Genomic DNA, 57,671 nt, shown 5'->3' with positions numbered 1-57,671 from the left:
GACAGAAGGGATTCGTAGCGGATTGATTCAATTAGCAAGCAACCGCAGTGCAATGGCAGAGCTTTCTAAAATATTGGAGCCAAAGATAACTGTAGCACCAAATGATACGATCATGAAAATCCAATCGGACTCCTATGAGTTACCTTATAATCTATATGATATCATCGGAGATAAAGCAGCTTTACTGAAGTCGGATGGTTTGGATCAAGAAGCAATCAATCATTTCATTTCTACAGATATCAACATCCATCTGAAGTCTTTCTATAAAGACCATGGTTTTTCTTTTAATGCAGACAGCAAATTAGCAGAATTTGTAGATCCGAAAATCATAGAAGTGACCAATCAGATTTATGTAATGGTCAAAAGATCTTTACCATATGAGTTTCAGCAAAACTTTATTTATGCTATGAGCTTGCATATCAGTTCTTTTTTGAAAAAAATCAACTTAGGAGAAGAACGGCATACGAATGATAACATCCGTGAGATGGCTTTTGATTTTCCAGATGAATATGCTGTTGCGGAAGAAGTGCGTAGTTATATCGAAACGTATTTTCAAGTGGAGATTCCAGAAAGTGAAGACTACTATTTGACTGTTCTACTCGTCTCGTTACGGGCGAACCAAGCAAGCGGCAGAATCGGTGTAGTCGTTGCGGCTCACGGAAACAGCACAGCAAGCAGTATGGTCCAAGTTGTCCAACAGTTGTTAGATGCAGAGAACGTACGAGCAGTAGACATGCCTTTGGATATGGATCCAAAAACAGCATTGGATCGAATTGAACGCAATGTACAAGAAGTAGATGAAGGAAGCGGGGTCATACTCTTAGTAGATATGGGGTCCCTTGCGTCGTTTAATTCGCAAATTCAAAGAGACACTGGGATTCCAGTACGTACTGTTGATATGGTAACAACTTCTCTAGTTTTGGAAACTGTACGAAAGGTCTCAGTATTAGGGACAGATCTAGATATGTTGCATGAATCATTGAAAAATTTTCGAGGTTACGCAGAAATATCTTCTGTAGAATCTGTTCAGGAAGCAAAACCTATTCATAAGAAAAAAGCTGTTTTGGCTATCTGCGCATCTGGCGAAGGTACAGCACAAAGAATCAAAGAATTGATCGAACGAGCGGTAAACAAGCGTCAAGAAACAGAATTAGAAGTTCTAGCTTTGTCGATTGTGGAAGTGAAAGAAGAACTGCCAGTTATCCAAAAAGAATATCAGATCATAGCTACTACTGGGATTACTGATTTGAATATCCAAGCCCCATTTATTCCTTTAGAACGTTTTATTGATCAAAATATCGAAGTCATTTTGGATCAGTTGCTGATGGAATCAGAATTGGAGGAAACTGAATTCATCTCCCTAGATGAAGAGTCAGCTAAAAATACGTGTGTTGAGTTTATCTCTGATAACTTCATCTTTATTAATGGTAGTAAGTTAATCGATCCAATGTGGCAATTTTCTACACAAATCTCTCAGACGACGGGAATCGGCGATGAAGAATATGGATTCAAAATCAACCTAGTGATGCACACAGCAGGAATGATCGAACGTATTATTCGGAATGAACCATTGACTGTGGAAGAAAACGAATTGACAAATACAACGAATGATCCTCTTTATAGCCAATTGGCAGCCTCAGTTGTTCTGTTGGAAGATCAGATAAAAGTAAAAGTGCCGATAGAAGAAATGTATTATCTGCTACGTCTAGTCCATAATCAGTTAGATAAAAAAGAATACACTGTGCCATGAATACACAAAACCGATACACTTTTATAGTGTATCGGTTTTGTGTATTGGTTAAGAATCCTTTAAATTCAATTAGTGTATCGTAAAAAAGTTGGCACGCTTTTTGCTTATAGTAGTGTGTGCTAGGAGGTGGTTTGTTCACACAGAAATGATAGGGGTTTCTGTGAAGTAGTGAGGAAGAAGGAGTTTTGCAGATGGATATTCGATTGGCACGTATAGATGATCGTTTAATCCACGGGCAAGTCGCAACAGTTTGGTCGAAGCAAACAGGTGTTGAACGTATCATTGTGATCAGCGATGTAGTCGCTCAAGATAAATTGAGAAAGTTTCTACTAAAAGAAGCTGCACCGCCGGGGATCACAGCAAATGTAATAACCGTGCAGAAAATGATTCAAATCTATCATAGTGGATTATTATCACGAGCAAAAGTGATGCTTTTATTCACCAATCCCCAAGATGTTGAAGCGGTTGTCCGCTGCGGTGTACAGTTGAAGTCGTTGAATATCGGCGGCATGAGTTTTACTGAAGGCAAATCAATGATTACCAATTTTGTTTCAGTAAATCAACAAGATATTGATTCCTTTCGTTACTTGAACAGTCAAGAAGTGGAGTTAGAGATTCGAAAAGTACCTGCTGACAGGAAAATCCTTTTGATGGAACTACTAGCGAAAATCAAAAAGGTGTAGCAAGAATGGTTGTTGGAAAAGGTCAAATAATTCTGTTGTAATGGTTAGCAATTATTAATATTTTTGAATTTGTTACAACAAAAGTAAATAGGAGGTATAAATATGGTAGGGATTATCCTAGCAAGTCATGGGCAATTTGCTGAAGGAATCTTACAATCCGGTTCAATGATCTTTGGCGAACAAGAAAACGTCAAAGCCGTGATTTTGAAACCAAGTGAAGGTCCAGATGACTTGAGAGCCAAATTGGAAGAAGCGGTTGCTTCTTTTGATAATCAAGACGAAGTGTTATTCTTAGTTGATTTATGGGGCGGAACACCGTTCAATCAATCAAACACATTATTCGAAGAGCACAAAGATAAATGGGCAATCGTCAGCGGTTTGAATTTACCAATGTTGATTGAAGCCTACGCATCACGCTTTTCAATGGAATCTGCTCATAAAATTGCAGCACACATTATTGAAACAGCAAAAGACGGTGTAAAAGTAAAACCGGAAGAATTAGAACCGGCAGAAGCACCGAAAGCAGCAGTTGAAGACGCACAACCTAAAGGAGCACTTCCAGAAGGAACTGTGGTCGGAGACGGGAAAATCGATATTGTATTAGCACGTGTTGACTCACGTCTGTTACATGGACAAGTTGCGACAGCTTGGACAAAAGCAGTGCAACCAAACCGTATTATCGTTGTTTCAGATGCAGTATCAAAGGATGATCTGCGTAAGAGACTAATCGAACAAGCTGCTCCTCCAGGTGTAAAAGCAAATGTTATTCCTATTAGCAAAATGATCGAAGTGGCAAAAGACCCTCGTTTTGGAAATACCAAAGCATTGCTTTTATTTGAAAATCCTGAAGACGTATTGACAGCTGTTGAAGGTGGCGTGGACATCAAAGAATTAAATGTTGGATCAATGGCGCATTCGGTTGGTAAAGTCGTTGTAAGTAAAGTATTGTCTATGGGACAAGAAGATGTTGAAGCGTTTGAGAAGCTTAAACAAAAAGGTGTGAAATTCGATGTACGTAAAGTACCTAATGATTCACGCGATAACATGGATGATATTTTGAAAAAAGCAAAAGCTGAATTAGCAAAAGCTGAATTAGCAAAAGCGTAATAAATAATATTAAAATTTATAGGAGGCTTATCATGTCTATTATTTCAATAATTTTAGTCGTATTAGTTGCCTTTCTAGCTGGTATGGAAGGTATTCTTGATGAATTTCAATTTCATCAACCACTAGTGGCGTGTACATTGATCGGTTTAGTTACCGGTAACCTCGAAGCTGGTATCGTACTTGGCGGTACGCTTCAAATGATCGCTTTAGGTTGGGCAAATATCGGTGCCGCTGTAGCACCAGATGCTGCATTAGCATCAGTAGCATCAGCAATTATTTTAGTTTTAGGTGGACAAGGTGTTAAAGGTGTTCCTTCTGCGATCGCGATTGCCGTTCCTTTGGCTGTTGCAGGGTTGTTCTTAACAATGATCGTACGTACAATCGCTGTTCCAATCGTTCATTTGATGGATGCGGCTGCTGAAGAAGGAAACATCCGTAAGGTTGAAATGTGGCACATCATTGCTGTATGTTTACAAGGGGTTCGTATCGCGGTCCCAGCAGCAGCGTTGCTATTTATCCCAGCACAAACTGTGCAATCATTCCTTGAATCAATGCCAGCATGGTTAACAGATGGTATGGCTATCGGTGGGGGAATGGTCGTAGCTGTGGGTTACGCTTTGGTAATCAACATGATGGCTACAAAAGAAGTATGGCCATTCTTCGTTATTGGTTTCGTTGTAGCTGCAATTTCTCAATTAACATTGATTGCTCTAGGTGCTTTAGGTGTTGCATTAGCTCTTATTTACTTGAACCTTTCTAAAATGGGTGGTTCATCAAATAATGGAGGCGGAAGCAACTCTGGTGACCCTTTAGGCGACATTTTGAATGACTATTAATCTTGAAGGAGGAAAATAAAATGGCAGAAGAAAAAATCAAATTATCAAAAAAAGATCGTTTAGCTGTTGCGTGGCGCTCTACCTTCATTCAAGGTTCATGGAACTACGAACGTATGCAAAACGGTGGCTGGGCATTTTCTATGATTCCAGCAATCAAAAAATTATACAAAACAAAAGAAGAACGTTCTGCAGCATTAAAACGTCACTTGGAATTCTTTAATACACACCCATACATTGCTTCTCCAATTTTAGGGGTTACATTGGCACTGGAAGAAGAACGTGCGAATGGCGCGCCTGTTGATGATGTAGCGATTCAAGGGGTTAAAGTAGGTATGATGGGTCCTTTAGCTGGCGTTGGTGACCCAGTGTTCTGGTTTACAGTACGTCCAATGCTAGGTGCACTAGGTGCTTCATTAGCTATGGGAGGAAATATCCTTGGACCAATCATCTTCTTCTTAGGTTGGAACATTATTCGTTGGGCATTCATGTGGTATACACAAGAATTTGGCTACAAAGCTGGTTCTAAAATTACTGATGACCTTTCTGGCGGATTGTTACAAGACGTAACAAAAGGTGCTTCAATTTTAGGGATGTTCGTATTAGCTGCCCTGGTACAAAGATGGGTATCAATCAAATTCTTACCAGTTGTATCAACTGTAAAATTAGATAAAGGTGCTTACATCGAATGGGATAAATTGCCTTCAGGTGGTGAAGGAATCAAGAGTGCATTTGAACAAGTTAATAATGGCTTAGCCCTTTCTCCTGAAAAGGTAACAACATTACAAGACAACTTAGACCAATTGATTCCTGGTTTAGCTGCATTAGGGTTAACATTGTTATGTATGTGGTTGCTTAAGAAAAAGGTTTCTCCAATCGTTATCATCCTTGGTTTATTCGTAGTCGGTGTTGTTGGACACGTCATCGGACTTTTATAATCCATAAAAATATAGCTCGGGCGTTGTCCCGAGCTTTTTTTATATAGTATACTGTTCATAAACAAATATCTGGAGGGAGAAAATGGTTCAATCAATCAATACAAAAGTAGACTTGGTAATTGATGCTACTTCGTTTACGGGTCTGACAGATTACGGGCAAATCATGATAGGTGATAATGGTTTTGAGTTTTACCATGCGCGAGATAGACGCAAATATATCCAAATTCCATGGGAAGAAGTGGATTATGTACTAGCATCAGTCATGCTAAAGGGAAAATGGATTCCTCGATATGCCATTCAAACGAAAAAAAATGGTACATATACATTTTCTTCCAAAGAACCTAAAAAAGTACTTCGTGCGATCAGAGAATATGTAGATGAAGATAGAATGGTCCAATCATTGAGTTTCTTTGATGTAGTGAAACGTGGTATTCGTAGTATGTTTAAACGCAAGTAAAAAATAAAGAAAACTTCTAAGAGGAGGTTTTCTTTATTTTTTTACTTTGCAGAAGAAAATATGAAATAGCAAAACCAATTATTTGTCCCCTTTAAATCCCATATGCTAAAATTGATTAGCAAAGAAGGAGGTTATATTATGAGTTGGTTATGGACATTGATTGTTGGAGCCGTGATCGGAGCAATTGCAGGTGCAATCACCAGTAAAGGAAATTCGATGGGCTGTGTAACGAATATCATTGCTGGACTAGTCGGTTCAAGTATTGGACAAGCGATTTTCGGCGAATGGGGACCAAAAGCTGCAGGTATGGCACTTATTCCATCTATTTTAGGCGCAGTGATTTTGGTAGCAGTTGTCTCATTTTTCTTTGGAAAACGATCATAAGTTTTTACAAAATAGTAAACTAAAAGGAGTTGCAGCGAGACTGTGACTCCTTTTTGGCTTTATTTATTTAAAAGAAAAAGAAGTTTTCCGGAAATTTTTATTTAACTGTCGTGTACGAAGAAAAGTTTGCTATAATAGAAAAAAGCGTGCAAAGAAAGAGGGAGTTTCATTATGATGCTACGTGTAGAAAAATTGCGCAAAAAAATGCAAGAAGAAAATTTGGATTCATTTTTGGTCACCAGTCCGTACAATCTTCGTTACTTAACGAACTTTACAGGTACGACAGGATTAGCTGTTATTACTTTGGAAAAAGCATTTTTTATTACTGATTTTCGTTATACCGAGCAGGCGGCAGCGCAGGCTCAAGGGTTTGAAATTATTAAAAATGTCGGACCTATTTTTGATGAGGTAGCAAACTTAGTACGCAAAGAAGAACTGCACTCATTAGCCTTTGAGGAAACAACAGTCTCATTTTTAGAATATTCGGTTTTAGAAGAAATCATCGATGCGGAATTAGTACCTGTTTCACAGATGATCGAAGAACTCAGAGAAGTGAAAGATGAAGAAGAAATCGCTATTATCGAAAAAGCATGTCATATTGCGGATATGGCATATGATCACATCCTGAAAATGATCCAACCGGGCATGACTGAGATTGAAGTCGCAAATCAACTAGACTTTTATATGCGTTCTCTTGGCGCTTCAGGTGTTTCTTTTGATACGATCGTTGCTAGCGGATTGCGTTCGGCTATGCCGCATGGTGTAGCAAGCAAAAAAATCATCGAACAAGGCGACTTGATCACATTGGACTTTGGTTGCTATTACGAAGGGTACGTTTCCGATATGACACGTACATTCGCTATTGGTGATCCTGGGGAAAAATTAAAAGAAATTTATCAAATAGTCTTAGATGCTCAATTAGCAGTTATTGATGCTGCAAAACCAGGAATGACTGGTGTCCAATTAGACGCAGTTGCTAGAGATTATATTTCAAAACATGGTTACGGGGAAGCATTTGGACATTCTACAGGACATGGGATCGGTCTAGAGATCCACGAAGGACCAAACGTTTCTTCTCGTGCAGAAAAGCAATTTGTACCAGGAAATGTGATCACTGATGAACCAGGGATCTACTTACCAGGAATCGGTGGAGTACGTATTGAGGATGACTTGTTGATCACAGAAGATGGAAATCGTGTGTTGACTCGTTCACCAAAAGAATTGATCATCTTATAGTTTCATCAATAGAAGAAGTAAGCGTAAAAATCAGTGTTCACAGACTTTGTTATAGAAAATCACTCGATTTAATGATACACTATAGAAGAACTTTTAAGCTGTAAGAGATAATAAAGTTGGGTGTTTTCTCCAATTCATAGCAGTTTGCAGCTGATCGGCGGCAGTTTTCTTACCACGTGATCACTATAGCCGCATCATAGAGAATTCGGATGTATCTCGTGCTTAGGCAAAGGGAGGAATAAATAAATGGCAGATGAAAAAAATTTGATTTTAAACGCAAACCAAGATTTAGGAGAGATCGTGATCGCTCCTGAAGTCATCGAAGTAATTATCGGGATTGCAGCTTCTAAAGTAGAAGGCGTATACGGAATGCGCGGAACTTTTGCCAGCAATGTCACTGAATTATTAGGACGTGCAGCTCACGGAAAAGGTGTTTACTTAGCAAACGAGGAAAATGGCTTGAAAGTAGATCTTTACTGTTATCTAGAATATGGTGTTTCAGTTCCTAAAGTAGCAATGGAAATGCAGGAACGGGTCAGCCAGCAAGTCCTTTTCATGACGGATATCGATTTATCTGAAGTCAATATCCATGTAGTAGCTGTTGTTCCTGAAAAATTAGAACAACCAACAATCGAAGAACTTTTTGAAGACGAAGAGGAAGAGAATGAATAAAGAATTATCAAGACACGAGATTCGGGAAATGGCATTGCAGGCTTTATTTCCATTAGACTTCAATGCAGACCTAACAAAAGAAGATGCGATTTTCAACGCAATCGAATTAGACCACCGCGACATGATCAACGAAGATGAATCAGAGTTTGTTCCTGTTTATCTTGATACGCTAGTTGGCGGTGTCTGTGCAAAAAAAGATGAATTGGATAAAGTGATTGAAAAACATTTGAAAAACAATTGGCACATCAATCGGATCTCAAAAATGGATTTGGTGATCTTGCGTATCGCGATTTTTGAAATGACTTATGTGGCAGATGTACCAGCGGCTGTTGCTTTAAATGAAGCAATCGAGTTGGCAAAAACATTTAGTGATGACCGTTCACGTAAATTCGTCAACGGTGTTTTATCCAATGTATTGAAAGAATTAGAAGCTGGGGCGTAAGTCCTAGCTTTTTTCTATGAATCATCATAAACCTGTTATAAATCGGGAAAATTCTATGGTAGAATGAAAACACAAAAAATATCTGGGAGTGGTTAGATGGCAGAATTGATTAACGGAAAAGAATTAGCTGAAAAAATGCAGGCAGAGATTGCTGAAAAAATCCAAAAATTGAAAGATAATGGTATCCATCCCGGATTAGTCGTTTTATTGGTAGGGGAAAATCCAGCCAGCCAAATCTATGTAAGAAATAAAGAACGTGTAGCAAAAGAAATCGGAATCCATTCATTGGTAGAGCGTTATCCTGAGACGATTTCTGAAGACGAACTACTTGCAGAAATTGAAAAATACAATCAAGATCCTAGTTTTCATGGTATATTGGTCCAATTACCATTGCCAAAGCATATAGATGAAGAAAAGATCCTGTTAGCTATCCGCCCTGAAAAAGACGTAGACGGCTTTCATCCGATGAATTTAGGCAGACTCCTTGCGGGTAAACCGGACAAGATCCCTTGTACGCCATACGGCATCATGAAAATGTTTGAAGCTTATTCTATCGATCCTGCGGGCAAACGAGCAGTAGTTATCGGACGAAGCAATATCGTCGGTAAGCCGATGGCCCAGCTACTCTTGATGGCAGATGCAACTGTTACTGTGGCTCACTCTAAAACCGAAAATCTGGCTGAACTGGCACAAGAAGCAGATATCTTAGTCGTAGCGATAGGACGTGGACATTTTGTCACAAAAGAATTCGTAAAACCAGGTGCTGTAGTGATCGATGTAGGGATGAACCGTGATACTAACGGTAAGCTGATCGGTGATGTGAAATTTGATGAAGTGGAGCCTGTTGCAGGCTGGATCACCCCTGTGCCAAAGGGCGTAGGGCCAATGACCATCACGATGCTGATGTATCAAACCATAAAATCTGCCGAAGCTTTTGGAGCAGGTGAATAGATGGCACAAGAATATTTAACTGTCACTACATTAACGAAGTATTTGAAAAGAAAATTTGATGCCGATCCTTATTTAGAACGCGTATATTTAACAGGCGAAATCTCGAATTTCCGTTTACGCGCCAATGCCCATCAATATTTCAGCTTAAAAGATGACCATGCAAAAATATCTGCTATTATGTTCAAAGGAGCATTCCAAAAATTACGCTTCCAGCCAAAAGAGGGAATGAAAGTCCTTGTTGTTGGGCGTATTTCATTATATGAAGCGGGAGGTTCTTATCAAATCTATGTAGAGCACATGGAGCCTGATGGAATAGGTGCTTTATATCAAAAATTGGAAGAACGAAAAGAAAAGCTGATGAAGGAAGGCCTTTTTCAAGGGCCTAAAAAAATGCTGCCACGTTTCCCAAAGCGAATCGCGGTCCTTACCAGTCCAAGCGGAGCGGTTATCCGCGATATCATCACGACGGTGAAAAGAAGATATCCAATTGTCCAATTGGTTTTGTTCCCAACAGTTGTACAAGGAAACCAAGCAGCGGACAATGTTGTCAGGAATATCCAGAGAGTAGAAGAGATGGGCAATTTCGATACAATGATCATCGGTCGTGGGGGTGGTTCGATTGAGGATTTATGGCCGTTTAATGAAGAGCGGGTTGCTCGGGCGATTTATCAAGCTAATACGCCGGTGATTTCATCTGTAGGACATGAAACAGATACCACGATCGCTGATTTAGTAGCAGATGTTCGGGCTGCTACTCCAACAGCAGCTGCAGAATTAGCTGTTCCTGTTTTGTCAGAAGAGTTGATGCGCATTCAAGAACGGCAAGCTAGATTGCAGCAGGCGTTTGTACGCCAGATCCAGCGCAAACAAGAACGGTTCGAGCGTGCTCGACGTTCCTATGTATTTCGGCAGCCTGAAAGATTGTATGAAGGTCAGACCATCAAATTAGACCAGTTGAAACAGCGACTATATCAAGCTACACAGCAAATTTATCATGCGAAAGAAAAACAAACGATCGCATTAAGCCACCAATTGGAACAAGTGGCTCCGCTTTATCGAGTTAAAGCAGCTCGCCAAGAAACTGCTTATCTAGAAAAACGCTTAGAAGAGAAAATCCAACAATATATGAAACAACAGCAGCAGCGTTTTGCTCAAGCTGTTCAATCTCTTGATTTGTTGAGTCCATTGAAAATCATGGGAAGAGGCTACAACTATACGACGTTAAATGATCAAGTAGTAAAAAGTGTCTCCGAGATTCATCAAGGGGATTTGCTGACGATCCATTATCAAGATGGAATCGTTAAAGGACAAGTACAAGAGATAGACAAAGGAGAATAAAAATATGGAAAATCCAACTTTTGAAGAGTCACTGCAAGAATTAGAAAAAATTGTCATGCAGTTAGAACAAGGAGACGTTCCATTAGAATCAGCTCTAGATTCGTTTAAACGAGGAATGGAATTAAGCAAACATTGCCAAGATACATTAGCTAAAGCAGAAGAGACCTTGACGAAAATGATGACAGAATCAAATGAAGAAGTTGATTTTGACGGAAACGAGGAAAGCTGAGATGAGATTAACTGACTTTTCAGCTATTCATCTACCTGCTGTAGAAAAAGAAATCTTGTCTTTTTTAGATGAGCATACAACGGATAGAGGACTCTATGATGCGATGAGTTATTCAGTGAAAGCAGGCGGGAAAAGAATACGTCCCTTATTACTTTTAACGGCCGTTGCTTCCTTTGATGAGCCTATCGATGTTCCCGTCTATCAAGTAGCAGCTGCTTTAGAAATGGTGCATACGTATTCCTTGATCCACGATGATTTGCCTGCGATGGACAATGATGATCTTCGTAGAGGAAAACCTACCAATCATAAAGTATTCGGCGAAGCATTAGCTATATTGGCCGGAGATGGTTTGCTTACAGGAGCATTCCAGCTAATCAGTATGGCACACTTAGGTAATTCTCTTAAGCTTCTGCTGCTTCAGCAATTAGCTGTTTGTGCGGGATCACAAGGTATGGTTGCTGGGCAAGCTGCAGATATCGAGGGCGAATCGAAAAAGCTTTCTTTAGAAGAATTAGCATTTATTCATGAAAGAAAGACAGGGCATTTGATTCGTTATGCCTTGCTGGCTGGTGGCATATTAGCGAAGCAACCTGAAGAAATCTTATTGCTACTTCAACGATTAGCCGAACATTTAGGTTTAGCTTTTCAGATAAAAGATGATCTACTCGATGTGATTGGTACAACGAAAACATTGGGGAAAACAGCTGGTAAAGATGAACGTATGGAAAAAAATACTTACCCGCGTTTATTAGGCCTAGAAAAGACACGTGAGGCGTTGGAGATTGAGCTGTTATCCGCCAACAAGATCATAGACAAATTAGAAGAGGACGTTTTTTCTTTTGATGGCGGGCTGATGCGCCAGATGATCAAGCAATTTGATGTGGAGAAATGAGGGAAAGAATGGAAAAAGAACGCGTAGATGTATTAGCGGTCAAACAAGGATTATTTGAAACAAGAGAACAAGCCAAACGTTCAGTGATGGCTGGTTTGATTTACAACGAAAAAAACGAGCGGTTTGATAAACCGGGAGAAAAAATTCCAGTGAGTAGTGAATTAAGAGTCAAAGGTAAAAAACTTCCTTATGTTTCTCGGGGGGGATTAAAATTAGAAAAAGCACTCAAAGCATTTGATCTATCTGTTGAAGGAAAAACATTGTTAGATATTGGTGCTTCCACTGGCGGATTTACTGATGCAGCTTTGCAAAATGGCGCAAAAATGAGTTATGCTTTAGACGTTGGCTACAATCAGCTAGCTTGGAAAATAAGACAAGATCCTAGAGTCGTCGTAATGGAAAGAGTGAATTTTCGTTATGCAAAACCCGAAGACTTTACCTTAGGAATTCCAGAAGTTGCTGTTATCGATGTTTCTTTTATTTCACTAAAACTGATGCTGCCTCCATTACATGCTATTTTAAAAGAAGAGGGAGAAGTGATTGCTTTAATCAAACCCCAATTCGAAGCAGGCAGAGAAGCTGTAGGGAAAAACGGAATTGTTCGTGACCCTCAGACCCATCAAAAAGTTTTAGAAGACATTTTGTCATTTGCGGCACAAGGTGGATATGATGTGCTGGAATTAAGTTATTCTCCGATCACGGGGGGAGAAGGAAATATCGAGTTCTTGGCTCACTTGAGGAAAGTACCCGAAAGCGGAACAATCAATTCAGCTATTAATATGGCAGAAGTGGTTTCAAATGCACACGAACAGTTTGACCATAAATAAATTGTAACTGTGAAAATCAAGTGAGAAGTATGCGGATTCTTCTTTATTATACCAAGGAAATAAGCTATCATTGATTAAGAAGAATATGCTAAGGAGCGAAGACGTAATGAGAAAAAAAGATCGGCATCGTTTGATTACTCGATTGTTGAGTGAGCAAGATATCCGAAAGCAGGAAGAATTTGTTGAAATCCTGAAAAGCAAAGGAATATCTGTTACTCAAGCTACGATTTCCAGAGATATAAAGGAACTGAAACTGATCAAGGTACCGGCCTCAGATGGCGGCTACCGTTATAGCATACCAGCTGAAACAAACGAAGATGTAAATACTAAATTGGAAAAGCTATTAGAAGACGCTTTCGTGGCAGTTGACCAAATGGAAAAATTTGTTATTTTGAAAACATTGCCGGGAAATGCTTCGGCAGCAGCAAATTTGATTGATAAACGTTACAAGAAAGAATTATTTTCGATTATCAATGATGACGATAATGTTTTGATGATTACACGAACTGAAGACCAGGCAGTTTTATTGAAGAAAGACTTCCTGCATTACCTTTAAGTTGAGGAGCGAATGTGATGCTACAAGAAATCAGTATTACTAACTTTGCGATTATTCCGGAATTGCGGCTTTCTTTTCACGAAGGAATGACCGCGCTGACCGGAGAGACTGGTGCGGGTAAATCCATTATTATCGATGCTTTAGGTCTGTTAGCAGGAGGAAGAGGTTCAAGCGATTATATACGTCAAGGAGCAGAAAAATGTGTGCTTGAAGGGTTGTTTGAACTACCAAAACAAGAAGGATTCTCTGAACTGATGGTTGAATTAGGGATCGAAACAGATGAGGACAATCTGATTGTTCGACGGGATATGTCCTTAACTGGAAAAAATGTTTGTCGAGTGAATGGTCATATTATCACATTAGCTAATCTGAGAAGAATCGGCAGTTATTTAGTAGATATCCAAGGACAAAACGAACATCAGGAACTGCTCCAGCCTGAATCACATCTTGCTTTATTGGATCGTTTTGGAGATGTAGCTTTCCAACAGAAGAAAAAGAGTTATCAGCAAGAATATATCTCTTATCGTGAGCTGGAAAAAAGGGTACGAAAAGTGCAGCAAAATGAAAAATCCTATGTTCAGAGAATAGATATGCTCCATTTCCAGCAAGAAGAAATAGCTGCTGCTGATTTGCAAGTCGGAGAAGAAGAGAAATTAAAAGAAGAAAGAGAAAAACTTAGCAATTATCAAAAAATTGCTGATGGATTAGCTGCAGGTTACGGAGCACTGACGAATAATGAACAAAACAGTGTAGATGGTGTTGGCTTGGCCGTTTCAGAACTGCAAGGGATCGCCCATCTAGATGTGGAGTATGAAGCAATTTATGAAAATATCCAAAGTGCTTACTATTTGCTGCAAGATGCAATCGGCGATATGAGTCGTCAGATTGATTTATTGGAGTTAGATGAGAGTCGTTTAGAAGAAGTGACGCAACGTTTAGAATTAATCCGACAGTTGAAACGTAAATACGGCGAATCCATTGAGTCAATATTGGCTTACTATGACGAAATCACCGAAGAGCTAGCTTCTTCTGATTTTTCAGAAGGTCAATTGGACAAAATGAAAGAGGAACTAGAGCAAAAAGAGCTTCTACTTCAGCAACAAGCCGCAGATCTTCATGAAGCGCGTAAAAAAATCGCAAAAGAATTGGAAAAATCCATTCTGCATGAATTGAAAAGTCTGTATATGGAAAACACTGAGTTTGAGGTACGTTTCTTAAAAGAAGAAAATAGACAATTGAATCATGATGGATTTGACCAAATCGAATTTTACATTACGACCAATCCAGGAGAGCCACTGAAGCCTTTGGTGAAAGTCGCTTCTGGTGGCGAACTGTCTCGGATGTTGCTTGCTTTGAAAACTATTTTTTCTTCTGAGCAAGGTGTGACAAGTATTATTTTTGATGAAGTGGATACAGGTGTGAGCGGAAGAGTTGCACAAGCCATCGCAGATAAAATTTCTCAAATATCGAAATACTCTCAAGTTTTGTGCATCACTCATCTGCCTCAAGTTGCTGCAGTCGCCGACTATCAATATTATATTGTGAAAGCAGTGATTGATGGACGTACGCAAACTTCTGTTTCAGAGTTGAAAACAAAAGAAAGAGAAGAAGAAATTGCACGTATGCTGGCTGGAAGTGAGATTACAAAACTCACACTCGAACATGCAAAAGAACTATTGAAACTCGCAAAAAGGACCTGAGCCACCTCGCAGTGGTTCAGGTCCTTTTCAGCAGCTGATAGCTATATTTTATTTTTACATGACACTCATTACAGCAGTCAATACAACAGATCCAATCGTTAAAATCAGCATTGTCCAAATGACAAATTTTGTTACTTTAGCAAAAGTACTTGTTTGTTTTTTTTCACGCATTGTTTTCAACCTCGTCATTAATTAGTTGATTCAAGTGTACAATCTTTTTGCCATTTCCACAAGAGGGCTTTTTTATAAAAACTTCCCTTTTTTTAAATAATAGGTAGTTACGATACAAATAAATAATGTTAATAGAACTAGCCATATAAAGGCATCATCCCTTTCAGCAATAGGTAACTTAATGTTCATTCCATAGATACTGCCGACGATTGTCGGTATAGTTAAAATAATCGTTAAAGAAGTTAAGATTTTCATAATATTATTCAGATTATTCGATACGATTGCTGAAAAAGTCTGATTCATTTGTTCTACTAGTTTTAATTGAATGCGAGAAGTAGTCTTTGCCTGCTCTGTTTCCACCAATACATCACGTAAATGATTTTTCAAAGCATGATTTTCTTGGAAAAGTTTATTTTGCGCTAGTTCTTTCAATGCATCTAAATTAGCAGAAGTCGCTTCTCTGAAATAAACGAGGCTTTTTTGGATATCCATGATTTGATAAAGTTGTTTGTTTTCAGTGGATACTTGAAGTTTGGCTTCCAAAGTATCGCATTGAGATTGAAGCGTAGCTAAATAACTGTTGTAAGAGAGTGTGACCTGCCAAATGAATTGAAAGAAGATATTGAGATTAGGCGAAATATCACTTTTTGGAAAGGTCTGGCTAAAGACTTTCTTTAAAAACAGTGGTTCATGATTCGTAATTGTGATAAGCTTCTTTTTGGGCGTCAAAATGATAGAGAGCGGGTATGTATCCACTTGAAAATAACCGCTAGGACTTGTTTTAGCAAAAGGATATTGTAACAATAATAACGCTGGCTTTGTCAACTTTGATTGATTGAATTCTTCTGTACGGGAATTTTCTGCATCGTCCAATATGGAAGTGATGTAATCTGACGGAATTTCAAATTGATGTGTCAGCTGATGAATCTCTTCTTGATTAGGACGTTCTACACAATACCAGATCGTTTGGTCAGTTTCCTTTCCGGTATTACGCAGTTTCTCATTATCTAATGTAAAATATTTGATCATGATTTTCCTCCTGTTGCCTGTTTCTTTTATTATAACGGATAGGGAATTGGAATACATGGAATGTGTTTGTAAGATATAGAATATAACTGCATAAATTTAAATAAAATGAAACAGTTGTGTAAAGTATATACAGTATACTTGAAGCAACGATAAAAAAGGAGTTTACGTTCATGGGCACATTCACACCACTTATCTTGTTTTGGTATATTTACCCGGTAATCGTTTTGTTTGGTTGCCAATTTCTTGTAAAATTATTTTCGTTAAATCGTCGTTTTAAAATAAAAGCCCCTGATTTGGCGATTCCTTTTTTGTGGGGCGGTATGCATGCATTGTCTAGAAATACAGGGACAATTTCTATCTTGCCGTTTTTCTTTATTTCTGTTTTGCTAATGGGAATTTGTATTGCTGTTTTTCAAGCATATTATTATGAAGAAATTATTTATCCGCGTTATTTCAAGATGACTTGGCGTTTGGTTTTTCTGTTGACAATCGTCTTGTACGCGGTCTTGATCATTGTGAACATATTTTCTTACCTATGAAAAAAATAGAAAAGCTGTAAAAAGTCTTTTAAAAGGCTTTTTGCAGCTTGATTTTTAAAAAAATGTTTATGAATAAAAAAAGTTGTTCCCGGATTTCCCAGAAAAGGTGGTAGAAAGTGGGGGATTGTGGTAGACTAATTTTAGTTAGTGGAGGAATGGGGGGCTTTCAATGTTGATGGGTGAATTCCAACATAATATTGATGCAAAAGGACGTTTAATCGTGCCCTCAAAACTTCGTGAAGAACTTGGCGAAAAGTTTGTTCTGACACGCGGATTGGATGGCTGTCTTTTCGGCTATCCGATGAGCGAATGGAAAAATCTGGAAGCTAAACTGAACGAAATGCCGTTGGCTAAAAAAGACGCACGTACTTTTGTGCGATTCTTCTATTCGGCTGCCACTGAATGCGAACTTGATAAACAAGGACGAATCAATATACCCAGCACGTTAAGAAATTATGCAGCTTTGACAAAAGGTTGCGTAGTCATCGGTGTATCTAACCGAATTGAAATTTGGGATGAGACACGATGGCAAGATTTTTCTGCAGGAGCAGAAGAGAACTTTGACGAAATTGCTGAAAGTATGATTGATTTCGGACTATAAGAATAGGAAGAGGCTGACTAATGACTGAAACATTTCAACACTATACAGTCATGTTGAAAGAAACGGTAGATGGATTGAACATCAAACCGGATGGCGTTTATGTAGACTGTACACTCGGCGGTGCCGGACATAGTGAATATTTATTAAGCCAACTAAGTTCTAAAGGGCATCTGTATGCGTTTGACCAAGATCAAAAAGCAATCGATCACGCCAAGCTGCGTTTAGCTTCTTATGTCGAACAAGGTATGGTCACATTTATCAAAGCGAATTTCAGAGAATTAGAAGAACGCTTGAGTGAACATGTAGATAAGGTAGACGGCATTTTGTATGATCTAGGGGTTTCCTCTCCTCAGCTAGATGAAGCAGAACGTGGATTTAGTTATCATCAAGATGCACCGTTGGATATGCGCATGGATCAGTCAGCTCCTTTATCCGCTTATCACGTAATTAATGAATATTCCTACCATGAATTAGTAAAGATTTTCTTCCGCTATGGCGAGGAGAAATTTTCCAAACAAATTGCTCGTGAAATCGAACGAGTACGAAAAACAAAACCAATCCAAACAACTGGTGAGCTTGTCGAAATCATTAAACAAGTCATCCCAGCTCCCGCAAGAAGAAAAGGCGGGCATCCTGCAAAAAGAATTTTTCAAGCTGTGCGGATTGCAGTAAATGACGAACTCGGTGCCGAAGAGGCCTCTTTAGAACAGGCAATCCGGTTATTGAAAGTCAATGGAAGAATCAGCGTAATCACATTCCATTCATTGGAAGACAGAATTGTCAAAAGTATGTTTAAAGAATATAGTACGGTACAAGATCTACCACCGGGACTTCCTGTCATACCTGACGAATTCCAACCAGAACTGAAAGTCATTACTCGTAAACCAATCCTTCCTTCAGAGGAAGAGCTAGCAGAAAACAATCGATCACGCAGTGCAAAGTTACGTATTGCAGAAAAAATAAGAATGAAAGAGGAGTAGAATGATGGCAGAATTAAAGAAAATGCAAGATTACGAATATGATTTACCTGAATTGGTGGATCAGCCAGAACAACAAATGCCTGATTCTTCTTCGAATCAAGAAATCATTCTTCCACAATCACCGGCAAAACGATTGAAGCAGATTTCTGCTTTGGAAAAAATTGCTGTGGCAAGCGTGGCGATTGCTATTGTTGCTTTATGTGTTTTAACAGTTATGCTGCGCACAAATATCAGCGGAGCTGAAAAAGAAATCACGTCAATACAAACAGAAATCAATGATAAAAAGCAAGAAAAAACGAGTTTAGAACAAGAAAAAAACGAACTTTCTCGTACTGAACGGATTAAACAAATCGCAGAAGAAAAAGGATTGTCTATTAATGACGACAATTTAAGGAAAGTGAAGTAAATGAGTCTTAAAAATAAAATTCGGCGGTTTATGGAAAAGAAAAATCTAAATCCGATGAACAATCGCAAAAAAGTAGGTATCATTTTATTTGCTACGAGTATTGGATTGTTCTTTTTATTTGCCGTCCGTTTCTCGTATATCGTTATTGGAGGTCATGTTGCTGGTACCTCATTAGCTGAAAAAACAAAACAGTTGTACCAAGGAAGTGAAGTAGTAAAAGCAAAAAGAGGAACGATTTATGATCGTAACGGTGTGGTGCTCGCAGAAGATGCCTCCTCTTATTCAATTAAAGCGATACTCTCAAAAACATATACCTCTGGGGATAAAAAACTGTATGTTGAAGAAAAGAATTTTGATAAAATAGCAGAAATCCTGCATAAGAATCTTTCTATAGACAAAAAAGATGCACTGAATATTTTAGAAGACGGCGCAAAAAAAGAGCTGTATCAAGTTGAATTTGGTAGCTATGGGAAAAATATCTCCCAAGAAACCAAGCAAAACATCGAAGCGGACATGAAAAAAGAAGGTGTCGCTGGTCTTTACTTTGTCGACCATCAGGCTCGGATGTATCCAAATGGCGTCTTTTCTTCTCATTTTATTGGATACGCAGTTCCAGACAAAGATGAGAATGGCTTAGTTGGTAAACTAGGTTTGGAGTCTGCTTACAATGATATCTTGAGCGGTAAAGATGGTAAGATTATTTATCAAAAAGATAATTTTCAAAATCCTCTGCCAGGTACAGTGGCAGAAGAAGAAAAAGCTGTCGACGGACAAGATATCTACACGACTTTAGACAGCAGACTACAAAGTTATTTAGAAACACTGATGGATCAAGTAAATGAAGAATATCAGCCAGAAGAATTGACAGCAGTCCTGATGAAAGCAAAAACCGGAGAAATCTTGGCAATGGGACAACGACCTACTTTCAATCCTGAAACAATGGAAGGATTGACTGGAAAAGATGCTATCTGGCGTAATTTCTTGGTACAAGATAGTTATGAACCAGGATCAACCATGAAAGTTTTCACTACTGCAGCTGCTATCGAAGAAGGAGAATTCAACGAGAATGAAACCTTCCAATCTGGAAAAATCCAAGTAGAAGATGCTACGATCAATGACCATGACTTTGGTGAAAAAGGTATGCTGACCATGCGTCAAGCTCTTTCATGGTCAAGTAACGTCGGGATGGTCATACTGGAACAGCGATTAGGCGGACGATGGTATAACTATTTACAAAAACTGGGATTTGGACAAAGTACTCATTCTGGATTAGATGATGAAGTAAACGGTGCTTTACCTACATCAAATATTGTCGACCGAGCAATGAGTGCTTATGGACAAGCGGTAGGTGTGACGAATTTCCAAATGATGAAAGCTTTCACTTCTATTGCGAATAACGGTACAATGATTCAACCTCGATATATCAGCAAAGTGGTGGATCCCCAAACTGGAGAAGAGCGAACAACTCAAACAGAAGTTCTAGGGCAACCTTTTTCAAAAGAAACAACAGAAAAAGTCCGTGAATATATGAGAGATGTTGTCGAAAGCGAAAACTACGGTAGTGCTTATGGTGTATATAGTGTACCTGGATACAATGTATCGGCAAAAACCGGAACAGCCCAAATCGCTTCTGATACAGGGGGATATCAAACAGGAGATACAGCCTACCTGTATTCTATTGTGGAGATGGTTCCTTCTGAAGATCCAGACTATGTCTTGTATCTAACAATGAAACACCCTAAGACATATGATCGAATGGCCTTGGCTAAAATCGCAAATCCATTGATGAAACGGGCAATGGATTTTAAAGAAACTGAAGAAGATTCAGATACAGAAACAAAAACAGAAAAAGTATCCGTAGCCGATTATCGTAATCTTGAAGCGGACGTTGCAGCAGCTGATGCTCAAAAAAGTGGACTGCAACCTGTAGTGATCGGTAATGGTAAAAAAGTACAAAAACAATCTACTGCCAACGGTGATCAGTTGATCTCTGGAGAAAAACTGATCCTATACACTGGTGGTGATAAGCTGATGCCTGACGTAACAGGATGGTCAAAAGCAGATATCATGAAGCTGGGGAAAATCCTCGGTATTGAAGTTAGTTTTGATGGAGATGGTTATTGTGTCAAACAAGAACTTGCTCCATATGAAAAAATCACTGAAGACAAACTTAGTTTTACTTTAGAAGAATAAGAAGAGAAATAGGAGAGAAAAGAGCATGGAATGGACACAAGCATTGATTCCCATTGTCAGCAGTTGTGCAATGACAATTGCCGCAATGCCGCTATTTATTGGTTACTTTCAAATGAAAAAGCAAGGTCAGGCGATTCGTGAGGAGGGACCAAAGTGGCACAATAGCAAAGCCGGAACTCCTACAATGGGCGGCTTAGTGTTTCTGATCGGCTCTATTTTGACAGGAATTTGGGTTGGAGCTTGGCAAAAACAGCTAACTCCTACTCTTTTCATCTTGCTTTTTGTATTAGCGTTATACGGAGTAATCGGCTTTCTTGATGATTTTATAAAAATATTCAAGAAAAGAAACATGGGACTGAACTCGAAGCAGAAATTGATTGGACAGACTCTAGGGGGAATCATCTTTTATCTTGTTTACCGTTCTGAAGGTTATCCAGGTGTATTGAATTTCTTCGGACTAGATCTACCTTTAGGAATCATTTATGGTATTTTCGCTCTCTTCTGGCTTGTTGGATTTTCAAATGCAGTAAATCTGACAGATGGCATCGATGGATTAGTTGCTGGCTTAGGAAGTATCTCTTTTGCAGCTTACGGTCTAATTGCTTGGCATCAGCATCAGTATGATGTATTAATCATTTGCTTAAGTGTTTTAGGAGGTTTACTGGGTTTCTTCGTCTACAACAGAAAACCTGCCAAGATTTTTATGGGAGATGTCGGTTCATTAGCGTTGGGCGGACTTTTAGCGGCAATTTCTATAATGCTAAACCAAGAATGGACATTGCTTTTGATTGGTTTGATCTATGTTATGGAAACAGCAAGTGTGATGCTTCAAGTTACTTCCTTTAAGCTTACAGGAAAACGAATTTTTAAAATGTCTCCAATTCATCATCACTTTGAAATGTGCGGATGGTCGGAGTGGAAGATTGATACAGTTTTTTGGTTGATCAGCATTGTGACTTCGTTGATCACATTATGGATCGTTTGGTAGGAGATGACGGGAAATGAAAAAAATATCAACATATGAAAATAAGAAAGTGCTTGTCTTAGGACTCGCAAAAAGCGGAGTAAGTGCGGCCAAATTATTACATGAATTGGGCGCACTTGTCACCGTTAATGATGGAAAACCTTTTGACGAAAATCCGGAAGCACAAGAGCTGCTTTCTTTAGGGATAAAAGTAATAACAGGTAGTCATCCAATCGAATTGTTGGATGAAGAATTTTCATTGATGGTCAAAAATCCAGGGATTCCCTACAGTCATCCTTTAGTAGCAAAAGCCCAAGAAATGGGTATTCCGGTAATTACGGAAGTTGAGCTAGCTTACGAAGTAGCGGAATGCCCAATTATTGGGATTACAGGAACGAACGGAAAAACAACGACAACAACGATGACAGGACTACTACTGAATGCAGGAGCAGATCAAGGAATTGCACGTTTAGCGGGTAATATTGGGTATCCAGCAAGTGGTGTAGCGCAAGAAGCAAAATCAGAAGATAAAATTGTGATGGAATTGTCTAGCTTCCAACTCATGGGAATCACAGATTTCCGCCCTCATATAGCGGTGATTACCAATATCTATGAAGCACATATTGATTATCATGGTACAAGAAAAGAATATGTCAAAGCTAAATGGAACCTTCAAAAAAACATGACAGAAAAAGATTATCTGATCCTTAACTGGAATCAGTCAGAACTACAAGAATTAGCGCAAAGAACAAAAGCACGCGTACTGCCTTTCTCGACAAAAGAAGTGTTGGAAGACGGTGTGTATGCTGACGATTACTCAATATACTATAAAAAAGAAAAAATAATGGAAATATCTGAACTTGGCGTACCAGGTAAGCATAATGTAGAAAATGCACTAGCTGCTATTTCTGTAGCAAAATTGTATGGTATATCAAATGAAGCTATACGAGAAACGTTGCATTTTTTCCATGGCGTACCACATCGTACGCAATATGTAGGAGAAATCCAAGGCAGAAAATTTTATAATGATTCAAAAGCAACCAATATTTTAGCGACTAAAATGGCTCTAAGTGGATTTGAAACGACTAAGGTCGTGTTATTGGCTGGCGGATTAGACAGAGGAAATACATTTGATGAATTAATTCCTTCATTAAAAGGAATCAAAGCAATGGTCGTATTTGGCCAAACAAAAGAAAAGTTGATGGATGCTGGAAAAAAAGCAGGCATCGAGACAATAGTAACAGCCGATTCTGTAGAACAAGCAGTTCCTTTAGCATTAGAAAACAGTACAGATGGTGATGTAGTTTTATTATCACCAGCGAATGCCAGCTGGGATCAATACCCAAATTTTGAAACTAGAGGAAACAGATTCATGGAAGCTGTGAACCGATTAAAATAGAAAAAGTAGAAGCGAGCGATAAAAAATGAAAATTTTGGTTACAGGCGGAGGAACAGGGGGACATATTTATCCAGCTCTTGCCTTTGTCAATTATGTAAAGACTCAAGAACCGAATGCTGAATTCATGTATGTGGGAGCAAAACGAGGTCTAGAAAACAAAATCGTCCCTGATACAGGAATGCCTTTCCATACCTTGGAGATTCAAGGATTTAAACGAAAAATTTCCATGCATAACATCAAGACGGTCCGATTGTTTCTTAAGAGTATCCGTCAAGCAAAAAAAATCCTCAGTGATTTTCAACCAGATATCGTTATCGGTACTGGAGGATATGTTTCCGGAGCGGTAGTGTACGCTGCAGCCAAAATGGGTATTCCAACAATTATCCATGAACAAAACAGTGTACCAGGTGTTACCAATAAATTTTTAAGCCGATATGTGGATCGGATCGCTCTTTCATTTAAAGATGCGGCTTCCTTTTTTCCTGAAAACAAAGCAGTTCTTGTAGGTAATCCTCGAGCACAAGAAGTAGCAGATACTAAAAAATCAGATATTTTGAAAACATTTGGTTTGGATCCAGAAAAGAAAACAGTCTTGATTTTTGGCGGTAGTCAAGGAGCACTTAAAATCAATCAAGCAGTATCAGTTTTTTTAAGTGAATATATTCCTTCTTCTTACCAAGTTTTGTATGCTTCAGGAGATAGATATTATGAAGAGATCCTAAATAAAATAAATCCTAAAATACAAAATATTAGTATCCAGCCTTATATCAAAAATATGGCAGAGGTCATGGCTTCCAGTGATTTGCTGGTGGGGCGTGCTGGTGCAACTTCGATCGCAGAATTCACAGCTCTGGGGTTACCGGCAGTGTTGGTTCCCAGCCCATATGTTACGAATGATCATCAGACTAAAAATGCAATGAGTCTTGTTCACGCAGGAGCAGCAAAAATGATTGCAGATAATGAACTAACAGGTGAATCACTAAGTCAGACAATCAACGAAATCATGGGTGATGAAGAATTGCAAAAGCAAATGTGCCGAGCTTCTAAAGAACAAGGAATCCCTGATGCTTCAAAACGTCTCTATGACTTAGTAAAACAAATAATCAAAAAATAAAGGCGGTGGTCTCAGTGAGTAAGAAAAAAGAACCAAAAAAATTGTCTCATCCGTCTTCTGATGAAAACAATTTGACTCCTTGGCAAAAGGCTAACCGAAAATATCTGGCAGAACAAGAGATGAAAAACCAAGAGCCAAAAAAAGAAGACATAACATTAGATACACCCCTTTCAGATTCTGAAGAAGAAAAAACGGTTCAAGAGGAACAGCAAGAAGAAAGCCAGTCCAAGAAAAAAATCGAATTTTTTGAAGAGATCAAGCAAAAGAAAAACGGTGGACCATATAACGGTTCTTTTTTGAACCGGCTGCCCAATTTAAAAAGTCAACGGCACAAAGTACTATTTCGTCGGTTAGCTTTGATCATCACTGTATTGGGTATACCGCTGATTTTTTTGATCTATTATGTTTCTCCTTATAGCAAATTACAAGCAGTTGCAGTATCAGGCAATAAGACAGTCAACAGCCAAGAAATCATCTCTGATACAAAATTGTCATTAGGAGAAAATGTCTGGGGACAGTATTTTCATCGATCTACTTATATCGATCGCCTTAAAAAAGCACAGCCAAGAATCGAAACAGCAAATATACATTTCAAAGGGATGAATGAATTCGATTTGGATGTAACAGAATATAAAGAGATTGCTTTAATCGCAAAAAACAATCAATACTACCCAGTGATTGAAAATGGAATAGTATTAGATGAAAAAGTAGCAAATCCTACAAAAAATCTCCCTATCTTGGAAGAGTTCAAAGACTCTGCAAAAATCAAAGAATTAACAAAGCAATACAATCAGTTATCATCAGAATTACAAAAAGCAATTTCTGAAATCAAGTACACGCCAAGAGCAAGCAATAAAAATCTGATCCAATTGAATATGAATGACGGCAATCAAGTTATTGTAAATATCAATAATCTTGCGAACCAAATGAAATATTATTCGCAAGTAGCCAAAGATATGGATGAAAAAGGTGTGATCGACATGGAAGTTGGTATCTTCTCGCATCCTTACGGTAGCACTCAAGAAACGGAAGAATCGGGCCAATCGGAAGAAACAACTGAAAGTGAAGAAAATGCGGATCAAACAAACGAATCAAGTGAAGAGGCAGAAACGCAAGAAGCACAAACACCTGGATCGTCTAGCACAAACGGATCATCTGATTCAAATGATTCAAGTGAAACAAGTCAAATAGAAGATAATCCAAGTACAACTCCGTCAAGTTTAAATGAAAATTGATAAAACAACTTTAAAAAGTAAGAATGTACTTTCTAAAAACCAGTAATTTATGGTAGAATTGGAAGCAGTGAATATATCTATTAATAAGTATATTTTAAAACGGACGCTAGTTGTTCGCTTGTATATGGAATAGTAAGTAGGAGGGAATCCCATTCATGGCAAAAACAGGAATGTATGTAGGCCTTGATATTGGAACGACATCTGTTAAAGTTGTCGTGGCTGAATATATCGACAGCCAAATGAATATTATTGGAGTAGGAAACGCAAAATCAGAAGGGATTAACCGAGGTATTATCGTTGATATCGATAAAACTGTCCAAGCGATACAACGAGCAGTACGACAAGCAGAAGAAAAAGCAGGTATCCAGATCAAAGGCGTAAGTGTCGGTTTGCCAGCAAACATGCTTGAAGTAGAAAATTGCCAGGGAATGATTGCAGTTAACGGAGATTCAAAGGAAATCACCGATGAAGATGTCAGAAATGTGGCTTCAGCTGCCCTTGTTCGTTCAATACCTCCTGAACGTCAAATCGTGTCAATATTGCCACAAGATTTTACTGTCGATGGGTTCGAGGGAATCAAAGATCCTCGTGGAATGATCGGCGTAAGATTAGAAATGTACGGTCTGTTGTTTACAGGACCTAAAACGATCATCCATAACATACGTAAATGCGTGGAAAATGCCGGATTAATCGTCAACGAAATGGTGATTACTCCTTTAGCGCTGACTGAATCAATTCTTTCTGACGGAGAAAAAGATTTTGGTACGATCGTCATTGATATGGGTGGCGGCCAAACAACAACGGCTGTTATGCATGATAAGCAATTGAAGTTTACCAATCTTGACCAAGAAGGTGGCGAATTTGTCACTAAAGATATCTCTATTGTATTAAATACGTCATTTAACAATGCAGAAGCGTTGAAAATAAACTACGGTGATGCATACCCAGAACGGACATCACCAGATGAAGAATTTCCAGTAGATGTGATTGGTCAGTCAGAACCAGTGAAAGTCGATGAACGCTACTTGTCAGAAATTATTTCAGCTCGAATGGAACAGATTTTCAACAAAGCAAAAGATGCATTGGACCAAATCGAAGCATTAGAGTTGCCAGGTGGCGTCGTATTGACAGGCGGAGCTGCTAGTCTTCCTGGTGTTGTGGACTTGGCACAAGAAATCTTCGGCGTAAATGTAAAATTGTATGTTCCAAATCACATGGGGCTGAGAAACCCGGTATTTACAAATGTAATAAGTATCGTGGATTATTCAGCAAACTTGAGTGAAGTGTATCAATTGGCAAAAATTGCTGTTACGGGTGAAACCTCAGCAGCTCGTCAAATGGTAGTTGAACAAGAAACAATAAACACATATGAGAGCTATGAAGCACCTGAAGAAACAATCTACGATGAGCCGGAACCAAAAGAGTCCGGAGAAAATGTAAAAAATAAAATCAAGGGTTTCTTTACAAATATTTTTGATTAATTCATCCTGGGAGGAATAAGATATGGAATTCTCAATTGATAATAATATCAATGACGGCGCAGTAATCAAAGTCATCGGAGTCGGTGGTGGCGGTGGAAATGCTGTAAACCGAATGATTGAAGAAAACGTTAAAGGTGTTGAATTCATTACAGCCAACACAGACGTGCAAGCATTAAAAAATTCAAAAGCTGAAACAGTTATCCAATTAGGCCCCAAATATACTCGTGGTTTAGGTGCTGGTTCTCAGCCAGAAGTTGGACAAAAAGCGGCAGAAGAAAGTGAACAATCCTTACGCGAAGCTTTAGACGGTGCAGATATGATTTTCATCACTGCAGGAATGGGTGGAGGAACCGGTACAGGTGCTGCACCAATCGTTGCAGGTATCGCGAAAGAATTGGGCGCATTGACTGTTGGTGTCGTGACACGTCCATTCACTTTTGAAGGACCGAAACGTGGCCGTTTTGCTGCAGAAGGTATCGCTCGTTTGAAAGAAAATGTGGATACATTATTAATTATCTCAAATAACCGTTTATTAGAAGTTGTAGATAAAAAGACACCGATGCTTGAAGCTTTCCGTGAAGCAGATAATGTTTTACGACAAGGTGTACAAGGTATCTCTGATTTGATCACAGCGCCAGGTTACGTTAACCTTGACTTTGCTGACGTAAAAACAGTGATGGAAAACCAAGGTACAGCATTGATGGGGATCGGTGTGGCTAGTGGAGAAGATCGCGTAGTAGAAGCAACGAAAAAAGCAATCTCCTCTCCATTGCTTGAAACATCTATTGATGGAGCTGAACAAGTACTTCTTAACATCACAGGCGGTTTGGATATGACATTGTTCGAAGCACAAGATGCTTCAGATATCGTAGCAAATGCAGCAACTGGCGATGTAAATATCATTCTAGGTACATCTATCAATGAAGAAATGGGCGATGAAATCCGTGTGACGGTCATCGCAACAGGTATCGATGAATCAAAAAAGGAACGCAAGTCTAGCCGACCAGCTAGACAAGCACAAATGCAATCACCTGCTCAAAAGACTGTATTAGATATGGATCAAGCTAAACCAACTTCTTCAGAAGAAGAAAACAGTTTTGGCGATTGGGATATCAGACGTGAACAAAATGTTCGTCCTAGAGTTGATGATTCCAATTTTGACAATATCGAAAAAAAAGAATTTGATACATTCAACCGCGAAGAAACAAAATCTCATGGCGATGATGAATTAAATACGCCACCGTTTTTCCGTCGTAAAAAATAAAGGAGAGGAAGAGCACATGATTGCTGACAACTTGCAGAAAATCAAGCAAGAAATTCAGGATTCGTGTGCTCTTGTTCATCGTGATCCGAAAGAAGTTACATTAGTAGCTGTAACAAAATCTGTTGAATCCGCTCAAGCTGAAGAATTGGTTAGAGCTGGCGTTATGAATTGTGCAGAAAACCGAGTAGATAAATTATTAGAAAAGAAACAAGATTTATTTGATTTTCCTGAAATAAAGTGGCATTTAATTGGTAATTTACAGCGCAGAAAGGTAAAATTGATTGTAAATGAAATTGATTACTTTCATGCGTTGGACAGTTTAAGATTAGCAGAAGAAATCCAGAAGCGGTTAGAGAAAGAATTATCCTGTTTTATTGAAGTAAATGTTTCTGGTGAGGAATCAAAACATGGAATTTCACCAGATGAGCTTTTACCGTTTGTGGAATCTTTAGCTGCCTGCACAAAAATCAAGGTTGTTGGGTTAATGACTATGGCGCCTAAAGAAGCTTCTGATGAGCAAATCCATAAAGTGTTTGGTACGCTGAAAGAATTGCGTGATCTTGTTCAAGCAAAAGGTTATGCCCATGCACCATGTAGTGAATTAAGTATGGGGATGAGTCAAGACTTTCAAATTGCGATTGAAGAAGGTGCAACATTTATCCGTGTAGGAACAGCGCTATTCAAAGACGAATAAAGGAGGAACAAAAATGCCGCTTTTAAACAGAGGAGCAATTGCTAATTTTTTCGGATTAGCTGATGAGGAAGAGTACGAATACCAAGATTATCCTGAAACAACAAAAAAGGCTGTACAGCCAACTAAAAAAAATACAACACAGAATCAATCAACTCATTCTGTATCTGCTGCGAATACTCATGAAAAACAAAAAACGGCGACTTCACGTCCTGTAACGCATGAAAGTATTCAGCCGGCTGAAAAGAAAAAAGTAATTGAACTACATCAATCACCTACAAAAACTGTAGCGAAAGAAAGAACAGCTTCAAGAACCTCTACACAACCTAAAGCAAATCTTGCTGGAAAAATCACTGTAATGGAACCAAGAGCTTATTCTGAAGCTATGGCGATTGCTAAACGAATCATTGCTGGAGAAGCAACCTTAGTGAATTTTCATTTAGTAGAAGAAAAACAAGCGAGAAGAATCGTTGATTTTCTAACAGGAACAGTTTATGCACTAGATGGAGATATCAAACGTGTTGGAGATGAGATTTTTCTTTGTACACCGACTGGGATGGAGATTGACAGTTCAACCGCTCAATCTTTTGCAGATGCGAATTTGTTTGATCTGTAAGAGGAGGAACTACGATTTATACTATTGCACTATTACTTCATTTACTTCAACGGGCAGCCTATTTCTATAGCATTATCTTGATGGTATATGCATTGCTCTCTTGGTTTCCAGGCGGGTATCAATCAGGGCTAGGACGATTATTAGCTAAGATCTGCGAACCGTATATCAGTTTGTTCGATCGCCTGCCTTTGAGGATTGGACCCTTGGATTTCACAATTTTAGGGGCAATCCTGATCTTGAACTTAGCCGTACAAGGTTTAGCACAGATCGTTATATGGATAACTGTCCATTTAGTTTATTGATTGAAGCAACAAAATCTTTATTCTCAGAATAGATAGGAGGGGAAAATTTTGGATGCAAATGTATACCAGCACTTTCGGGCAGATGAACGTACATTTATCGATTCGGTAGGCGATTGGATTGAACAAGTTCAAGGACAATATGCACCCTATCTGACCGAATTTCTTGACCCAAGACAATCCTATATTTTAGAAACACTGATTCGACAAAGCAGTGATTTGCGTTTCATGTTTTATGGCGGATATGAACAGGCAGAAAGAAAAAGATGTTTGATTTTCCCCGATTATTACGAACCTGTAGAGGAAGATTTTGAAACAGCATTGTATGAAATCCATTATCCTAGCAAATTTGCCAGCCTAAGTCATGGGAAAATCCTTGGAACTTTAGTGGGAACGGGGATCAAACGCTCTTACTTTGGCGATATCATCTCGGACGGTGATCGCTGGCAAGTATTTATTGCAAATGAGGTGGATCATTTTGTTGCTGCACAAGTAACAAAGATTGGAAAGGTTGCTGTACGCTTGGAACCAATCAAATACACAGAAATGATTATGCCGAAAGATAGCTGGACACAAGAAAGAGGAACAGTTAGTTCCATGCGACTAGACAGTGTGATCTCTGAGATTTATAATATTTCCAGACAGCGGTCCAAGCAGCTGATCGAAGCTGGTAAAGTAAAAGTGAACTGGACAGAAAATACAAGACCTGATTTTGTACTTGAACTATTAGATATTATTTCAGTCAGAGGTTATGGCAGAGTCCAGATCCAAGAACTTGAGGGGAAGACGAAAAAAGAAAAGTACAGGGTACTGTTCGGTGTATTACGTAAATAAAATAAAAAGGTGGTTTACTCATGGCTTTAACTCCATTAGATATCCAAAATAAGACATTCCCGACAAAAATGCGGGGATATAATCAAGACGAAGTAGATGATTTCTTAGATTTAGTTGTTCGTGACTATGAGGAATTGACTCAAAGAAATCGAGAATTAGAAAAAGCAGTCAAACATTCTGAAGAAAAACTTGAGTACTTCAATGAATTAAAAGATGCTTTGAACCAATCAATCATCGTAGCTCAAGATACGGCTGATAAAGTAAAAACAAGTGCAAGCAAGGAGTCCGAAGTGATCGTTACTTCTGCACAAAACAAAGCAGATGAGTTAGTTGCGAACGCTGAAAAACGTGCACATCAATTAACAACTGATGCAGAAGAAAAAGCAAGAAAAATCTTGACAGATGCAACAGAAAAAGCAAGACAACTTGCGACAGAAACTGAAGATCTTAAGAAAAAAACACGAGTATTCCATCAACGTATCAGCTTGATGCTTGAGTCTCAATTAGAACAAGTGAAAAGTCCAGAATGGGACGAAATTTTACAACCATTCTCTAGCTATGTGACTGACAGCCATGAAGTGATCAAAGAAGTTTTAGCAAAACAGCTTGACAACGAAAATGATACTGATGTAAACTCAGACACAGGAGTCATAGAAGCACCTATGACGGCATTTGATACACAGGCTATCGATATCTCAATCGTACCTGGTGAACATGAAAACGAGTAGAACAGAAAAGCACTTTGTTATTCTTAAAGCGAGCCGATGAGAGTGGAAGATCGGTAAGACACTGCATCGTGAAAGATCCTCTACTTGAGACTGCTTTTCTGAAACTAGAGTAAGAAGCAGCGGCTGACCTCGTTATTGGTCACAGAGAGTTTGCATTAGATAGATGCAACTAAATTTGGGTGGTACCACGGCATGTTCGTCCCTTGCGGCTGAACATGCCTTTTTGTGTCCGAAAAATAAACGAAGGAGTGAATGGTTGAATGAAAATGAAAGAAACCTTGCAATTAGGAAAAACAAAATTCCCTATGCGTGGTAATTTGCCAAACCGAGAAGGCGAATGGCAAAAAGAATGGGAAGAAAATCAAATCTACCAAAAAAGACAAGAATTGAACGAAGGAAAACCTAGCTTTGTTCTTCATGATGGACCTCCTTATGCCAATGGGAATATCCATTTAGGGCACTCATTGAATAAAATCAGTAAAGACATTATCATTCGTTCAAAATCAATGTCTGGCTATCGCGCACCATATGTTCCAGGCTGGGATACACATGGATTGCCAATCGAACAAGTGTTGGCTAATAAAGGCGTGAAACGTAAAGAAATGTCCATGGCAGAATATTTGGAAAAATGTCGTGAATATGCACTTTCCCAAGTAGATAAGCAACGAGAAGATTTCAAACGCCTAGGGGTTGCAGGAGATTGGGAACATCCCTATGTTACATTAGACCCTTCGTATGAAGCTGCACAAGTACGCGTATTTGGTAAAATGGCTGAAAAAGGCTATATTTACAAAGGATTGAAACCCATTTACTGGTCTCCGTCAAGTGAGTCTTCTTTAGCGGAAGCTGAAATTGAATATAAAGATGTAAAATCCCCATCTATTTTTGTAGCTTTCAATGTCAAAGACGGCAAAGGCATCCTTGATGAAGATACAGCTTTCGTCATTTGGACGACAACACCATGGACATTGCCAGCAAACCAAGGTATTGCTGTAAATCCCAAATTTACGTATGTACTGGTCGAAGCTGATGGCCGTAAGTTTGTTGTAGCAAAAGATTTGCTAGAAACAGTTCAAACAGAAATCGGTTGGGAAAATGTAACGGTTCTAAAAGAATTTGCTGGACAAGAAATGGAATATATGACTGCAAGTCATCCATTCTATGACCGTGAATCGCTCGTAATTTTAGGTGACCATGTTACTTTAGACGCTGGTACTGGATTAGTCCATACTGCTCCAGGACACGGGGAAGATGACTATATCGCCGGTAGCAAATATAAACTATCTGTAGTGTCACCTGTAGACTCAAAAGGGTTGTTTACAGAAGAAGCTCCTGGATTTGAAGGAATCTTTTATGATAAAGCAAATCCTATGATTACTGATTTATTAAAGGAAAAAGGAGCTTTGCTGAAACTAGATTTCTTTACCCATAGTTATCCTCATGATTGGCGGACGAAAAAACCTGTGATTTATCGTGCAACTCCACAATGGTTTGCATCTATCGATAAATTCCGTCAGAATATTTTGGATGAAGTAGAAAAAGTAGATTGGGTTATTCCATGGGGAAAAACACGTTTATATAATATGATCCGTGATCGCGGCGACTGGGTCATTTCTCGTCAACGTGCATGGGGAGTGCCGCTTCCGATTTTCTATGCTGAAAATGGTGAAGCAATCATCACGCCAGAAACAATCGAACATGTAGCAAAATTATTCGCTGAGCATGGATCAATCATCTGGTTTGAAAAAGAAGCAAAAGAACTTCTTCCTGAAGGATTTACTCACCCAGGTTCTCCTAATGGCGAATTTACAAAAGAAAAAGATATCATGGATGTCTGGTTTGATTCTGGTTCTTCTCATGAAGCTGTTTTACGTCAACGACCAGAATTATCATTCCCAGCAGATATGTACTTAGAAGGATCAGACCAATATCGTGGCTGGTTCAACTCAAGTATCACGACAAGTGTGGCTATCAATGGCGTAGCACCATATAAATCAGTTATTTCGCAAGGATTTGCTTTAGATGGCGAAGGCCGTAAGATGAGTAAATCTTTAGGAAATATCATTGCACCAGAAAAAGTGATCAAACAATTTGGTGCAGATATCCTTCGCTTGTGGGTATCTAGTGTCGATTATGAAGCAGATGTCCGTGTATCGATGGATATCTTAAGTCAAGTGGCAGAGGTATATCGTAAGATCAGAAATACGATGCGTTTCTTATTAGCGAATACAGAAGATTTCGATCCTAAAAAAGATACTGTTTCGTACAATGATTTACGCTCTGTAGACAAATACATGACCGTACGATTGAACCAAGTAATCAAAGAAATCAGAGAAGAAGGATATGACAAATATAATTTCATGCATATTTACCGTACAGTTATGAACTTCTTGACGGTTGATCTATCGTCCTTCTACCTGGATTTTGCTAAAGATGTGGTTTATATCGAAGCAGAAGATGATTATCAACGTCGTTGTATGCAAACTGTTTTCTATCAAACAGCTGTAGCTTTGACGAAACTATTGACGCCTATCATTCCACATACGGCGGAAGAAATCTGGTCATTCCTGAAAGAAGAAGAAGCATACGTTCAGTTAAGCGAGTTTCCTGGCTATGAAGAGTTTGCGAACCAAGAGGAATTGATGGACACTTGGTCTGCTTTCATGGATTTCCGTGACAAGGTCTTAAAATCATTGGAAGAAGCAAGAAATAGCAAATTGATTGGTAAATCATTGGAAGCAAAACTAACTGTTTATCCAAAACAACAAGTTCGTGAAATGTTAAAAGCTTTGGATGCAGATATTGCACAATTGCTGATCGTTTCCCCAGACTACTTTGAAGTAATGAAAGCAGATGTACAAGTGCCAGATAATGCTGTGGTATTTGATGATGTTGCTATTACAGTGGAAAAAGCAGACGGAGAAACATGCGATCGCTGTCGCCAAGTTCGTAAAGATGTAGGAGTAGATGAAAAACTTCCTCATCTATGCGGTCGTTGTGCAAAAATCGTTGAAGACTTCTATCCTGAAGCTGTAGCTGAAGGATTCGAAGAAAAGTAAAATGGAAAAGGGGTTGTGACATGTTTTTTGTCACAACCCCTTTTTTGTTATCAATCGATTAATTTTCCACGTTCGCGATACCAGTTATCTGGTTGCCAGATCCATTCGAATCCGTCTTTTTCAAGTAGTTCGAAAGCTGCTTTAGGCCCCATTGATCCGGCTTTGTAGTTTGGAAAGTCCGGTTGTGTTTGGTCCCAAGCTTTGCGAATGACATCCACGATATGCCAAGATTGAGCGACTTCTTCCCAATGAGAGAAATTCGTTCCATCACCATTCAACGCATCTAGCAGTAATTTTTCGTAAGCTTCTGGGCTATTTTCAACCATTTCTGCACTATTTCGAAATTCTAATTTGATTGGTTCCGTTTCAAACCCTTGACCTACTTCTTTTCCATTCAGGGATAAAGAAAATCCTTCAGTTGGCTGGATATAGATCGTTAGAACATTCGGTGGGAGTGTCGTATCATCACATGGTTCATCGACAGATGTTTTGAATACATTAACAGGAACCTGTTTGAACACGATATTGATCCGAGTACCTTTTTCAGTCAAACGTTTGCCTGTACGCACATAGAAGGGAACACCAGACCAACGGAAGTTGTCGATAGTGAATTTTCCTGCGACGAAGGTTTCGGTCTCTGATTGAGCATCCACTTTGTCTTCTTCTCGATAACCTTTGAATTGTACGCCATCTAATTCACCTTGAGCATATTGTCCACGAACGAAGTTTTCTAACACTTCTTCTTCGTTGTAGATGCGGATTGCTTTCAATGCTTTGATCTTTTCTGTACGGATTTCTTTTTCGGAAAATGCTACTGGTGGTTCCATTGCAAGTAATGCTACAACTTGCAGAATATGATTTTGCACCATGTCTTTCAGTGCGCCACTATGATCGTAGTAGCCCCCGCGATCTTCTACGCCAAGGTTTTCACCAAAAGTGATTTGGATATTATCGATATAACGATTATTCCATTGAGCCTCAAAAATATTATTGGCAAAACGGATAGCTGAGATGTTTTGGATCATTTCTTTCCCTAAATAATGATCGATCCTGAAAATATCTTGCTCTGGGAATACTTCTCTGATTTGCTGATTCAATTCGAAAGCAGATTGGTAATCCGATCCAAACGGTTTTTCTATAATCAAACGATTGAAGCCATTTTTTGTCATAATGTTTTGTGATTTTAAATGAGAAACGATCGTTCCGAAAAATTGAGGTGCCATGGCCAAATAATAGACGCGATTGCCGTTTAACTGATAGTGTCCATCTAATCGGTCAGACAATTCTTTTAATGTTTGATAATGTGTTGAATCATTTACATCATGGGATTGGTAGTAAAAATGACTAGCAAAAGTAATTGCTTCTTCATCAGAAGGATTCAATGCACGGATCGTTTCTTTGACAACTTCACGATAGTGTTCATCGCTCCAAGGACGGCGAGCGGTCCCGATCACGGCAAAATGTTCGCCTAAATTTCCTTTTCTGTAAAGGCGGAACAAAGACGGGTACAATTTACGTTGGGCTAGGTCACCTGTGCCGCCGAATATCGTAAACAATACATTTTTTTCATTAGACATGTAGATACACTCCTTTATATTTTATCGACAAAAATCGTGCTGGCCGCCTTGAAGCTGACGGGTATTTTCTTTCTATCATTTTGGATAGTGATTGGTCCTTCATAAGCTGCGATATCAACGATCTCATACTCTTCGTTGATATTCAGGTCAATTGTGACTAAGTAATCCAACAATTCTTTTTCATCAAGCACTCGTGCGATACGCACTTTTGTACCGACAGGATAGGATTCGAGTGTTTGTCGGCGTTCTTCATGGACGACTTCCTCTTTTTTAGGAATCGATCCTCCATGAGGACAATGTTTAGGATGATTCAAATAGTTTTCTAAATGATCTGCAAGATGTTCCGAAGTCACATGTTCCAATACTTCAGCATCATCGTGGACTTCATTCCAGCTATAGTCTAAATGTTCAACTAAAAAAACTTCCCATAAACGATGTTTGCGAATCAAACTGCTAGCTTTTTGCAGTCCGCTTGCAGTCAATTGTACACCTTGATAAGGGGAATGTTCTACAAGCTCTTCTTTCACAAGTTTAGAAATCATTTCACTGACAGATGCAGCCGAGACATCTAGGCTAGATACGATTTGTTTATTGTTGACTTTCGTTGTATCTCCGCCTAGTTCTAAAATGATTTTCAAATAATCTTCTCGATTTGGTGTCATATTCGATCATCCTTTCATGGTAAAAACCATCATTAGTAAGTGTAACAAAAAAAACGTTAATTGACTATTTTTCTAAATAAAAAACAAAGGATTTTTGGACGTTTTTACAACAAAAAACGAAAGACGAGAAAGAAGACTCATACTTTCGTTTATAGATATATATTGGGAGGTGTCTATTTTTCAGATGTCAACTTATACGAGACATCTGCAGATTCATCATAAAGAGTTTGTTCGGGATAAGAAAAGACAAGATAAAAACCGTATTGATCACGTACGACTAAACGCTGTTCATCTATTTCTACCACAGATGTGCCAAGTGACTGACCGTTGATCAAAAACGTGTAATCAGATGTAATCTGTAATTGTTGTTTTTGCTGGCTATCACTGAAGAACCATGTACCTTGATACCTCGAGAGTCTTTCAGATTTTTCTGCTTGTTTTTTCTTTTTCAAGTAAATCCAACTTGAGAGAACGGCAACGAGTGAACCAAGAAAATAGATCATTTTTTTATCACCAAATCACTCCTTTATGAGAAAATCATCGTATAGAAACATTCTTCCTTCTTCATTTCATTGTACCGAATAAAAACTAAAATTTCTCTAAGACTTTCGACTGGTTTTTTTACTGTTTTTCCACAAATTATGATAGGATACATAGTAGGAAGACAGGTGACATAATTTGAAGTATCAGCAAGTTGAAACAGCTTTTTTTATTGACCGCCCGAATCGGTTTATTGCACATTGCATGAAAAAAGACGGAGAAATGATTATCGCGCATGTCAAAAATACAGGCAGAGGAAAAGAGGTCCTGATAACGGGCGCTGAAGTGGCTATTGTATTTGCTCCTGGACCTAAAAGGAAAACCGACTATGATCTGATTGCTGTAAAAAAGAAGGGTGATTGGTTCAATATCGATAGTCAATTGCCTAATCAGTTGGCAACTGACGCTATTTTAGACGGCACGATCCTTTTACCAGGATTAACTGGTCCATTTACAGCATGCAAGCGGGAAGTAACTTATCTTCACTCCAAATTTGATATTTATTTGGAGACGGCGGCCGGACAAAAAGCATTTGTTGAAGTCAAAGGTATGACGCTTGAAAATAAAGCAATTGGTGCTTTTCCTGATGCGCCTACACTCAGAGGATTGAAACATGTTGGAGAATTAGCGTATGCCGCACAAGATGGTTATGCCGCTTATGTCTTGTTTATTGCTCAATTCGAACATCTTCATTTCGCAACGATCCATGAAGAAATGCAACCAGCACTAGCTGATATGGTTCGACATGCGCAGCAAAGTGGAGTGCAAATCCTCGCCTATAATTGTCAAGTAACGGCAGATGAGGTAACTGTCAAGCAGGCTATCCCATTTGATGTAGCTATCCCGTTTGAAGATCCTATACAATAGAAAGAAGGTAAAAAAATGATCAACTTAGGTATTATTGGAACAAATTGGATCACTCATCAATTTGTCCAAGCAGCTTTGAGCACAAAAAAATATGAATTGACAGCGGTATATTCTAGACATTTGGAAAAAGCACAGGAATTTGGTTCTCATTATGAAGGGGATATCGAATTTGCAACAGATTTGAAGACTTTTTTCAATATTGCTCATATGGACACTGTTTATATAGCTTCTCCAAATAGTCTTCATTTTAGTCAGACTAAGCAAGCAATTTTGGCAGGTAAAAATGTAATAGTGGAAAAGCCAGCTTTTTCGACGCCAAAAGAAATGGATGAAATCATCCATTTGGCAAATGAACACAATGTGTATTTTTTTGAAGCAGCAAGAAATATCCATGAATCAGGTTTTAAAAAGATTGCCGATTACTTACCATTAAAAGACGAGATAATCGGTGCAAATTTCAGCTATATGAAATATTCTTCGCGTTATGACCAAGTATTAGATGGAGAAGAACCAAATATCTTCTCGACTCATTTCTCAGGTGGTGCATTGATGGATTTAGGTGTTTACCTTGTGTATGCAACTGTCGCTTGGTTTGGAATGCCAAAAGAAGTCCATTATTTCCCAAGAAAGATTTCTACTGGTGTGGATGGTCTTGGATGGGGAATCTTGCGTTATGATACTTTCGATGTATCGATCCAACCAGGTAAAATCGGTGATTCTTATCTGCCATCAGAGATCTATTTTGACTCAGGAACGCTAGTGATGAATGGCGTCAATGCAATCGAACAAGCAGAGTTTCATGATCGGGTACACGAAGAAATCATTGACTTAGCAGTAACAGCTGCAGAAAATCCAATGGCAGATGAAGCAGAGGATTTTGCCAATGTCATGACTCATCCGAAAGATCCAGCTTGGGGATTATTGTATGAAGAGTGGATCGAGCTAGCTAGAAATGTGAACCAAGTGATTTATGATTTAAGAAAAAATGGTGGCATCAAATTCGATGCAGATAATGAGGAAGATTTTTAATGAACGAATTTGTACAAGTATTTCCCGAAAATTGGCAGAAAAATTATGAGAATAAAGGATTTATTACACCTTCTCTTATTCAACAGGCAGTTTTTCAGCCATTAAGCAATAAACAAAGCATAGTAGCCATCTCTCCAACAGGTTCAGGTAAAACACTGGCTTATCTTTGGCCGTTACTACTAAACGTAGAACCAGGTGAAGCAAGTGCGTTGGTTATCTTTGCATCTTCTCAAGAACTAGCTATTCAAGTAGCAGATGTTGCACGTGAATGGGGAAAAGACAAAGAATTGAAAGTCCAATCTTTGGTGGGCGGAGCAAACGTTAAACGACAAATTGAAGGTTTGAAGAAAAAACCAGAAATCTTGATTGGTACACCAGGAAGAATATTGGAATTGATGAAAGCTAAAAAAATAAAAGCACATCAAGTGAAAACAATGGTATTTGATGAAGCAGACCAGCTATTTGATGCGGGGAACAGCCAAATCATTGATCAGATTCTTCATCAAGCTCCGACAGAATATCAGCTAGCCTTTTTTTCAGCAACAGCAGATCGTTCCCTTGAAAGCATTGAAAAAATCACTGGGAAAACGTTTGAGACGATCGACGTGACAGCAGAAGATGATTCTCGAAAAGGCTTGAGACATTACTTTTTACGAGTGCCAATACGAAAGAAAGATGAATATCTAAGACGTCTCACTCACATAGAAGATTTTCAAGGTCTGATTTTCTTTAATCAACTGACTGAATTAGGTGTGATGGAAGAAAAATTGCTGTATAGAGGGGTACCTGTAGGAAGCCTGGCCTCTGATCAAAACAAGCTGCTCCGAAAAGCGGCGTTGGAACAATTCAAAAAGAAAAAGATCAGCGCACTTTTGACCACAGATGTGGCGGCTAGAGGTTTAGATATTACAGGACTTCCTTATGTCGTGAATGCAGAAGTGCCGTTAAGTGAAGAAGCTTACTTGCATCGTTCTGGAAGAACTGGACGAATGGGCAATGAAGGAACAGTGATCACACTCGTACAAGATAACAATTTAAGAGATTTGAAACGACTTTTACGTCCGACAAACATAACACTTGAAGAGATTTTTCTGCACGGAGGAAAGTTACAAACGGATCAACCAATCAAAGAAGATGTAGCTACCGCAGCGAATAACAAGTATAAGAAATCTTTTCCTGGGAAAGAACAAAATCCAGAGCATAACAAAAACAAATCAAGAAAAAAAGTTAAAAATAAATCAAAAAAAGAGAGAAATAAAGGAGCAAGGCGCAAATAAGCGCCTTTTTATGCTATGATTATGAAAACGGGAACAAAATTGGTTGCCAGAGGAGGGATTATGTGAAAGAACGTCAAGAAGAGATCTTGCATCTATTGACAGAAAACCAACAAGGATTGACAGCAAGTGATGTAGCTGAGCGCTTGAATATTGATCGAAGCAATGCAAGCCGATATTTAAGCGAACTGTATAAGGCTCATCATATTGTAAAAACCGCTGGCCGACCAGTCGTTTACTCCTTGCCAACGGAAAAATCAAAATCTGATGAAGTACATGTCGACTCTTCTACGCAAGTGACTTTTGAAACGCTCGTTGGAGAAAATGATTCTTTAAAAGTCAGCATACAGCAGGCAAAAGCAGCGATTCTTTATCCGCCGCGGGGGCTACATACCATTATTTTTGGAGAAACTGGTACAGGGAAGTCGATGTTTGCGGAATGTATGTATCATTTTGCAATCGAATCTGAAATGCTTTCAGCCGATGCGCCATTTGTTTCTTTCAATTGTGCGGATTATGCTCAAAATCCCCAACTGCTCTTTGGACACATCTTTGGGATCAAAAAAGGGGCTTACACAGGAGCAGCGCAAGACAGTCCTGGTCTAATCGCCAAAGCAGACGGCGGTATATTGTTTTTAGATGAGATCCACCGTTTACCACCGGAAGGGCAGGAAATGCTGTTTACTTTCATCGATAAAGGTATCTATCGTCCACTTGGAGAAAGTGCACAAGTACATGAAGCATCAGTTCAGATCATTGGGGCAACGACTGAATCTTCAGAAAGCTTCTTGACTACCTTCAACCGACGGATCCCTATGGCTATCACCTTGCCAAACCTTGCTTCGCGTTCATTGGATGAGCGTTATGAGATCATCTCTCTTTTTATCAAACAAGAAGCGAACCGTTTGAATCAACGTATCGATATCGAAAAAGAAGCGATTCTTGCCTTCATGCTTTATGATGCGGAAGGGAATATCGGTCAAGTGAAACGAGACCTGAAATTAGTCTGTGCAAAATCTTTTTTACATTACCGAACGCATCATGAGAAAAAGCTGATCATTCGAAAAGAAGAACTTTCCCTTCAAGTACAAAAAGGACTACTGAAAATCAAGGAAATACCAGAACGCCTCGACCGATTCATGGACAGTAAGAGCCAGTATTTGACATTTGAACCAGGGTTTGCTGATGTCGTCTGGTCACAAGATCCAGAAAGAAACATGCAAGTCTACAACGATATTGAGGAAAAAGTTACTTCTCTTTCTGAAACCGGTGTGGAGAACATCGATTTGGAGACGCTCATTTCAAAAGATGTGGATGCTTATTTTCAGACATATGTCAAAGGATTGACTAAAAGTTCAATCCCAAAAGATCTTTTGCCAGATGAAATCTGGCGGTTAACCAATCAATTGTATGATGTGGCTGAAAAACGGTTAGACCGTATTTATAATGAAAAAGCTCGTTTTGCTTTTGCTTTGCATTTGCAAAGTACATTGGATCGTGTGAGAGAAGGACATATGATTGTCCATCCAGATTTGAATAATGTACGAAAAAATTTTAAGAGGGAATTCCAGGTAGCAATCGATCTTTCGACAATCATCGAAGAAGAAGAACAAGTCGAGATTCCTTTTGATGAAATTGGCTTTATCAGTATGTTTCTTTCTATCAATTTAGGAGAAAGTGAGCCCGTTAAAGAAAACAAAGTAGATGTTCTTGTACTGATGCACGGCAGACAGACCGCTTCAAGTATGTTGGAGATGGCGCAAGAACTATTAGGAACAAAAGTAGGGAAAGCTTTTAATATGCCACTGGTTATGGAAGTTCAAACAATGTATGAAGAGGTCCTACAATATGTCAAAAATTATCAGGGGCATTTGACGAATGGCTTGCTTTTGTTAACAGATATGGGATCATTAAACACCTTCAGTGATTTGATTTATGAAGAGACTGGCATTCGGACGAAAGCTATCACAATGACAAGTACAATGATTGTGATAGAAGCGATACGGATGGCAAGTGTTGGAAGAAGCTTAGAAGACATCTATCAAAATATTCAGCTCTCCTTTGAATCAATCGTACGTGATCAGTTCAAAGCGGAAAAATCTGAAACTTTACAGCGTAAAAAAGCTGTGATTGTGACATGCTTTACTGGTGAGGGAGTAGCTGCCAAATTGTATCAACGGATTATGCCGGTGATTAATCAAGACAAAGTAGAACTGATCCAGATGCAGTTTTTAGAACGCGAATCATTCAAAAAACACATTGATGCCTTATTGGAAGAATACGAGATCAAAGCAATTGCAGGAACGGTTGACGTTGATTATCAAAATATCCCATTTTTTTCCGCCTATGACGTTTTTGATGATGAAAAATTGAATGTTTTAAAGCGTATAGCTGATGATGAGATTCCAACAGCTAAAATTGTTGATTCGCTTTCAGGATCATTAAGTGATGTCTTTTCTATTGATGAATTGATCCGCTCATTGCAAAAAACAGTTCAGCAGATTCAGACAGATTTGTCGATTATCGTAGAACCAGGAGTAGATACTGGAATCGTCATCCATTTAGCCTTCATGCTAGACGGTTTGATCAAAAAAGAAACACATCGGCAATTTGAGAAACTATCTATTTTCTCAAAAATTTATCGCTTGGAAATGGATATCATTCGAGCAAACTTGATGGCACTGGAACGAAAATATCAGGTAAAAATTTCAGAAGATGACATCGCGTTTCTTACACAAATGTTTCTTGAAAACAAAATAAAAAAATAAACACACTAATCATACTGTTTACACACTGGATATCAGTGTGCGCACTATATAAAAGAGCTAAAAAGCATGAAAACGCTATTTTAGCTCTTTTTTTCTTGGCATGCTTCTTGCATTATATAAAAGTGTAAAAAAAATAAAAGGAGTGTTAAAAATGGCAAAAAAAACAATTATGTTAGTTTGTTCAGCAGGGATGAGTACGAGTTTATTGGTCACAAAAATGCAAAAAGCAGCAGAAGAAAAAGGAATGGAAGCCGATATTTTTGCTGTTTCTGCCTCAGATGCAGATAATAATTTAGAATCTAAGAATGTCGATGTTTTATTATTAGGTCCTCAAGTACGTTTCATGAAAGCTCAATTCGAACAAAAACTTGCGCCTAAAGGTATTCCGTTAGATGTCATCAATATGCAGGACTATGGCATGATGAATGGAGAAAAAGTACTTGCACAAGCAGAAAATCTAATGAAATAAATCAAGTATGCAGTTGGGGGATAACAACGTGGAAGATCAACAAAATCTAGAAGCCATCATGGGACTCATCATGTTCGGCGGTAATGCAAAGAGCGACGCAATGGAAGCAATTGCGGCTGCTAAAATCGGTGATTTCGAGTTAGCGGATAGAAAAATCGCTGATTCAGAAGAATCACTTATACAAGCGCATCATGCACAAACAGACATGTTGACACAAGAAGCACAAGGAAATCATATGCAAGTGACGTTATTGACTGTTCATAGTCAAGATCATTTAATGACGTCTATTGCGTTTACTGATTTAGCAAAAGAAATCATCGAACTTTATCGTCGCGTATACAGCGAATAAATACAACTTCTTTTTTGAACGGAAGAAGAAAAATTTTTGAACGGATTTTTTATTTTGTTATAAAGAGAACTCTCTTTATATAAAAAACTTATAGGAGGAAGTAAAAAATGAACGGACTAACAAGTTGGATGGAGAAATACATCCTGCCGGTTGCCGCAAAAATCGGAGCGCAAAAACATTTAGTTGCTTTGCGTGATGCTTTTATCGGCACACTGCCCGCAACAATGGCGGGATCAGTCGCTGTAATGATCAATGCAATTATTCGAGATTTACCGCAACAGTTTAACAGTACCTACGCTGACAGTTTAGCAGCAGACAAAGGAATCTTTGCCGTATTGAATGTCATCATCGGAATCAATGGTTTTGTCTGGAACGGTACACTAGCAATCGCCGGATTGATTTTTGCCTTTTCTTGGGGGTATAATCTTGCCCGAGCTTATGGAGTAAATGATCTAGCTGGGGGGATCGTTGGTCTAGCTACCTTGATTCAAGGTATTTCCTTTGGTCCAGCATTATCAGCAGCATTAGATGTGAATGTCCCTTCAAATGTCGCAGATGCAATCAATAGTTCTGAGATTGGTGCAACGATTGCAGATGGCACACTGTCAGTTGGATTATGGGGTTGGCTGAAACTAGATCATTTGAATGGAAACGCTTATTTTACAGTTATGATCATGGGGGCAATTTCAGTCATTATTTTTTGTAAATTGATGCTTGCTAACATTACGATCAAAATGCCTGATTCAGTACCACCAGCAGTATCTAAAGCATTTGCAGCCATTTTACCAGCGACGATCGCTTTATACGTCATTGCTATTATCAATTATATCGTAGGTCGTGTAGCTGATGGGCAACTAATCATTGATTTGGTACAAAAATATATTGCAGAACCATTCCTAGGATTATCCCAAGGGTTGGGAGCAGTATTGATCGTCACAGTGTTTGTTCAAGTATTCTGGTTCTTTGGTATTCATGGACCAAATGTATTGGCACCAGTGCTAGAGGGAATCTGGGGACAAGCACAACTAATCAATATTGATATTTTCCAAAAAGGTTATAACGGAAAAACTGGTACACCAGCCGTGTTAGACGCAATCGAAGATGGAAAAGCTTATATGTGGGTCCGTGGATCGTTCGATGCTTTTGCATGGTTTGGCGGATCAGGTGGAACGATCGTCTTACTGATAGCTATCTTGATTTTCTCTAAACGAGCGGATTATTTAACAGTAGCTAAATTATCCATTGGACCTGGTATTTTCAATATCAACGAGCCAGTGATGTTTGGTCTGCCGATCGTATTGAATGCAATCATGTTCATCCCATTCTTGATTGCTCCAGTAGTTGCGACAGCTATCGGTTGGTTAGCAACTTACTTTGGACTTGTAGCGCCAGTTTCGCAACAAGTTACATGGGTAGTACCGCCGTTCTTATTGTCATTCTTAGCAACAGGAGCGGATTGGCGAGCACCAATCGTAACGTTGGTATGTATGGTCGTGACTTTCTTGATTTGGGCACCGTTTGTCATTTCTGCAAACAAAATGGACCCTGCCGCAGGCGAACAACAATAAGATGAATCTGAGGAGCGGGACGCTTTAAGTTTCGTTCCTCATAATGAATTTTCGAGGAGGAACTGAAATGATTTCAATTGCCAGTGCAATGCAACAAGATGCAATCAAAGAATTGTTAGAAGGATACAATGAAGAAGGAATGACATTTACGTTTAAAGAAAAACAAGGAATCAAAATGTTCTTTGAAACAAGTGCAGAAGATCCGGAAGCTGCGGCTAAAAAAGCAAAGGAACTAATCAAAGCACAGCCTTGGGGAACAGTCCTTTATTTTCAGTCAACAGCTGTTTAAGAAAATGGTTCAAAAAGATAGGATGGTTGATATGATAAAAAACGGTTTATTTTTATGTAGTATTGGTTCTTTGATCGTGTTGTATAGTTTGAATCCACATTCGCAAAGGTATGATTTGTATAGTATGGTCACGGGTCTTTTCCTAACAGGATTAGGAATCTACTTCTTCATGAAGGGGAAAAAAAGAGAAGAAGCAAAGGAGGAAAATAACTAATGGAAATCACAAAAAAATTAAATATTCCAGCGTCGTTTTTTTACGATAAAGTTATGGATTCTGTTCTTTTCGATGTACGTAAAGCGACCGGCAAATCAGTGACCAGAAAACAGCTGAAAAATTTGGAGTACGTCAAACAATTCTCGCAAAATAACCGGGCTCGTATAAAAATCGAAGAAGTCATTGAAAACCAGTCTTATAAGTTTCGTACATCGACAACGAAGAATGAATTCGTTGTTCATTATCAAATCAAACCAGTAGACGATTCGACCTGTGAGGTTCATTACACAGAAAAAATGGAGTCTTATGGCATGCTTCAAAAGTTGAATGATATGCTTTTAGGAACGATCTTGATGTACTTTAAGCGGAGACGTTTCAAAAAAATGCTAGAGATGATCGAAGCAACGTATTAAACCAGTAAAAAAATGGTACTATTTAGTTATTGAAAAATGAAGTAAGCTAGAAGAGATTTTTCTGAGGAAGCGAGGTCTTTCCTGAGATTCCTCACTAGCTTTTTTGTAGGAAGGGGCAGCAAAATGACAAAACAAGTAAGAGAGCTAGGGGGATCTTCGATTGAGGAAATGTTTGCTTTAGCCACATATGCATTTAATGGGGCAGATACACCTGAAAGGAGAGAACGTTTTCGTACACTTGCGGAGAATTCCTGGAATTACGGTTTTTTTGATGAGGAGGATCGGCTAACAAGTCAAGTCATGGCGACTCCTTTTCCAGTGAATTTTTACGGACAAGAGTATTTAATGGCCAGTATTGGCTATGTTGCTTCTTATCCTGAAGCAAGGGGACAAGGCGGAATCAATCAGATCATGGAAAAGATCCTTGAAGATTGCCGTGATCGTAAAGTAAGCTTATCTTATCTGGCGCCATTCTCCTATCCCTTCTATCGGCGCTATGGCTATGAACAATCGTTTGATAAAATCAGGTATCAACTAAACAGTCGTGACGTGCCGTTTACCAAAAAAAAATCTGGCAAGATGAAGCGTATGAATTTCGAAGATGCAAAAGCTGCTATCAAACGAATTTATGAACAGATGCCTGAAAACCAACGAGCTGGTCTGAAGCGCGAAGACTGGTGGTATACGTATAAATTCAAGCAAAAAGGTAATTATCAGTTTGCTTTGTATTTTGATGAGACTGGGGAAGCAACGGGCTATGTCGTTTACCAGCTTGCAGCGTCTTCCTTTATTATTGTGGAATGGGGATTTTTGAATCATGATGCCTTTTGCAGCCTTGTCCGCTTTGTAAGTTCCCATAACGGTGCTTTTGAAACATTTGAATATTCATGTGGCTACGGTGGCAATGATCAAAATTATCTATTAGCAAATCCATTTGCTTCTGTAACGATCACACCTTATATGATGGCGAGGATCGTAGATATTTCTTTGTTTTTGGAAAAATATCCATTTAGAAAGAAACAAGCTGCCTTTGCCCTTCAGATAGAAGAAGATCAGTATGCAAAATGGAATGAAGGAATCGTGGAAGTAACGATCAAAAATGGAAAAAACCATCTCTCAAAAGTAGAACAAACAGCATTACCGATCGTTCGCGGAAATATCCAACATATCACACAGCTATTATTAGGATATCGTAAAGTTGAAGAGCTGGTATTCCAAGAGAGGATACAGGTGGCAAAAGAATATGAAGAAACGTTAAGCTCGATCTTGCCACAGCAACAGCCAATCCTTAATGACTATTTTTGATAAAAAAAGGGTGATGACAATATTTTTGTCACCACCCTTTTGTTTTTTCGTTTGGCATTTGAAGGAAAATGTTAAAGTAAATCCTCTTTTTTCGTAAATTTGAATTTTTTGTTTTCTTTTGTTTTAGGGTTTTCTTTTTTGTGGTCTTGGATTGCTTCTTTCGTAATCTTTTCCCGATTTTTTTTAGATGAATCTAAGCGTTCGGCATATACTTTTTCTTTTGGCTTATCATTCATTGGAAAGAACCTCCCTGTATTATTTCATTCTACTCCTAGTTTATCATCTGTTAAGAGCTAGTGGAAACGTTTTGCCTAACTTACAAGCTGATTTTTTTAGCAGATAAGCTTGCAAGTAAAAAACAAACAAGCTACAATTGATTTATTGAAATTGTTCCTGTAGCTCAGTAGGATAGAGCAATCGCCTCCTAAGCGATAGGTCGCTGGTTCAATTCCAGTCAGGAACGTACAAATAACCCCTGTATCCTTTGTGATACAGGTTTTTTTATTTTAAAACAACGAAAATTAAATATTTTATAATTAAAAAAACTTCATTTTTTATTGATATAAGGGTATAATTTTTATTGAAGGAAGGTGATAAAAAAACATTTTCATTAAAACGGAAAGTAAAAAATAAAAATAAAAATGAAAGAGGGAGAAAAATTAAAAAAATGGATTCTTAGCGCTACATTGATTATTTTACTTAGGGCTTTCGCAGATGTAAGGGTAATAGAACAAAGTGGTTTTACTGGTAGGCGCGTAGCTTTTCCAATGCTATGAAGCTAGAGCCTTTCTAGTGGGCATAAGTATGTTTAACTTCTTATGCTAATCTGGACACATAATGTACAGGCGCACTACATAGAGAATCACGAAAGTGGGATAGTACTAAGTATAGTTGATACAAACAGCACTTCACAGCTAGAATAATTGGAAAGTCAGAAGTTTTTTGTTCGATTTGAAATACCTAGTTAGTTTGAATACGTACATAAAGAGTCTTCTTATTTAGCACTTAATAAAAAACGCCGATTGTAAAATTAAGCTAGACAACTAAAAAAGTCATTTGTGCTACACTCAAAATAGTTCCGTCCAAAGAATTATAAGGAGTGAGTACAAATGACCTATACCCATCTTACAACGGATGAACTTGTAATGATAGAGTCTTATTTCAAAATAAATCAATCTGTTGCGAAAACTGCGCATTGCTTGAATCGTTCAAGACAAACGATCCATAAAGTATACCTGTTCTTCAAGCAAGGAAAATCAGCCTTAGAGTACTATCAACAGTATAAGAAAAACAAATCAAACTGTGGTAGACGCCCGCTTGTTTTACCTGAGGAACAATCAGAATATATTCAAAGAAAGGTTGTTCAAGGATGGACACCCGATGTGATTGTTGGTCGTGCAGCGTTTCCTATTCGTTGTTCTGCTCGTACCATTTATCGTATGTTCAAAAAGGGGCTATTTAATCCTTCTGACTTACCGATGAAAGGCAAGCGTAAACCAAATGGACATCAAGAAAGACGTGGAAAACAAGCTTTCCGTCGCTCTATTCATGAACGTGAAAAAGATTATAGCCAATTCTCAAATGAGTTTGGTCACCTTGAAGGTGACACTATCGTAGGTTTGAAACATAAAAGTGCTGTAATTACCTTAGTTGAGCGATTATCAAAAGTTATCATCACATTGAAACCGTGTGGTAGACAAGCGATTGATATTGAAAACAAATTAAATCATTGGTTTGAATCTGTACCGAAAAATCTATTCAAATCCATCACTTTTGATTGTGGAAAGGAATTTTCAAATTGGAAACAGATCAGTAATGCCAATGATATTGCCATTTATTTCGCTGATCCAGGAACGCCGTCTCAAAGAGGCCTAAACGAGAATTCTAACGGATTGTTACGTAGAGATGGTTTATTGAAATCTATGGATTTCAATTCAGTAGATGAATCTTTTATTCAATCTGTCGCATCGAAACGAAATAATATTCCTAGAAAATCACTGAATTATCGAACACCTTTGGAAGTATTTTTGAGTTACGTAAGTATTGATGATTTGTCTAACTTAATTTGACAATTAAGAAAATATAAAAAACATTTAAAAGAGAAATCAAAGGTTTTCTCAATCTTTGATAAAAAAGGAGGAAGTAGAAAATGAAAAAAGCAAAATTGATACTTAGCACAATCGTCTTGACATCTTTAAGTAGTGGGTTTTTAGGGAGTGGGACGGTGGATGCCAGTGCATATAATAATAAAGTTGTTTCGCTTCGAGCTGCTAGTGATACAACGCTTACTGTGTCACGCATACCTTATAATCCTATTCTATATTTTGAAATTGGAATGGAAAATTATAATCAATCTGACTCAACCCAACGTTGGGTAATGGAGTACAATGCAAATGCCGGTGGTTATTATATCCGGGAGCAGATTCCGGGAGGTGTGAATTCTAGTCCGAATTATATTTGGAGGGATAGCAGGGGAGGAGGCTTTGTGGACTTCTCGAGTAACAGAGAGAATGTAGGGACTCTGTGGAAGTTATATTCAGCCGGACAGAACTCGTTGGGAAATATATATTTTATAGAAAATATGTCAAGCGGGACCTATTTGAATTGGAGCAGAGGAGGTCATACTGATCTGGGGGTGTTTTCTACTGCATTTGATTGGAATCGTGAGCAAAGATTCATTGTGCAAGTTGAAGGAGAAGTTTAAAAGATAAAATGGAAGTACACTAATACGTTCAATCTTTTTGACTTATATCTAGAGAGTGGGGCAATAATCAGATTTTTTTCTGACTATTGTCCCACTCTCTTTTTTATATGTTTTTGTTATTTTATTTGTGCTAACAAGATTTTGCTCAAGCCCAATCTCCATTACGGAAAATCGGTACTGTAGAACCGTCTTCGCGGATTCCATCGATATCCATCTTGTCAGATCCTACCATGAAATCTACGTGGGTTTGACTTCTATTCAAACCAGCTTCTGCTAATTCTTCGTCGGACATTTCTGTACCGCCTTTCACACTGAAGGCATAAGCAGACCCTAAGGCTAAATGGTTCGATGCGTTCTCATCAAATAATGTATTGAAGAAAATGATACCAGATTGAGAAATAGGTGAAGGGTCAGGAACAAGTGCTACTTCTCCTAGACGACGCGCACCTTCATCGGTATCAAGCAGTTTTGCTAAGACATCTTCGCCTTGTTCGGCAGAAAAGTCAACTACTTTTCCATCTTTGAAAGTAAATTTCATACCAGAGATGATCGTACCAGCATAACTCAGTGGTTTTGTACTTGAAATATACCCATCTACTCGGTGACTGTCAGGTGCGGTGAACACTTCTTCTGTTGGCATATTTGCCATGAATTTTTCCCCTCGAGCATTGTAGCTTCCAGCACCTTCCCAAAGATGGTTTTTAGGCAATCCAATGATGATATCCGTACCAGGAGCAGTGTAGTGCAGGGCAGAAAATTGTTCTTGATTCAATTCTTCTGCTTTTTTTGCTAATTTCTCATCGTGTTTTTTCCATGCTAAAACAGGGTCTTCTTCGTAGACACGAGTTGTTTTGAAAATTTGATCCCATAATGCATCAACTTGTTCTTCTTCTGGCAGATCTGGAAAAACTTTTGCTGCCCATTGTTTACCAGCAGCAGCTACAACAGTCCAACTGACTTTATTTGCCTGAGTTGCCTTGCGCAAATTCATTAGTGCTTTACCGGCAGCTGCTTGATAAGATGCTACTCGTTGGCTGTCTACACCGGCAAACGCATCAGGGTCGGCAGAAACGACACTGATCCTGCTTGCTCCTTTTTCAAGCCATTCATCCGCTTGATCGATTTTAGATTGTGGTACATTCTCAATACGATCTGTTGCTGCATGTAAAAGAAATTCTCTTTGAATCTGATCATCCGTCCATTGAACGATGACTTCAGCAGCTCCTAATTTGTAAGCTTCTTGTGTGATCAAGCGAGCAAGGGGTGCTTGGTCCACACTGATCTGTAAAACGACTGTGTGACCTTTTTCTGTGGCCACGCCAGTTTCTGCAATTAAGCGTGCATATTTTTTTAGAAGTTCATTAAAATCGGATAACATAATAAAAATTCCTCCTCACCATTTTTTCTGGTAACTATTAGCATGATACCATTTAATCATGATTCAAACAATGTAGCTTTAAATAAAAAAAGGAGGTTATTTTTTTATGGTTGCGTTTCACATTCTATGACACGACTTGCTATTTTAGCTTGTGAAGAAAATCGAAAACTAATTTTGCATATCAAAAAAAACATGTTACAATAAAATTAATCAATGGTGGAAGCGTTATAAAAAAATTGAGGAGATTAAAAAAATATGGCAAGAAAAAAGACGATTACTAAAGAACAGATTTTGGCAGCTGCTTATGAAGTAGCTGCCACCGAGGGATTTACACGATTTACTGCGAGAAACATCGCGAACAAAATGAATTGTTCCACGCAGCCGATCTATCTTGAGTTCAAGAATATGGATGATTTGAGACAAGCACTTTTTGAACAAATCTATGATTATTTGCAATACGAAGTGTTTCCAGTTGAGCATACAGGGAATACGATTATCGATCTTGCTTTTAATTATATCCATTTTGCAAGAAGAGAGAAGAAGTTGTATCGTTCACTGTACTTAGAAGAATATGGTGGAGGAAAAGAGATGCAAAATTTCTCTTATACTTACTTTGTGAATACAGTGAAACGGGACCCAACCTATGCGGATCTTTCAGAAGAGCAGATCGAATCCTTGCATAACGGTACATGGATCATAGCTACCGGGATTGCAGCTTTGATGTCTTCAAGCATTATCCATCCAACTGATGAGCAGATTGAAAAAATGATCCAAGACAGCATTGATGCAATCTTGAATCTCAAAGAACCAATCGAAATCGATTGAATATACTCAAGAGTTTCACAAATCAGTAGATAACAAGAGATGTGTCAACATAAGGAAAATTTCGTTTTTCTTACAGCGTATACATTTTTAACTCCCGAAGAACTCTTCCATAAATACAATAAAAGAGCCGTCTAGATTGATTCAATCTGGACGGCTCTTTTATATCTCAAGCATATTAAAGTTTTGCGACTAATTCTTTAGCGAAAGCTTCTAGATTCTCGATATCTTCTTCCTCAGCATTTAAGTCTACTTTTACATTTTCTGCGCCTTTTGATGCGCCTGTTTTTCCAAAAGCAGCATCGAAGTCATCCACTGATTTACAGAATTCATCGTAAAAAGTATCACCAGATCCGCAGACGCCGTAGATTTTTCCTGATAGATCCAACTCTTGCAAGTCTTCATAAAAATCTACAATCTCATCAGGAAGATCGCCATCATCGTATGTATAAGTAGCTACGACGCAAATATCTGCTTCCTCGAATTCATCTGCATCTACTTGGGTACATTCGTTGATTTCGACTTCGATATCCATATTTTCAAATGCTTCTGCAACAATATCGGCGATTTCTTCAGTATTTCCTGTCATGCTAGCATATACGATTTTTGCTAAAGCCATGATGTGCCTCCTTGTTTAAAATTATTTAACAATTATGAATTATACCAAAACATCGTTGAAAAGAAAATAAAACCTAGAGACACATGGGAAATGTCATTTGGCTAAATGTATGCCGCTATGTTAAAATGAGAGAGATTTGTAAAAAGGAGACGAAAATATGATTACTTTAAAATCAGCACGTGAAATTGAAATGATGGCAGAATCTGGCGCTTTATTGGCAGATGTACATAAAAATCTGCGTGATTTTATCAAACCAGGCATAACAAGTTGGGATATTGAGGTATTTGTCAGAAACTATATCGAGAGTCATGGAGGAATCGCTGCGCAAATTGGCTTCGAAGGGTATGAATATGCGACTTGTATCAGTATCAATGACGAAATTTGCCATGGATTTCCTCGGAAAAAACCTTTGAAAAGCGGCGATTTGGTAAAAGTCGATATGTGTATCGATTTGAAAGGCGGCATTTCCGATTCTTGTTGGGCTTATGTAGTGGGAGAATCTACACCTGAGATCGACCGATTGATGGAAGTAACGAAGAAAGCATTGTACATCGGTATTGAGCAAGCACAAGTAGGAAATCGAATCGGCGACATCGGTCATGCGATCCAAACGTATGTAGAAGGTGAAAATCTAGCAATCGTCCGTGATTTTATTGGTCATGGCGTTGGTCCTACGATCCATGAAGAACCAGCCGTTCCTCATTACGGAGAAGCTGGAAAAGGTTTGCGATTGAAAGAAGGTATGGTCATCACGATCGAGCCTATGGTCAATACCGGAACTTGGAAAATGAAAATGGATCCTAATGGCTGGACTGCTTATACAAGAGACGGCGGACTATCTTGCCAATATGAACATACATTGGCTATTACTAAAGATGGCCCTAGAATCTTGACATCACAAGGAGAAGAAGGTACCTATTGATCCAGCCAATCAATAGGTACGGGAGAGGTACATGAAAGTTTGGAACAAAATAAAACAAAATGAAAATCTGATGCGCTTTATTGAGACGACTCAAAAGCGCATCACTGATTCAGAAATGAGTACGACCTCGGTTGTCGTTGCTTATTATTTACTCTTGTCTTTATTTCCATTGATTATTGCTTTTGGTAATATTTTGCCGTTTCTCCACATCGATCAAGAGACTGTACTGACCTATTTACGAGAAGTGATTCCTGAGACTGTTTATCAGTTTATTGGTCCTGCAATCAAGGACCTTTTGACACAAAGTTCAGGCGGTTTGTTATCCGTTTCTGCTTTGGCGGCCTTGTGGTCTGCCAGTCAAAGTATCAACGCTTTACAAATTGCGATGAATAAAGCGTATGGCGTAGAAAATAGAAAAAATTTTTTGATCGTTCGCTTCTTCTCGCTGATCGTAATCGTCTTGTTCATGATTGCCATTAGTGGAGTAACTATCGTTCTTGGTTTAGGACAGCTGATTTTAGATGCGATTCAACCGATTGTACAAATACCTGTAAACTTTATTGATCAGTTCCAAACGTTGAAATGGCCAATCACATTGGTGGCTTTATTTGTCATCATGTTCTTGATTTATTTAATTGTCCCTAATGCTCAATTGAAGTTGAAGACGATTATTCCAGGTACGATCTTCGCTACTGTCGGCTGGATGCTGTTATCACAAGTGTTTAGTATCTATGCCAAATATTTTGCAACGAGGATCAGCGGTTATCAGATCATAGGAAGTTTTATTGTCCTCATGCTTTGGCTTAATTTTGCTGCTACGATCATCATTTTGGGCGGAATCATCAATGCAGTTGTTCAAGAATACGTGACGGGACATCAAATTAAAAAACGTCGAGATCCAAGCCGAAAATGGTTCAATAAACTGAAAGCTAAATTTTCTCATAAAAAAAAGTAGAAACAAGAGTTCTTATTGTAAATTTATATCAGTAATTTATAATAATTGTGACTCTTAATTAAAGTAGGTGCCCATATGCTTGTTTCTTTTAGTATGGTTATAAGATTTTTTCTGACAATTTTATTATCACTGATATTAACACCTGTATTTAAAATCATTTCAGTACAAACGGGTATGGTCGACAAACCAAATGAAAGAAGGATAAACAAAGTTCCAATGCCTTCCGCAGGCGGATTGCCCATTTTTATTTCATTTGTTATATCGACTTTATTCTTATTCCGTAAAATCATTCCACAATCGTATATTGTGCCCATCTTGCTCGCTTCTTTGGTGATCATCGTTACAGGAGTACTCGATGACAAATTTGAGCTGACGCCTAAACAAAAGAGTGTAGGGATCTTGCTTGCCTCTCTTATTATTTATTTTGTAGCAGATATACGTATTGATTCCTTTACGCTTCCTTTTATTGGCTATATCCAATTAGGATGGCTTAGTTTCCCTGTAACGATTTTTTGGATCTTCGGTATCACGAACGCAATCAATCTGATTGACGGTTTAGATGGGCTAGCGGCAGGGATTTCATTGATTGGTTTAATCACGATAGGCATCATTGGGTATTTTTTCCTTCATGCTTCCACAGTGTACATCCCGGTCGTTATTTTCTGTCTTGTAGCAAGCATTATCGGATTTTTCCCGTACAATTTTTATCCGGCAAAGATTTATTTAGGCGATACAGGAGCGTTATTCTTAGGGTTCATGATGGCCGTCCTTTCACTACAAGGGCTGAAGAACGTAACTTTTGTTTCGTCAATTTCTCTACTGATCGTCATGGGCGTTCCGGTAACAGATACGTTTTTTGCTATCATTAGAAGAAAAGCAAACCGTGTTTCTTTTTCTACAGCAGATAAAAAACATCTTCATCACCGACTAATCAGTTTAGGATTTACTCATAAAGGTGCCGTCCTGACGATTTATGCGATGGCTTTGATGTTTTCTTTCACAGCTATGGTCATGAATTATACTGGAAGAATCGGAACGATTGTATTGATTATTGCTATGCTATTTGCTGCAATTTTATTATTTGAATTGATTGGTCTGATTAACGAGAAACATCAGTTTATTTTAAAAACATTGCGATTTTTAGGGAATAAAGAGTATCGTACGCAAGTAAAACAGAAATATTTGAAGAAATGGAACCGTCATATAGATGAATAACAAATTAAACCAGCCAATTCTTATTAGTATTGTAACGGCGAACAGTGATAAGATTTTTCGGACACTAGATAATTTTATTTCAACTGTAAAAGATGAAACAGCGATAAAAATTCGGATTTTTGACAACAACTCCCTTCCGGAATATAAAAGCAGACTAAAAGAATATGTGACATATCCGTATATCGAAATCTATTTTCATGATGAAAATTCCGGATTTGGTTATGGACATAATCACAATCTGCTGAACAGCGATTGCCACTATGGCATTATTTGTAATCCAGATATTTTAGTGGATGAAGAAACAGTTACAGCATTGGTGTTGTTACTGAAAGAACATCCCGAATGCGCGATGTTAGCACCTAAGATTCTTAATGAAGATGGGACCACTCAGCACCTCATCCGTGAGCGGCTGGCTGTTTTTGATTATGTTTTGCGCTTTGTGCCTTTCAAATGGGTCAAAAAAAGGTTTGATAAACGGCTGGCTGTCTTTGAATGCCGTGGCTTGCCCACTGATGTTGATAGTTATGTGCGAATGATCTCGGGCAGTTTTATGGTAGCTGATATTGATAAATTTAAAGAGATAAGGGGATTTGATGAGCGTTTCTTCATGTACTTTGAAGATAATGACTTGTGTTTGAGTTTTGAAAAAGCAGGTTACAAATTATTGTACACACCCTTTTATGCAGTCGTCCATTTTTATGGAAAGGGTGCACATCGAAATGCAAAACTTTTTCGTGTGTTTTTGACTTCTATGATGAAATTTTTCAATAAGTGGGGGTGGCGTTTTTTCTGATGAAACCAGAAATAGTAGTAGTAGTCGTGCTCTATCAGCAACTATTCAGCCAATCTCCAACTTATGGACCATTAAGCAAAGCACTTAGCGAAAAGCATATTCAGCTTGTTATTTACGATAATAGTCCTCAAAGACAGCAAAATGAGCTGTTTGAAAAAGAAAATACCATTTACTATCATGATCCGCAAAACCCTGGATTAGCGGCGGCTTATAATTATGCGTTGTCTCAAGCAAATGAAAGAACACGTTGTATCGTTACATTGGATCAGGATACGAGGCTAGTCGACGACTATTTTGGAATCTTGCGTAAAGTAGCTTTTACAGATGAATGTGTTGCTGCA

At 38.5% G+C, this 57,671-nt stretch carries 61 protein-coding genes and 1 tRNA gene (2 of these 62 only partly in view); 54 read left to right on the top strand and 8 right to left on the bottom strand.

All coding sequences use genetic code 11. The features are described from left to right. The 17 genes from MKX69_RS09085 to recN form a co-directional block, all read left to right on the top strand. On the top strand, nt 1-1,750 hold the 3' portion of the coding sequence (locus MKX69_RS09085; RefSeq protein WP_341010538.1) for a sigma 54-interacting transcriptional regulator. Its footprint begins 1,058 nt before the window's first position; the window shows 1,750 of its 2,808 coding nt (coding positions 1,059-2,808); the start codon falls outside the window, past its left edge; its stop codon occupies nt 1,748-1,750. A 191-nt stretch (nt 1,751-1,941) separates the two neighbouring features. Continuing rightward, on the top strand, nt 1,942-2,433 hold the full coding sequence (locus MKX69_RS09080) for a mannose/fructose/sorbose PTS transporter subunit IIB (protein ID WP_002289455.1): 492 nt from the start codon (nt 1,942-1,944) through the stop codon (nt 2,431-2,433). 102 nt (nt 2,434-2,535) lie between these two features. Then, entirely contained in the window at nt 2,536-3,540 is a 1,005-nt protein-coding gene (locus MKX69_RS09075) for a mannose/fructose/sorbose PTS transporter subunit IIB (RefSeq protein WP_131774333.1), read from the top strand. A 32-nt stretch (nt 3,541-3,572) separates the two neighbouring features. Then, the gene (locus MKX69_RS09070) at nt 3,573-4,376 is read left to right on the top strand and encodes a PTS mannose/fructose/sorbose transporter subunit IIC (protein ID WP_002294546.1); all 804 of its coding nucleotides are present in this window, start codon (nt 3,573-3,575) and stop codon (nt 4,374-4,376) included. 20 nt (nt 4,377-4,396) lie between these two features. Next, nucleotides 4,397-5,311 carry a PTS system mannose/fructose/sorbose family transporter subunit IID gene (locus MKX69_RS09065; RefSeq protein WP_002286670.1) on the top strand — a complete coding sequence of 305 codons (915 nt, stop codon included), beginning with the start codon at nt 4,397-4,399 and terminating at the stop codon, nt 5,309-5,311. An 82-nt stretch (nt 5,312-5,393) separates the two neighbouring features. Next, nucleotides 5,394-5,768 (top strand): DUF956 family protein, encoded by a 375-nt coding sequence (locus tag MKX69_RS09060; protein WP_002286668.1) that lies wholly within the window; start codon nt 5,394-5,396, stop codon nt 5,766-5,768. Nucleotides 5,769-5,906: 138 nt separating this feature from the next. Continuing rightward, a complete protein-coding gene (locus MKX69_RS09055; RefSeq protein ID WP_002286666.1) occupies nt 5,907-6,152 on the top strand; it encodes a GlsB/YeaQ/YmgE family stress response membrane protein in 246 nt (81 codons plus the stop codon). Between the two features lie 171 nt (nt 6,153-6,323). Continuing rightward, entirely contained in the window at nt 6,324-7,388 is a 1,065-nt protein-coding gene (locus MKX69_RS09050; RefSeq protein WP_002286665.1) for a M24 family metallopeptidase, read from the top strand. Between the two features lie 246 nt (nt 7,389-7,634). After that, nucleotides 7,635-8,060: an Asp23/Gls24 family envelope stress response protein gene (locus tag MKX69_RS09045; protein WP_341009862.1), complete on the top strand. Its 426-nt coding sequence runs from the start codon at nt 7,635-7,637 to the stop codon at nt 8,058-8,060. Continuing rightward, nucleotides 8,053-8,502 (top strand): transcription antitermination factor NusB, encoded by a 450-nt coding sequence (gene nusB, locus MKX69_RS09040; protein WP_139902429.1) that lies wholly within the window; start codon nt 8,053-8,055, stop codon nt 8,500-8,502. Before MKX69_RS09045 ends, nusB begins: the two co-directional genes overlap by 8 nt. Nucleotides 8,503-8,598: 96 nt before the next feature. Then, complete coding sequence (locus MKX69_RS09035; protein ID WP_139902432.1) at nt 8,599-9,453, top strand: bifunctional methylenetetrahydrofolate dehydrogenase/methenyltetrahydrofolate cyclohydrolase; 855 nt, start codon at nt 8,599-8,601, stop codon at nt 9,451-9,453. Beyond that, nucleotides 9,454-10,791, top strand: a complete 1,338-nt coding sequence (gene xseA / locus MKX69_RS09030) for an exodeoxyribonuclease VII large subunit (protein ID WP_139902435.1) — start codon at nt 9,454-9,456, stop codon at nt 10,789-10,791. It abuts the gene before it with no gap. 4 nt (nt 10,792-10,795) lie between these two features. Continuing rightward, nucleotides 10,796-11,020, top strand: a complete 225-nt coding sequence (locus tag MKX69_RS09025; RefSeq protein WP_002286657.1) for an exodeoxyribonuclease VII small subunit — start codon at nt 10,796-10,798, stop codon at nt 11,018-11,020. A 1-nt stretch (nt 11,021) separates the two neighbouring features. After that, nucleotides 11,022-11,912, top strand: a complete 891-nt coding sequence (locus tag MKX69_RS09020; RefSeq protein WP_341009854.1) for a polyprenyl synthetase family protein — start codon at nt 11,022-11,024, stop codon at nt 11,910-11,912. Nucleotides 11,913-11,920: 8 nt separating this feature from the next. Then, complete coding sequence (locus MKX69_RS09015) at nt 11,921-12,739, top strand: TlyA family RNA methyltransferase (RefSeq protein WP_002286655.1); 819 nt, start codon at nt 11,921-11,923, stop codon at nt 12,737-12,739. A 106-nt stretch (nt 12,740-12,845) separates the two neighbouring features. Beyond that, the gene (locus tag MKX69_RS09010) at nt 12,846-13,295 is read left to right on the top strand and encodes an arginine repressor (protein ID WP_139902440.1); all 450 of its coding nucleotides are present in this window, start codon (nt 12,846-12,848) and stop codon (nt 13,293-13,295) included. Nucleotides 13,296-13,312: 17 nt separating this feature from the next. Beyond that, nucleotides 13,313-14,995 (top strand): DNA repair protein RecN, encoded by a 1,683-nt coding sequence (gene recN, locus MKX69_RS09005; protein WP_002286651.1) that lies wholly within the window; start codon nt 13,313-13,315, stop codon nt 14,993-14,995. 54 nt (nt 14,996-15,049) lie between these two features. Here recN and MKX69_RS09000 read toward each other — a convergent pair whose 3' ends face one another. Then, entirely contained in the window at nt 15,050-15,166 is a 117-nt protein-coding gene (locus MKX69_RS09000) for a DUF4044 domain-containing protein (RefSeq protein ID WP_002291876.1), read from the bottom strand. A 72-nt stretch (nt 15,167-15,238) separates the two neighbouring features. Beyond that, nucleotides 15,239-16,195 (bottom strand): magnesium transporter CorA family protein, encoded by a 957-nt coding sequence (locus MKX69_RS08995; RefSeq protein ID WP_341009848.1) that lies wholly within the window; start codon nt 16,193-16,195, stop codon nt 15,239-15,241. 170 nt (nt 16,196-16,365) lie between these two features. Between MKX69_RS08995 and MKX69_RS08990 the strand changes: the two genes are divergently transcribed. From MKX69_RS08990 to ileS, 17 genes are all read left to right on the top strand, one after another. Beyond that, nucleotides 16,366-16,734 carry a DUF3397 domain-containing protein gene (locus tag MKX69_RS08990; RefSeq protein WP_341009847.1) on the top strand — a complete coding sequence of 123 codons (369 nt, stop codon included), beginning with the start codon at nt 16,366-16,368 and terminating at the stop codon, nt 16,732-16,734. A gap of 169 nt (nt 16,735-16,903) precedes the next feature. Further along, the gene (gene mraZ, locus MKX69_RS08985; protein ID WP_002339619.1) at nt 16,904-17,335 is read left to right on the top strand and encodes a division/cell wall cluster transcriptional repressor MraZ; all 432 of its coding nucleotides are present in this window, start codon (nt 16,904-16,906) and stop codon (nt 17,333-17,335) included. Between the two features lie 20 nt (nt 17,336-17,355). Further along, nucleotides 17,356-18,315 carry a 16S rRNA (cytosine(1402)-N(4))-methyltransferase RsmH gene (rsmH, locus tag MKX69_RS08980; RefSeq protein WP_002297994.1) on the top strand — a complete coding sequence of 320 codons (960 nt, stop codon included), beginning with the start codon at nt 17,356-17,358 and terminating at the stop codon, nt 18,313-18,315. A 4-nt stretch (nt 18,316-18,319) separates the two neighbouring features. Further along, the gene (gene ftsL / locus MKX69_RS08975; protein WP_002294542.1) at nt 18,320-18,721 is read left to right on the top strand and encodes a cell division protein FtsL; all 402 of its coding nucleotides are present in this window, start codon (nt 18,320-18,322) and stop codon (nt 18,719-18,721) included. Further along, nucleotides 18,722-20,914 (top strand): penicillin-binding transpeptidase domain-containing protein, encoded by a 2,193-nt coding sequence (locus tag MKX69_RS08970; RefSeq protein ID WP_341009845.1) that lies wholly within the window; start codon nt 18,722-18,724, stop codon nt 20,912-20,914. 25 nt (nt 20,915-20,939) lie between these two features. Then, complete coding sequence (mraY, locus tag MKX69_RS08965) at nt 20,940-21,902, top strand: phospho-N-acetylmuramoyl-pentapeptide-transferase (RefSeq protein WP_341009844.1); 963 nt, start codon at nt 20,940-20,942, stop codon at nt 21,900-21,902. A gap of 13 nt (nt 21,903-21,915) precedes the next feature. Then, nucleotides 21,916-23,277, top strand: coding sequence for a UDP-N-acetylmuramoyl-L-alanine--D-glutamate ligase (murD, locus tag MKX69_RS08960; protein ID WP_087626507.1), 1,362 nt, complete (start codon nt 21,916-21,918; stop codon nt 23,275-23,277). Nucleotides 23,278-23,302: 25 nt separating this feature from the next. After that, nucleotides 23,303-24,391: an undecaprenyldiphospho-muramoylpentapeptide beta-N-acetylglucosaminyltransferase gene (gene murG, locus MKX69_RS08955; RefSeq protein WP_341009841.1), complete on the top strand. Its 1,089-nt coding sequence runs from the start codon at nt 23,303-23,305 to the stop codon at nt 24,389-24,391. Between the two features lie 14 nt (nt 24,392-24,405). After that, nucleotides 24,406-25,626: a cell division protein FtsQ/DivIB gene (locus MKX69_RS08950; RefSeq protein WP_341009840.1), complete on the top strand. Its 1,221-nt coding sequence runs from the start codon at nt 24,406-24,408 to the stop codon at nt 25,624-25,626. A gap of 155 nt (nt 25,627-25,781) precedes the next feature. Continuing rightward, nucleotides 25,782-27,107 carry a cell division protein FtsA gene (gene ftsA / locus MKX69_RS08945; protein WP_341009839.1) on the top strand — a complete coding sequence of 442 codons (1,326 nt, stop codon included), beginning with the start codon at nt 25,782-25,784 and terminating at the stop codon, nt 27,105-27,107. 22 nt (nt 27,108-27,129) lie between these two features. Next, entirely contained in the window at nt 27,130-28,371 is a 1,242-nt protein-coding gene (gene ftsZ, locus MKX69_RS08940; RefSeq protein ID WP_002286629.1) for a cell division protein FtsZ, read from the top strand. A gap of 16 nt (nt 28,372-28,387) precedes the next feature. Beyond that, on the top strand, nt 28,388-29,065 hold the full coding sequence (locus MKX69_RS08935) for a YggS family pyridoxal phosphate-dependent enzyme (RefSeq protein WP_002286628.1): 678 nt from the start codon (nt 28,388-28,390) through the stop codon (nt 29,063-29,065). A 13-nt stretch (nt 29,066-29,078) separates the two neighbouring features. Then, the gene (locus tag MKX69_RS08930) at nt 29,079-29,678 is read left to right on the top strand and encodes a cell division protein SepF (RefSeq protein ID WP_002286627.1); all 600 of its coding nucleotides are present in this window, start codon (nt 29,079-29,081) and stop codon (nt 29,676-29,678) included. 23 nt (nt 29,679-29,701) lie between these two features. Beyond that, nucleotides 29,702-29,980 (top strand): YggT family protein, encoded by a 279-nt coding sequence (locus tag MKX69_RS08925; RefSeq protein WP_033582058.1) that lies wholly within the window; start codon nt 29,702-29,704, stop codon nt 29,978-29,980. A gap of 48 nt (nt 29,981-30,028) precedes the next feature. Continuing rightward, the gene (locus MKX69_RS08920; protein ID WP_002286624.1) at nt 30,029-30,811 is read left to right on the top strand and encodes a YlmH family RNA-binding protein; all 783 of its coding nucleotides are present in this window, start codon (nt 30,029-30,031) and stop codon (nt 30,809-30,811) included. Between the two features lie 20 nt (nt 30,812-30,831). Further along, a complete protein-coding gene (locus tag MKX69_RS08915) occupies nt 30,832-31,539 on the top strand; it encodes a DivIVA domain-containing protein (RefSeq protein ID WP_002291846.1) in 708 nt (235 codons plus the stop codon). A gap of 260 nt (nt 31,540-31,799) precedes the next feature. Beyond that, on the top strand, nt 31,800-34,598 hold the full coding sequence (ileS, locus tag MKX69_RS08910; RefSeq protein WP_341009833.1) for an isoleucine--tRNA ligase: 2,799 nt from the start codon (nt 31,800-31,802) through the stop codon (nt 34,596-34,598). 50 nt (nt 34,599-34,648) lie between these two features. On the opposite strand, the gene zwf is transcribed toward ileS, so the two are convergent. The 3 genes from zwf to MKX69_RS08895 all read right to left on the bottom strand — a co-directional run bounded on the left by zwf (nt 34,649) and on the right by MKX69_RS08895 (nt 37,340). Further along, entirely contained in the window at nt 34,649-36,175 is a 1,527-nt protein-coding gene (gene zwf / locus MKX69_RS08905; protein WP_341009831.1) for a glucose-6-phosphate dehydrogenase, read from the bottom strand. 14 nt (nt 36,176-36,189) lie between these two features. Continuing rightward, nucleotides 36,190-36,837 carry a metal-dependent transcriptional regulator gene (locus MKX69_RS08900; protein ID WP_341009830.1) on the bottom strand — a complete coding sequence of 216 codons (648 nt, stop codon included), beginning with the start codon at nt 36,835-36,837 and terminating at the stop codon, nt 36,190-36,192. 173 nt (nt 36,838-37,010) lie between these two features. Further along, on the bottom strand, nt 37,011-37,340 hold the full coding sequence (locus MKX69_RS08895; protein ID WP_002375263.1) for a DUF4828 domain-containing protein: 330 nt from the start codon (nt 37,338-37,340) through the stop codon (nt 37,011-37,013). Nucleotides 37,341-37,515: 175 nt separating this feature from the next. Between MKX69_RS08895 and sfsA the strand changes: the two genes are divergently transcribed. The 11 genes from sfsA (at nt 37,516) to MKX69_RS08840 (ending at nt 47,922) form a co-directional block, all read left to right on the top strand. Further along, nucleotides 37,516-38,244 (top strand): DNA/RNA nuclease SfsA, encoded by a 729-nt coding sequence (sfsA, locus tag MKX69_RS08890; RefSeq protein WP_341009829.1) that lies wholly within the window; start codon nt 37,516-37,518, stop codon nt 38,242-38,244. A 15-nt stretch (nt 38,245-38,259) separates the two neighbouring features. Next, complete coding sequence (locus tag MKX69_RS08885; RefSeq protein ID WP_002315401.1) at nt 38,260-39,273, top strand: Gfo/Idh/MocA family protein; 1,014 nt, start codon at nt 38,260-38,262, stop codon at nt 39,271-39,273. Beyond that, the gene (locus MKX69_RS08880) at nt 39,273-40,550 is read left to right on the top strand and encodes a DEAD/DEAH box helicase (protein WP_002291838.1); all 1,278 of its coding nucleotides are present in this window, start codon (nt 39,273-39,275) and stop codon (nt 40,548-40,550) included. Before MKX69_RS08885 ends, MKX69_RS08880 begins: the two co-directional genes overlap by 1 nt. A 62-nt stretch (nt 40,551-40,612) precedes the next feature. Beyond that, nucleotides 40,613-43,315: a sigma 54-interacting transcriptional regulator gene (locus MKX69_RS08875; RefSeq protein ID WP_341009826.1), complete on the top strand. Its 2,703-nt coding sequence runs from the start codon at nt 40,613-40,615 to the stop codon at nt 43,313-43,315. A gap of 151 nt (nt 43,316-43,466) precedes the next feature. After that, the gene (locus tag MKX69_RS08870) at nt 43,467-43,784 is read left to right on the top strand and encodes a PTS sugar transporter subunit IIB (protein ID WP_002286606.1); all 318 of its coding nucleotides are present in this window, start codon (nt 43,467-43,469) and stop codon (nt 43,782-43,784) included. Nucleotides 43,785-43,812: 28 nt separating this feature from the next. Next, on the top strand, nt 43,813-44,133 hold the full coding sequence (locus MKX69_RS08865) for a PTS lactose/cellobiose transporter subunit IIA (RefSeq protein ID WP_341009823.1): 321 nt from the start codon (nt 43,813-43,815) through the stop codon (nt 44,131-44,133). A 107-nt stretch (nt 44,134-44,240) separates the two neighbouring features. Further along, complete coding sequence (locus tag MKX69_RS08860; protein ID WP_002292902.1) at nt 44,241-45,701, top strand: PTS sugar transporter subunit IIC; 1,461 nt, start codon at nt 44,241-44,243, stop codon at nt 45,699-45,701. A gap of 67 nt (nt 45,702-45,768) precedes the next feature. Then, the gene (locus tag MKX69_RS08855; RefSeq protein WP_002292901.1) at nt 45,769-45,990 is read left to right on the top strand and encodes a hypothetical protein; all 222 of its coding nucleotides are present in this window, start codon (nt 45,769-45,771) and stop codon (nt 45,988-45,990) included. Nucleotides 45,991-46,021: 31 nt separating this feature from the next. Beyond that, complete coding sequence (locus MKX69_RS08850; protein WP_341009820.1) at nt 46,022-46,204, top strand: DUF3188 domain-containing protein; 183 nt, start codon at nt 46,022-46,024, stop codon at nt 46,202-46,204. Continuing rightward, nucleotides 46,204-46,617: a DUF3284 domain-containing protein gene (locus tag MKX69_RS08845; RefSeq protein ID WP_002315398.1), complete on the top strand. Its 414-nt coding sequence runs from the start codon at nt 46,204-46,206 to the stop codon at nt 46,615-46,617. The genes MKX69_RS08850 and MKX69_RS08845 overlap by 1 nt, the downstream gene beginning before the upstream one ends. Nucleotides 46,618-46,740: 123 nt before the next feature. Continuing rightward, nucleotides 46,741-47,922 carry a GNAT family N-acetyltransferase gene (locus tag MKX69_RS08840; RefSeq protein WP_341009818.1) on the top strand — a complete coding sequence of 394 codons (1,182 nt, stop codon included), beginning with the start codon at nt 46,741-46,743 and terminating at the stop codon, nt 47,920-47,922. Between the two features lie 71 nt (nt 47,923-47,993). Here the strand turns inward: MKX69_RS08840 and MKX69_RS08835 are convergent, their stop codons facing one another. Beyond that, nucleotides 47,994-48,158: a hypothetical protein gene (locus MKX69_RS08835; RefSeq protein ID WP_002286676.1), complete on the bottom strand. Its 165-nt coding sequence runs from the start codon at nt 48,156-48,158 to the stop codon at nt 47,994-47,996. A gap of 153 nt (nt 48,159-48,311) precedes the next feature. On the opposite strand from MKX69_RS08835, the gene MKX69_RS08830 reads away from it, so the two are divergent. From MKX69_RS08830 to MKX69_RS08820, 3 genes are all read left to right on the top strand, one after another. Next, a tRNA-Arg gene (locus MKX69_RS08830) sits at nt 48,312-48,385 on the top strand. Nucleotides 48,386-49,031: 646 nt separating this feature from the next. Beyond that, nucleotides 49,032-49,991: an IS30 family transposase gene (locus MKX69_RS08825; RefSeq protein ID WP_000222573.1), complete on the top strand. Its 960-nt coding sequence runs from the start codon at nt 49,032-49,034 to the stop codon at nt 49,989-49,991. An 80-nt stretch (nt 49,992-50,071) separates the two neighbouring features. Beyond that, nucleotides 50,072-50,626 carry a hypothetical protein gene (locus MKX69_RS08820; protein WP_002315343.1) on the top strand — a complete coding sequence of 185 codons (555 nt, stop codon included), beginning with the start codon at nt 50,072-50,074 and terminating at the stop codon, nt 50,624-50,626. Between the two features lie 145 nt (nt 50,627-50,771). Here MKX69_RS08820 and MKX69_RS08815 read toward each other — a convergent pair whose 3' ends face one another. After that, nucleotides 50,772-52,004 (bottom strand): aminopeptidase, encoded by a 1,233-nt coding sequence (locus MKX69_RS08815; protein WP_002315342.1) that lies wholly within the window; start codon nt 52,002-52,004, stop codon nt 50,772-50,774. A 255-nt stretch (nt 52,005-52,259) separates the two neighbouring features. On the opposite strand from MKX69_RS08815, the gene MKX69_RS08810 reads away from it, so the two are divergent. After that, complete coding sequence (locus MKX69_RS08810; RefSeq protein ID WP_002315341.1) at nt 52,260-52,829, top strand: TetR/AcrR family transcriptional regulator; 570 nt, start codon at nt 52,260-52,262, stop codon at nt 52,827-52,829. Nucleotides 52,830-53,004: 175 nt separating this feature from the next. On the opposite strand, the gene MKX69_RS08805 is transcribed toward MKX69_RS08810, so the two are convergent. Beyond that, nucleotides 53,005-53,445: a flavodoxin gene (locus MKX69_RS08805; RefSeq protein ID WP_002292892.1), complete on the bottom strand. Its 441-nt coding sequence runs from the start codon at nt 53,443-53,445 to the stop codon at nt 53,005-53,007. A gap of 157 nt (nt 53,446-53,602) precedes the next feature. On the opposite strand from MKX69_RS08805, the gene map reads away from it, so the two are divergent. The 5 genes from map to MKX69_RS08780 form a co-directional block, all read left to right on the top strand. Then, complete coding sequence (gene map / locus MKX69_RS08800) at nt 53,603-54,367, top strand: type I methionyl aminopeptidase (RefSeq protein ID WP_002292891.1); 765 nt, start codon at nt 53,603-53,605, stop codon at nt 54,365-54,367. Between the two features lie 31 nt (nt 54,368-54,398). Then, entirely contained in the window at nt 54,399-55,322 is a 924-nt protein-coding gene (locus MKX69_RS08795; RefSeq protein WP_288647458.1) for a YihY/virulence factor BrkB family protein, read from the top strand. Nucleotides 55,323-55,397: 75 nt separating this feature from the next. After that, entirely contained in the window at nt 55,398-56,537 is a 1,140-nt protein-coding gene (locus MKX69_RS08790) for an MraY family glycosyltransferase (protein ID WP_002329034.1), read from the top strand. Continuing rightward, on the top strand, nt 56,530-57,330 hold the full coding sequence (locus tag MKX69_RS08785; protein ID WP_002315339.1) for a glycosyltransferase: 801 nt from the start codon (nt 56,530-56,532) through the stop codon (nt 57,328-57,330). The genes MKX69_RS08790 and MKX69_RS08785 overlap by 8 nt, the downstream gene beginning before the upstream one ends. Beyond that, nucleotides 57,330-57,671 carry the 5' portion of a glycosyltransferase gene (locus MKX69_RS08780; RefSeq protein WP_024634784.1) on the top strand. The gene runs 486 nt beyond the window's last position, so only the first 342 of its 828 coding nucleotides appear in the window; the start codon lies at nt 57,330-57,332; its stop codon lies off the right edge, out of view. The genes MKX69_RS08785 and MKX69_RS08780 overlap by 1 nt, the downstream gene beginning before the upstream one ends.

The organism is Enterococcus sp. FSL R5-0957, assembly GCF_038008005.1.
GTDB lineage: Bacteria > Bacillota > Bacilli > Lactobacillales > Enterococcaceae > Enterococcus_B > Enterococcus_B faecium.
Note: the sequence above shows the minus strand (reverse complement) of the source record. Positions and strands in the feature narration are given on the sequence as shown.

Bases quoted from the DNA above. Each gene is read 5' to 3' on its own strand.
- MKX69_RS09080 (WP_002289455.1), top strand. From the start codon at position 1,942: ATGGATATTCGATTGGCACGTATAGATGATCGTTTAATCCACGGGCAA.
- MKX69_RS09075 (WP_131774333.1), top strand. From the start codon at position 2,536: ATGGTAGGGATTATCCTAGCAAGTCATGGGCAATTTGCTGAAGGAATC.
- MKX69_RS09070 (WP_002294546.1), top strand. From the start codon at position 3,573: ATGTCTATTATTTCAATAATTTTAGTCGTATTAGTTGCCTTTCTAGCT.
- MKX69_RS09065 (WP_002286670.1), top strand. From the start codon at position 4,397: ATGGCAGAAGAAAAAATCAAATTATCAAAAAAAGATCGTTTAGCTGTT.
- MKX69_RS09060 (WP_002286668.1), top strand. From the start codon at position 5,394: ATGGTTCAATCAATCAATACAAAAGTAGACTTGGTAATTGATGCTACT.
- MKX69_RS09055 (WP_002286666.1), top strand. From the start codon at position 5,907: ATGAGTTGGTTATGGACATTGATTGTTGGAGCCGTGATCGGAGCAATT.
- MKX69_RS09050 (WP_002286665.1), top strand. From the start codon at position 6,324: ATGATGCTACGTGTAGAAAAATTGCGCAAAAAAATGCAAGAAGAAAAT.
- MKX69_RS09045 (WP_341009862.1), top strand. From the start codon at position 7,635: ATGGCAGATGAAAAAAATTTGATTTTAAACGCAAACCAAGATTTAGGA.
- nusB (WP_139902429.1), top strand. From the start codon at position 8,053: ATGAATAAAGAATTATCAAGACACGAGATTCGGGAAATGGCATTGCAG.
- MKX69_RS09035 (WP_139902432.1), top strand. From the start codon at position 8,599: ATGGCAGAATTGATTAACGGAAAAGAATTAGCTGAAAAAATGCAGGCA.
- xseA (WP_139902435.1), top strand. From the start codon at position 9,454: ATGGCACAAGAATATTTAACTGTCACTACATTAACGAAGTATTTGAAA.
- MKX69_RS09025 (WP_002286657.1), top strand. From the start codon at position 10,796: ATGGAAAATCCAACTTTTGAAGAGTCACTGCAAGAATTAGAAAAAATT.
- MKX69_RS09020 (WP_341009854.1), top strand. From the start codon at position 11,022: ATGAGATTAACTGACTTTTCAGCTATTCATCTACCTGCTGTAGAAAAA.
- MKX69_RS09015 (WP_002286655.1), top strand. From the start codon at position 11,921: ATGGAAAAAGAACGCGTAGATGTATTAGCGGTCAAACAAGGATTATTT.
- MKX69_RS09010 (WP_139902440.1), top strand. From the start codon at position 12,846: ATGAGAAAAAAAGATCGGCATCGTTTGATTACTCGATTGTTGAGTGAG.
- recN (WP_002286651.1), top strand. From the start codon at position 13,313: ATGCTACAAGAAATCAGTATTACTAACTTTGCGATTATTCCGGAATTG.
- MKX69_RS09000 (WP_002291876.1), bottom strand. From the start codon at position 15,166: ATGCGTGAAAAAAAACAAACAAGTACTTTTGCTAAAGTAACAAAATTT.
- MKX69_RS08995 (WP_341009848.1), bottom strand. From the start codon at position 16,195: ATGATCAAATATTTTACATTAGATAATGAGAAACTGCGTAATACCGGA.
- MKX69_RS08990 (WP_341009847.1), top strand. From the start codon at position 16,366: ATGGGCACATTCACACCACTTATCTTGTTTTGGTATATTTACCCGGTA.
- mraZ (WP_002339619.1), top strand. From the start codon at position 16,904: ATGTTGATGGGTGAATTCCAACATAATATTGATGCAAAAGGACGTTTA.
- rsmH (WP_002297994.1), top strand. From the start codon at position 17,356: ATGACTGAAACATTTCAACACTATACAGTCATGTTGAAAGAAACGGTA.
- ftsL (WP_002294542.1), top strand. From the start codon at position 18,320: ATGGCAGAATTAAAGAAAATGCAAGATTACGAATATGATTTACCTGAA.
- MKX69_RS08970 (WP_341009845.1), top strand. From the start codon at position 18,722: ATGAGTCTTAAAAATAAAATTCGGCGGTTTATGGAAAAGAAAAATCTA.
- mraY (WP_341009844.1), top strand. From the start codon at position 20,940: ATGGAATGGACACAAGCATTGATTCCCATTGTCAGCAGTTGTGCAATG.
- murD (WP_087626507.1), top strand. From the start codon at position 21,916: ATGAAAAAAATATCAACATATGAAAATAAGAAAGTGCTTGTCTTAGGA.
- murG (WP_341009841.1), top strand. From the start codon at position 23,303: ATGAAAATTTTGGTTACAGGCGGAGGAACAGGGGGACATATTTATCCA.
- ftsA (WP_341009839.1), top strand. From the start codon at position 25,782: ATGGCAAAAACAGGAATGTATGTAGGCCTTGATATTGGAACGACATCT.
- ftsZ (WP_002286629.1), top strand. From the start codon at position 27,130: ATGGAATTCTCAATTGATAATAATATCAATGACGGCGCAGTAATCAAA.
- MKX69_RS08935 (WP_002286628.1), top strand. From the start codon at position 28,388: ATGATTGCTGACAACTTGCAGAAAATCAAGCAAGAAATTCAGGATTCG.
- MKX69_RS08930 (WP_002286627.1), top strand. From the start codon at position 29,079: ATGCCGCTTTTAAACAGAGGAGCAATTGCTAATTTTTTCGGATTAGCT.
- MKX69_RS08915 (WP_002291846.1), top strand. From the start codon at position 30,832: ATGGCTTTAACTCCATTAGATATCCAAAATAAGACATTCCCGACAAAA.
- ileS (WP_341009833.1), top strand. From the start codon at position 31,800: ATGAAAATGAAAGAAACCTTGCAATTAGGAAAAACAAAATTCCCTATG.
- zwf (WP_341009831.1), bottom strand. From the start codon at position 36,175: ATGTCTAATGAAAAAAATGTATTGTTTACGATATTCGGCGGCACAGGT.
- MKX69_RS08900 (WP_341009830.1), bottom strand. From the start codon at position 36,837: ATGACACCAAATCGAGAAGATTATTTGAAAATCATTTTAGAACTAGGC.
- MKX69_RS08895 (WP_002375263.1), bottom strand. From the start codon at position 37,340: ATGATCTATTTTCTTGGTTCACTCGTTGCCGTTCTCTCAAGTTGGATT.
- MKX69_RS08885 (WP_002315401.1), top strand. From the start codon at position 38,260: ATGATCAACTTAGGTATTATTGGAACAAATTGGATCACTCATCAATTT.
- MKX69_RS08880 (WP_002291838.1), top strand. From the start codon at position 39,273: ATGAACGAATTTGTACAAGTATTTCCCGAAAATTGGCAGAAAAATTAT.
- MKX69_RS08870 (WP_002286606.1), top strand. From the start codon at position 43,467: ATGGCAAAAAAAACAATTATGTTAGTTTGTTCAGCAGGGATGAGTACG.
- MKX69_RS08860 (WP_002292902.1), top strand. From the start codon at position 44,241: ATGAACGGACTAACAAGTTGGATGGAGAAATACATCCTGCCGGTTGCC.
- MKX69_RS08855 (WP_002292901.1), top strand. From the start codon at position 45,769: ATGATTTCAATTGCCAGTGCAATGCAACAAGATGCAATCAAAGAATTG.
- MKX69_RS08850 (WP_341009820.1), top strand. From the start codon at position 46,022: ATGATAAAAAACGGTTTATTTTTATGTAGTATTGGTTCTTTGATCGTG.
- MKX69_RS08845 (WP_002315398.1), top strand. From the start codon at position 46,204: ATGGAAATCACAAAAAAATTAAATATTCCAGCGTCGTTTTTTTACGAT.
- MKX69_RS08840 (WP_341009818.1), top strand. From the start codon at position 46,741: ATGACAAAACAAGTAAGAGAGCTAGGGGGATCTTCGATTGAGGAAATG.
- MKX69_RS08835 (WP_002286676.1), bottom strand. From the start codon at position 48,158: ATGAATGATAAGCCAAAAGAAAAAGTATATGCCGAACGCTTAGATTCA.
- MKX69_RS08825 (WP_000222573.1), top strand. From the start codon at position 49,032: ATGACCTATACCCATCTTACAACGGATGAACTTGTAATGATAGAGTCT.
- MKX69_RS08820 (WP_002315343.1), top strand. From the start codon at position 50,072: ATGAAAAAAGCAAAATTGATACTTAGCACAATCGTCTTGACATCTTTA.
- MKX69_RS08815 (WP_002315342.1), bottom strand. From the start codon at position 52,004: ATGTTATCCGATTTTAATGAACTTCTAAAAAAATATGCACGCTTAATT.
- MKX69_RS08810 (WP_002315341.1), top strand. From the start codon at position 52,260: ATGGCAAGAAAAAAGACGATTACTAAAGAACAGATTTTGGCAGCTGCT.
- MKX69_RS08805 (WP_002292892.1), bottom strand. From the start codon at position 53,445: ATGGCTTTAGCAAAAATCGTATATGCTAGCATGACAGGAAATACTGAA.
- map (WP_002292891.1), top strand. From the start codon at position 53,603: ATGATTACTTTAAAATCAGCACGTGAAATTGAAATGATGGCAGAATCT.
- MKX69_RS08795 (WP_288647458.1), top strand. From the start codon at position 54,399: ATGAAAGTTTGGAACAAAATAAAACAAAATGAAAATCTGATGCGCTTT.
- MKX69_RS08790 (WP_002329034.1), top strand. From the start codon at position 55,398: ATGCTTGTTTCTTTTAGTATGGTTATAAGATTTTTTCTGACAATTTTA.
- MKX69_RS08785 (WP_002315339.1), top strand. From the start codon at position 56,530: ATGAATAACAAATTAAACCAGCCAATTCTTATTAGTATTGTAACGGCG.